Here is a 57671-nt window from a genome sequence, read left to right on the forward strand (position 1 = left end):
CTCATCGACCTGGGCATCGGCGTGCGTGCCTTCCGCAAGCACCTGAGCGACTATGGGCTCACCGTCCCACGCATCGCTGCCATCCTCGTCACCCACGATCACACCGACCACATCAAGGCAGTCGGCCCCCTCGCCCTCCAATTCCGCCTCCCCGTCTATGCCGCTCCGCTGGTGCACGAGGGGATGATGCGCAACCGCTTCATGACCAAAAAAGTACCCCTCGAACAGCAGCGCCCCACCGAAGTGGGCGTCCCCTTTGAGGTGGGCAACTTCCGCATCACCCCCTTCGCCGTGCCGCACGATGCGCGCGACAACAACGGCTACTTCGTCGAACTCATCCATCCCGAGGAGGGCGGCGACATCTTCTCTCCCGCACCGGCCGACCCACGTCCCACCTTCTGCCTCATCACCGATGCCGGACGCTTCACCGACGAGATGATTCCCTTCGTGCAGCGGGCACGCCACCTCATCATCGAGGCCAACTTCGACCGCACGATGCTCGAAAACGGACCTTACCCACAGTTTCTCCAACAGCGCATCTCCAACGGACGCGGGCACATGGACAACCGCCTCACCGCCGAAGCCCTCCTCCGCCACCTCACGCCCATCACGCGTCGCATCTGGCTCTGCCACCTCAGCGAAGAGAACAATCGTCCGGAATTGGCGCACAAAACTGTGCAAAGTGCCATCGACCAGCTCCCATTTCCTGACAAACCACAACTGGAAGTGCTGCGGCGGCGCACACCATCGGGGCTGATACGCCTCGACTGAGCGCCGTGGGAATTGTGAAAACAACAATCTTTTCGAAGGTCAGTTCTCAACAAAGCCTAAAAACTGCAAGATAATCGCCTGCGGCTCTTGCCAATCTGATTTTCTTTCCGACATTTGCGGTAATCAATCCCCACAGCAAGGGCAGTTATCGACATTAAAACTCAGACGTTATGAAAAGACTTTTGCTCTCCCTCGTCCTCCTCATCGCCGCCTCGGCCCTAAACGCCATGAGCTATCGGGAAGCCCGCGAATACGCCTACTTCCTGACCGACAAAATGGCCTACGAACTGAACCTCACGCCCGAACAATACGACCGTTGCTATGAGGTGAACCTCGACTATCTCCTCGCCGTCGACAACCGCTACGATATCTTCGGCAACTACTGGTCATTTCGCGATGCCGACCTCCGCTACATCCTCTTCGACTGGCAATATGCCCTCTATCGCACAGCCGACTACTTCTTCCGTCCGCTCTCTTGGAGCCGCAACCGGTTTGTCTTCTCCATCTACACCCGCTACACCCGGCCCGACTATTTCTACTACGACCGGCCCGATGTCTACATGAGCTATTCCGGCACGCGTTGGGCACAGCGCCGCCCGGGCACACTCTCGCCCTACCGCGACATGGTGTTCAGCGGCCGCAAAGGCGGTATGCGCGACAACTATGCCCCCGGCGACTATGGCTACAACTACAACAACGGCTATCGCTACAACGAGGACTACGACTACAACGACTACTACGGCTACCGCAACAACTACGGCAATAGTTACGGCGGCCGCTACGAAGGCACGGGCCGATATGGCTCCGGCAACCGCTACGAAGGAGCTTACGGCAACAACTACAACAACGGCAACCGCTACGAAGGCAGTGGGCGCTATGGTGGCAGCAACGGCTACACCTACGGCAACACTTACAGTACACCGTCCCGCCAAGAGGCCGACACGCCCCCCCACCGCAACGACAACCAAGGCTTCAACAGCCGCAACGGAGGGTTCGACAGCAGCACCATCGTGCGCGGCAATCGTGGCAACGGCTTCAACGACAACAGTGGTTTCAACAGTAATTCCGGCAGCAACCGCAGCACTTTCACCCCCGACAACAGCGGGCAGAGTCGCCCCAACACCAACGTCCCACAGCAACAATCGGGCAGCACCCGCAATGTGGGCGGTGTGCAGATTATCGGTGGGCGTCGCTGATGACGTGCCCACTTACACGAAGCCTCCGTTCCGCCGGGGACGTATCTCCCTCTTTTTTACCTCAACACGTCTATGTATTCCACCCTTCTCTTTGACCTCGACGGCACACTGCTCGACACTTTGAACGACTTGGCCGACAGCGTCAATTACGCTCTTTCCACCCACCACCTCCCTTTGCGTTCACAAAGGGAGGTGCGCGCGTTTTTAGGAAACGGCATTCACAATCTCATCGCTCAATCCGTGCCGGCCACGCTTCCGCAGGCCGACTTAGAGACCGTGTTCCAAACCTTCCGCGCCCACTACCTCGACCACTGCCTCGACCAGACCGCCCCCTATCCCGGTGTCCTCGACCTACTCCGTCGGCTTCAAGGACGCGGTGTGAAGATGGGCATCATCAGTAACAAACTCCAGCCTGCGGTGTCGGAACTCAACCATTTGTTTTTTGCCGACTTCATCGACATAGCCATCGGCGAAAGCCCCACCACACGACGCAAGCCTCATCCTGACGCTGTGCTGCACGCGATGGAGCAACTCGCTGCCGACCCGCACACCACGCTCTACGTGGGCGACAGCGAGGTGGATTACGCCACGGCACGCGCGGCCGGCGTGGCTTCGGCGCTGGTGTTGTGGGGCTTTCGGGATGAACCCGACCTGCGCCTGCTGCACGCTGACCACTACCTCTCCTCTCCTCACGAATTGCTCGCTCTCGCGGCACCACAGCGGGAGGAGTAGGAAGAAATTTGTGAAAACGGAAAAAAAAGTGTATCTTTGCAGTCATTTTTAATAGGTATTCCTCGGGATGCCGCTTGTTTCTTTTTCGACAATCACATTTATGTACTACATATCCAAACGCATTGAAATCTCCTACGCCCACCAACTGGTGCTGGACTACGAGAGCAAATGCACCCACCTCCATGGACACAACGGCATCGTCACGGTGTTTTGCTGTGCCGAAACCCTCGACCACAACGGGATGGTCACCGACTTCACCCACGTCAAGGAACGCGTGCAGAAGAAGCTCGACCACCGCAACGTCAACGACATCCTCAATTTCAACACTACCGCCGAGAACATGGCGCGCTGGATTTGTGAGCAAGTGCCCAATGCCTACAAGGTGATGTTTCAAGAAAGCGAAGGCAACATTGCCGTCTACGTGAAGCCGGGATTTGAAAACGCGGCACTCTGATGAAAGTCAATGAGATTTTCTATTCCTTACAAGGCGAGGGCTACTGGACAGGAACAGCGGCCGTGTTCGTCCGACTGAGCGGTTGCAACCTGCGCTGTTCTTTCTGCGACACGGCACACGAAGCCGGCGAGCCCCTCACCGAAGCGGCCATCGTCGAAGCCGTGGCTCAATATCCGGCCCGCCATGTGGTCATCACCGGAGGAGAACCCTCGCTGTCGCTCACGGCATCGCTCGTCGATGCGCTCCACGCCATCGGACGCTTTGTCGCGGTAGAGACCAACGGAACGCGCCCCCTGCCCGACAATGTCGACTGGATTACGCTCTCGCCCAAAGATGCTTTCGAGCGAAACGGGACGCCCATCCTCACGCGCTGCGATGAACTCAAAGTGGTGTTTGACGGCAGCGAGCCAAAGACTTATGAGGGCATCACGTCCACTCACCGATTTCTGCAACCTTGCGATGTGGGCGATGCCCGAAAGAATGCCGAAATCATGGCTGCCTGTATCCACTTCATCAAGACTCACCCCACGTGGCGTCTCTCTCTCCAAACGCACAAGATAACCCAAATTCGGTAACCACCGGACACTTTCCTTTCCCCACCCGTTTTAGAAGTCCACCCAACATGAAACATATCCGCAACTTCTGCATCATCGCCCATATCGACCACGGCAAAAGCACCCTTGCCGACCGCCTGCTTGAGCGCACTTCGACCATCAAAGTGACCGAAGGGCAGATGCTCGACGATATGGATTTGGAAAAAGAGCGCGGCATCACCATCAAGAGCCACGCCATCCAAATGAACCACCAGCTCGATGGCGAAAATTATGTGCTCAACCTCATCGACACCCCGGGACACGTGGACTTTGCTTACGAGGTGAGTCGCTCCATCGCAGCGTGTGAAGGCTGCCTCCTCGTGGTGGACTCCACTCAGGGCGTGCAGGCGCAGACCATCTCCAATCTCTACATGGCCATTGAACACGACTTGGAAATCATCCCCGTGCTCAACAAGTGCGACATGCCCAACTCGATGCCCGAAGAGGTGGAGGACGAAATCATCGAACTCATCGGGTGCAAACGCGAAGACATCATCCGTGCTTCGGGCAAGACGGGCGAGGGCGTGGACGACATCCTGCGTGCCGTCATTGAGCGCATTCCTGCTCCCCAAGGCGACCCCGATGCTCCGCTGCAAGCCCTCATCTTCGACTCGGTGTTCAACTCTTACCGCGGCATCATTGCCTATTTCAAAGTGGTGAACGGCACCATGAGCAGCGGTGAGAATGTGATTTTTGTCAACACGGGCAAAGAGTATAAGGCCGATGAAATCGGGGTGCTCAAGATGGAGCTTTCCCCTCGCAAAGAATTGCGGTGCGGCGATGTGGGCTACATCGTGAGCGGCATCAAGACCGCCACGGAAGTCAAGGTGGGCGACACCATCACCACGGTCGAAAATCCGTGTTCCAAAGCCATTGAGGGATTTGAGGAAGTGAAGCCCATGGTCTTTGCCGGCGTTTACCCCATCGAAACGGAGGATTTCGAACTGCTTCGCGCATCGCTCGAGAAGCTCCAGCTCAACGATGCTTCTCTCTCTTTCCAACCCGAATCGTCGGTGGCCCTCGGCTTTGGTTTCCGTTGCGGATTCCTCGGCCTGCTCCATATGGAAATTGTGCAGGAGCGTCTCGACCGCGAGTTCAACATGAATGTCATCACCACCGTGCCCAACGTAAGTTATAAGATTTACGACAAGCACATGGAGATGAAAGAGGTGCACAACCCGGCAGGGATGCCCGATGCGATGGAGATTGACCACATCGAAGAGCCTTACATCCGTGCTTCAATCATCACCCGCACGGAGTTCATCGGCAACATCATGACCCTCTGCCTCGGCAAGCGGGGTGAACTCATCAAACAAGAATATGTGTCGGGCGACCGCGTAGAACTTCACTACGATATGCCTTTGGCCGAAATTGTCATCGACTTCTACGACAAACTCAAATCCATCTCCAAAGGCTATGCTTCGTTCGACTACCACCCTATCGAATTCCGCACATCGCGTCTTGTGAAACTCGATATTCTCCTCAACGGCGAACCGGTCGATGCGCTCTCCACCCTCACTCACTTTGACAACTCCGAACGCTTCGGTCGCCGGATGTGTGAGAAACTCAAAGAACTTCTCCCGCGTCAGCAATTCGACATTGCCATTCAAGCTGCCATCGGGGCCAAAATCATTGCCCGCGAAACGGTGAAGCAACTCCGCAAGGACGTTACCGCCAAATGTTATGGTGGCGACGTGAGCCGTAAGCGCAAGCTTCTCGAGAAGCAGAAGCGCGGTAAGAAGAAGATGAAGGAAATCGGCAATGTACAGGTGCCGCAAAAGGCCTTCTTAGCCGTGCTGAAATTGGATTAACCCACGAACAAACCTCTTAATATTCGCCATAAGGATATGATTAGCAAAATCAACGACATTCTCGCCGAAGTGCCCAAACTCATCGCTGAGAACGAAGAACAACTCGAAGCACTTCGACTGAAATACCTCAGTAAGAAGGGCCTGGTCAATCAGCTCATGGCTGACTTCCGCAACGTGGCTGCGGAGCAAAAACGCGAAGTAGGCATGCGCGTCAACGAACTCAAAGACGCCCTGCAAACCCGCTTCAACGAACTCAAAGCACAACTGTCCACCGCTGAGGAAGATCACAGCGACCTCGACCTCACCCGAACGCCCTACCCCATCGCGCTCGGCACACGCCACCCCCTCTCGCTCGTCAAGCAGGAAATCATCGACATCTTCGGCCGCATGGGCTTCTCCCTCGCCGATGGTCCTGAGGTGGAAGACGACTGGCACGTGTTTGGCTCGATGAACTTTGCCGACGACCACCCTGCACGTGACATGCAGGACACATTCTTCATCGAGAGCCATCCCGACATCATCCTTCGCACTCACACTTCCAGCGTGCAAAGCCGCGTGATGGAGCAACAGCAACCGCCCATCCGCGTCATCTGCCCCGGCCGCGTCTATCGCAACGAAGCCATCTCGGCGCGCGCCCACTGCTTCTTCCACCAGGTTGAAGGGCTTTACATTGATAAGGATGTTTCGTTCACCGACTTAAAGCAGGTGCTCCTCACCTTCGCCCGCGAAATGTTTGGTGCCGACACACAAATCCGCCTGCGTCCCTCTTACTTCCCCTTCACCGAACCTTCGGCCGAGATGGACATCTCCTGCAACATCTGCGGCGGCGATGGATGCGGTTTCTGTAAGCACACCGGATGGGTCGAAATCCTCGGATGTGGTATGGTCGACCCTGCCGTGCTCGAAGCCAACGGCATCGACTCCACCGTCTACAAAGGCTATGCTTTCGGCATGGGTGTGGAGCGCATCACCAACCTCAAATATCAAGTCAAGGATCTCCGCTTGTTCTCCGAAAACGATGTGCGCTTCCTCGACGAATTTATGGCCGCCCACTAACCCTTCTCTTCCCCTACACCCACACGACTTTCTTCCGACCCACCCGAGTGGGGTCAAGTCGTGTGGGTGTTTTTGTTGCCACAAAGCCACCGACCTATGCTCTCCATCCTCATCCCGACCTACAACGTCGACTGCCTGCGACTGGTCACCGACCTCCACCAACAATGCGAAGAACTGCAAGCCCAGTTTGGCGCGACGACCTTCGACTACGAAATCCTTGTGGCCGACGATGCCGGCACCGACACAGCCGTCATTGAGCGCAATGAGCTGATGGAATGCTTCGACAACACGCGCTACATCCGCCTGCAGCACAACTGCGGACGCGCCCTCGTCTGCAATTTCCTCTTCGACGAGGCCCGCTTCGACCATCTCCTCCTTATGGATGCCGATGCCGAGGTGTGCAGCGAAAGTTTCCTCTACGACTACTGGATGCAACGCACCACGGCCGATGTTTTGGTGGGCAGCATACGCACTCCCGACACCGCACCACGCGGCCACGAACTGCGGTTGAAGTATGAGCACGCGGCCCATCGCATCCGCACCACGGCCTATCGCAATGCCCATCCCGCCGCCCACTTCTCCACCTTCAACGTTCTTTTCTCCCGCCGTACCATCGAGCAAGTCCATTTCGACAATCGCTGCACGGAATACGGCTACGAAGATGCCCTTATGGGCTACACCCTCGTCGAGCGCGGCTTCTCCATCCGTCACATCGACAACCCACTCCTCCACATCGGCATCAACAGCAACGAGAGTTTTCTGCGCAACACCGAAACCGCCTTGCGCGTGCTCCGCCGTCTCGGACCGCCGCTCACCGACCACGCCCACATCGCCCGCCTCCACACTCGCTTGTCACGTCTCGGTCTGCTCCCGCTCCTTCGCTGCTGGCATCGGGCCTTTGCTCCCTTTGAGCGGCGCAATCTCCTCTCTCGCCGCCCCCTGCTCTGGGTGTTCAACCTCTACAAACTCGGCTGCTACGCCTCCCTCACCACGACCTAAATCTCTCCTCCGCCATGTCCACTTCCCAACCTCTGTTTGACGCCGCCCAAGACACCGTCGTCCGCTTTGCCCAAGGCCGCGCACTCGTGCTTGCCGCTCCCGGTTGCGGCAAAACCCACCTCCTCACCCACCGCATCGTCCAAGCGCACACCGTCGACGGCGTGCCTTACGACCAAATGCTCTGCCTCACCTTCACCAACCGCGCCTCACGCTCCATGGCCGAACGCGTGGCCGAAGTCATGGGCAGTCTGCCCGAAGGCCTCTTCGTGGGCAACATCCACCGCTTCTGCATCCGCTTCCTCTTCGACAACGCCCTTCTCCCTCTCGGCACCACCATCATCGACGACATCGACCAAGCCGAAATCCTCACCGAACTGGCTCAAACGGCCTTCGACGAAGACGGCAGTCCACGCACTCTCACCGCCGCCGATGTGAGAAAAACCATCCACGCTGCCGCCCGACTGCTCGAAAGCCGACACCAGATCCCGGCCGACCTTCACCTCCACAAGCACGCCGACACGGAATACACCCACTTTGCGCAGCGCTACCTCGACTATAAGCACGACAACCAGCTCATCGACTTCGACGACATCCTCATCCTCACCTATGCCCACCTCGCCCGAAAGTCGGTGGCCGACATGGCCTACACTTGGTTGCAGGTCGATGAAGTGCAGGACCTCAACCCCCTCCAGCTCGCCATCATCGACCTCTTGGCCGCCCCCGATGCCACCCTCCTCTACCTCGGCGATGAGCGACAAGCGGTCTACTCCTTCATGGGCACCGATGCACAGAGTGTCGACCGTCTGGCGCAGTTGTGCCAAGGGCATGTGTTCCACCTTTCCAACAACTATCGAAGCCCCGAATATCTCCTCGACTTCCTCAACGACTATGCCCACAGCGTGCTCCACGTCCCCTTGGAACAACTCCCCACCGCCATCGACTCCCGCCACATCGACGATGGCCTTCTCCTGTTACGCGGTGAGCAGATCGGCTACCGTGAGAGCACACAGCCTCAGCTCATTGCCCGCCACGCCCGCCAACTTTACGCGCAGACCGAGGGCGAAAGCATCGGCATTCTCGTGCGCAGCAATCTGGAAGCCGAACTCCTCTCGCAGGCCCTCACCGACGAGGGACTTCCCCACCTGAGCATCACCCGCCGCGATGTGTTCAAGAGCATCGACTTCAAAGTGATTTATGCCCATTTCTCCGTCGTGCTCAACGACACCCGCCACACCGACTGGGCCCGACTGCTCCATCACACCAGTGTCATCGAGTCGATGGACTATGCCCGCCGCTGCCTACGCCGCATGCGCACCATCGGCCTCACACCCACCGACCTCATCCACTACGACCGCAGCAGTTATTGTCTGGAGGCGGCACGCAGCGTGAGGGGACGCACCCTCGTGGTCTTCGACACAGAGACCACAGGCACCGATATCTTCCACGACGACATCATCCAGATTGCGGCCGTCAAGCTCTGCAATGGCAAGGTGGTCGAAGGCAGCGAACTCGACCTCATCATCGAGACCGACCGCCCCATCCCCGAAATGCTGGGTGACCTCCACAACCCGATGGTCGAAGAGTATCTCCGCCGTCCCCACCTCTCGCCCGAAGAAGCCTTTGCTCGCTTCCTCGACTACGTAGGCGATGCCGAACTCGTGGGGCACAACGTCCACTTCGACCTCAACATCCTCACAGCCAATCTCCGCCGCCGAACACCCCGGCTCGCCCTTGCCAATCGCCCCGTCTGGGACACCCTCAAACTGGCACGTCTCCTCGACCCCGACCTGCCGCGCTATCGGCTCGTCGACCTCCTTGACACCTATGGACTGGCGGGCGAAAACTCCCACAACGCGGCCGACGACATCCAAGCCACGGTGACGCTCCTCCTCCACCTCTGCCCCATCGCCGAAAGCCGGGCCGAAGCGCAAACCGAATTCCTCGACAACAACTGGACGCGTACCATGCGCCGCCGCTTGCTTGACCGCTACGCCCCGCTCTACCTCCACACCCACAATATCCTTTCCTCTCCCACGATCGATGCCGAGCACAGCCTCCCCCACGAGTTGGCCTACATCCACGACGCTCTTGCCGCGCTCGGCGCCATCACGCCCCTCCTCTTTCTGCCCCAAATCTGCGAACTCATCGGGCGGATGGTTCCTTCCGACAGCCCCTTCTTCGATCAGCTTGACCATCATCTCTACGAAATCCGCAGTTTCAGCGAGTCCGACCTTTTTGAAAGCCGCATCTTTGCCGAGCGCGTCTTCGTCATGACCCTCCACAAGGCCAAAGGTTTGGAGTTCGACCACGTCATCCTCCACAATATCTCCGAGGGCGTCTTTCCCCATCCACGCAGCAATCCCGACGACTGCGCCGAGACGGCCCGCCTGCTCTACGTCGGCCTCTCCCGCGCTCGCGCCACCCTCACCGTGGCTTTTGCACCGCGCCTTTCACCCTTCCTGGCCGACCATCCCGAAGTGATGGCCCACTTCAAGTCGCTGGAAGAATAGAACGTCCTCCCGTCGAAAAAAAGACCGAACCCACCTTGAGTGAGTTCGGCCTTTCTTTTTGTAGTCAAAAGGTTCGGGACAGGCGCGGCTACTTTCCCCCATGAAGACAAAAGTTGATGCGGACCTACACATTCTTACCTAGAAGTGTCGAAAAGTCAACTACGTCAAAGATATTCTATAATTCAAGGTTTGGTTTATATAAACCAAGCTTTGAATTACATAAACCAAACCTTGAATTATATAAACCAAACCTTGGTTTATAGATTACTCGTGAGCTTTCGAAGTTTTTCGGCTTCATAGCGAACTTCTGACAGCCGATGAAGAAGTAAAAAAGCGATGCCCTGTTCGTGGAGGAACAGGGCATCGCTTAGTTGGGAAGGGGAGAAGGGTAAAGTCCGTTAGAATTCGCTCGTGAAGTGGAAGCGAATATCCTTGAAATCCTGCTGTGCCATTTGGAGCACGTAACCAGAGTCGGCGAGGAAGACATCGCGGCCGTCACGGTCTTTGGCCATATATTGGTATTTTCGCTTCTTGAATTGTTCGAGTTGGGCGGGATCGTCACTCTCAATCCAGCAGGCTTTATAGAGCGAGATGGGTTCCCAGCGGCACTTCGCGCCATACTCGTTTTCGAGGCGGTACTGAATGACTTCAAACTGGAGTTGTCCGACAGTGCCGATGATTTTGCGGCCGTTGAATTCGTTGACAAAAAGTTGCGCCACACCTTCGTCCATGAGTTGGTCAATGCCCTTTTGCAGTTGCTTGGTCTTCATGGGGTCGGCATTTTCGATGTATTTGAACATCTCTGGCGAGAAGGAAGGAAGGCCGCGGAAGTGCATTATCTCGCCTTCGGTGAGGGTGTCGCCGATTTTGAAAATGCCGTTGTCGGGCAATCCGACAATATCGCCGGGGTAGGCTTCGTCAATCGTTTCTTTGCGCTGCGCCATAAATTGTGTGGGTGAGGAAAAACGCACCGTTTTTCCGTTGCGCACATGAAGATAAGGGGCATTACGCACGAATTTGCCCGAACACACCTTGCAAAAGGCGATGCAGGAGCGGTGGTTGGGGTCGATGTTGGCCGTGATTTTGAAGATGAAGCCGGAGAACTTCTTCTCTTCAGGGTCCACCAGGCGCTCTTCGGCCTGCGTGGGGCGGGGTGAAGGAGCGATCTTGACAAAGCAGTCGAGGAGTTCCTTCACACCGAAGTTGTTGAGCGCCGACCCGAAGAAGACGGGGGCAACGTCAGCGGCACGATAGGTGTCGAGGTCGAAGTCGGGATAGACACCTTCGATGAGTTCGAGATCGTCGCGGAGCTTGGCAGCATCGGTTTCGCCCACATTGGCTTCGAGTTCGCCAGGTGCTTTGATGTCTACAGCCACCTTTTCCGTAACCTTTTGTTTGTCGGCCACGAAGAGGTCGAGTTGTTGCTCATAGATGTTGTAGACGCCTTTGAAGCGCTGGCCCTGGTTGATGGGCCAAGAAAGGGGGCGCACGTGGATTTGGAGTTCCTCTTCCAGTTCATCGAGCAGGTCGAAAGGGTCGCGACCCTCACGGTCCATCTTATTGACAAAGATAATGACAGGGGTTTTACGCATGCGGCAGACGGTCATGAGTTTGCGGGTCTGCGCCTCCACGCCTTTTGCGCCATCAACCACGATGATGGCCGAATCTACTGCGGTGAGCGTGCGGAAAGTATCTTCGGCAAAGTCTTGGTGACCGGGAGTGTCGAGGATGTTTACCTTATAGCCCTCGTAGTCGAACTCCATGACGGAGGTGGTGACGGAGATACCACGCTGCTTTTCGATTTCCATCCAGTCGGAGGTCGCGGTCTTCTTGATTTTATTGCTTTTCACCGCTCCTGCCACTTGGATTTGACCACCGAAAAGGAGGAGCTTCTCGGTGAGCGTAGTCTTACCGGCGTCGGGGTGAGAAATGATGGCAAAGGTACGTCTGCGTTCGATTTCGGGATTCATTCTATTCTGAGTTTTTTATCTTGTTTTGGCGTTTGTGGAGGCAGGGGCGGTGTTGCTTTTGGACTTGTTCTTTCGTTTGCGCGAGAAGAGGTCGCGCAGGGAGGTAAAGTCGCGCTTGAGTTGAATGCCCACTCCTTGTGTAGTTAGGGTGGATTTTGTGAAGTATCGGTCGTTGGTTTCGCTGTAAGCCTTGAGGTTGACGGTGCCGGTGGGCGTGAGGAGGTAGTGGACATCAAAGTCGCCCACAAAGTTGGTGGTTGCAGCCTGCCGATCGTGGTAGCCTACCTTACCGTTCACCAGCAGGCGGTTGTTGAAGAGGCGGCCGGAGAGGGAGCCGTCCACTTCCATATCTTCCCATCCCAATTGTCCTGTGGCAACATTGGCTCCAAATGTCCAGTTGGAGGCACCCATAGCGTTGGAGATGATGTTGTTGATTTGAGAGGAAAGCGTGTTGGTGAGCAGGGATTTCATCATTACCGTCGACTGCGACTGCCCTGTGGCCGATTCTGTTGCGGCATAGTTGTACGTGAAGAAGCGGCCGACACCGAGGAGATAGAGCACTTGCATCGTGCGGTCTTCGTCGGAGGCGATGAGGTTGCGCACCATCATCTTTTCGTCTTCGCCCACGTTGGGGAGGTCGAAGTCGAGCGCCAGATTCATGTTGCTCATCTTTCCGGTGAAATTGACCAGGCAATTAACGGGGGTCGTATTGTTGGCAAATCCACTGCCGATATTGAGGTCGGCCAGCGAAGCAGAATTGACGAGGTAGGAGGCTTTGACGTTGACATCGGCATCCTGCGGATCGCCCGAGAAGTTGATCGTTCCGCCGGGTAGGAGGGTGAAGTTCTTCTTGATGACGTTTTGGATGCTTAAATCGTAATTGCCTTGTACAATGTTGTAAGTGCCGAACATTAAGAAAGCACCTTTATTATAATAGGAGGCTTGGATTTGTCCATTGCCGTGTACGGTGATGACATCGCCGCTTTTGGCATCGGTGACCATGCGGAGAGTCGAGGAGGGTCGCACCTCTACGTCCATATTGAGGCGGATATTGGTTTTGGCATTCTTCTCCTGTTCCGCCCGTTTCTGTGCTTCACGATGTTGGTGGAGCGTGGAGTCGGATGTTTCGATGGTGCGCGGTGTAGCATCGCTAAAGGTGAGCAACTCACCATTTCCGGCATCGGGTGTGTCCAGAATATAAGTCAGCGTACTGCCTTCTTCGGTGGCTACGCGGATGTCGGCATTCAATTGCCCCGCTCCACCAAAAAGATGCACATTGCCCGTACCAAAAGCTGTGGAGAAGAAGGGCATGTCTATTTCGTAGGGACGGTCGTACAGTTTGAGGTTGTTGCCCGCCATCGTAAAGTCATAGTTGAAATGCTTCAGATGACTGTGGCGCAAAGCTCCCGTTACTGTTCCCTCTCCTTTCAGTCCATCGCGCAAAGTGGCGCGATCAAGCCGAAACTCTCCGGGCATAATGGTCACGTTGGCATCCGTGACGTTATAAGCAACGCCCGTCACAGGCACGCGTGCCGAAGCCGAACCATGTTCAAAGCCTTCAAAATCGATATTCTTGAAACCGCCGAACACACGGCAGTAGCCAGTGGCACGTCCTTCAAACTGGTCAAAAATCCCCTCGGTATATGTACGTAGAAAACCCAGAGAAGTATTTTCACTTCTCACCTTGAGATCGAGTTCTTTGCGACCGAGGCTCACAAACCCATTCACTTCCGTGTGGCTCAGCCCCGGCTCACGAATGTCGGCATCAAGCGATATTGTTTTTTCTCCACCCTCAAATCGGCCTTTCACGAGGGCATGTCCCAGTGGTGCATCATTGAAGCGGAAGTTTGGAATGTCGAGTTCAGCGGTCAGGGTCAGTTGGCCGTTGTCGGAAGGCCGCAGTACACCGCGCCCCGTGGCGTGTCCACCAAACGTAACATCGTCAAATCCTGTCATCTCCAGCGCATAACCCACATCGACTTTGCGCAAATCAATCACCAGTCCGTCATGCCCTTTGGCATAAGCACCCGACACGGCAATCCGCTGGTCGGCGTGGACGAGCGAAAGATTGGTAATGTTGAGCTGCCCTCCTTGGAGTGTGATGTTTCCAGGCTCGATGTTCCACACGCTGTCATTGATGGCCAAGGCTGTGGGAAGGATGTCGGTAGAAAACTGCCATTTTTCACTTCCTCCATGTAAATTCTGGAATTGCGTAGACGTTTGCAGTTTACCATAAAGCCGCCCTTCACGCAATTCTCGCCACTCCAACCGGGTGAGTAATCGACCCTGTTGGGTTTGGGCTTGTAGTTCAACTTGCAAATCTGCATGTTTTCCAGGGTGGATGGCTTTCAATAAGCACGACACACTGTCGCCATCACTTCGCGCCATCAGCGAAAAGTCTTGAATACTCTCATCTCCTATCTTCACGTCGGGAGCAGAAGCCAGTAGGCGGAAACGGCGTCCGTCGGTAGTGGCCGACCCGCTCACGCTGATGGGTTGTGGCGCAGAAACATCGGCTTTGAGAAGGCGCTGAAAGAAATCGGTGCGCTTCACCAATAGGGCGAACGAAAGCCGAGAGTCCGCCGAACTCAAGGAGGTTGAAGCAGGTTGGAGAGAGGGTTTAGGACGGCCTTCGCTTTGCATCAGTTGTTGTGCCAAGTGGTTTTGCAAGCGCTGCACGAGTTGTTTCAAATGGAGGACATCCCAAACACCATCGGCTTCCATATCGGCAAAATCACTTTGCAACTGTAAGTGAGTACCTTGTTTCTGAGGGCGGGCAGTCAAACGCAAATGTTCCAAAACATAAGGATTGGCATTGAGCTGGTCGCCTTGTAGCACAAAATCCTTCACCTCCAAACTGCCTTCCTGTGGCTGTGCATGGAGGCGGGGAAGGTGAGCCGTGGCTTCAAAGGAGAAAGCCCCATTGTTCCATTGCTTGGTCAGCCCCAATGCTCCGGGAATGATGCGCGAAACGTCAAGATGGAGTTGTAACTGCGAGGGGTGCCAGTTTGAACTGAGCGCTGCCGAAGCCTTGGCTTCAAAATGTGCGATGGGATCTTCCAACTTCAGTTGAACACGTGCTTGCTGCTGTTGCAAATCCGCTTGGGTATGCAAACCGCGAAGCTCGCGCCCTTCCCAAGTGAATCGAGGGACGTGCAGTTCTACCTGACCTTGGGGAAGTCCGCCCTTAGGCAGTTCGACGCTCCCTTTGAGATGGAAATCCATTTGTGTAGGCACGTACTTGTGGGCATACAGCAGAGAGGGCTTGAAGTTGACGGAGGAAAGTTGTCCTTGCACGTGGCGGTGGGCATAGCGTACGTCCGTAGCAAGGACACCCAAGGCAGAAGTAATGGTTCCCTTAAAGTGTGCCGATGCTTTTCGGCCATATCCGCCTTCTCCCTTCACCAAAATATCGCCCGTTTTCGCCAACCACGTGGGGCGTTGTTGAGGGGGGAGAAGGTTCAATACCTGCATTTGCAAAGGTTCGGCCACAAACAGACGTTCCACCTCGCCCGACACGGTTTCCAAACGCTTGTTGCGCCAAAGCAGGTGGGCACGTCCTTGAAGCTGTAACGTCCCCGCTTCGTTTTGAAGGGTCAATGACTGAAATTGCCAAAGGCGTGGCGATAAGTCAAATCCGGCACTGAGAGTGAACGTCTGAGGGAGTTTTTGGAGGTGGGGAAGAAAAGGTGCTGCATCGCGAGTGGAGAGCACCGCTTGCTCCAAGCGTCCTTTGGTGGTGAGGGTTTGCCGGAAGCGCTGAATATCGGCAGTGGCATCATATCGTAGTAACAAGTCTTCTTGTTGCAGGCGGGAGTGGGCAGTCTGCAACAATAGTCCGCGAAGCACACATTGGTGTCGATTGGCAGCCAACCGCAACCGCAACTCTCGCAGTTGCAGCCCGCAAGCCTCACGGGCTTGCAAATGGCGTACACGCAGGTTGATGCTGTCATTGCTCAGATGCTTGAGACTCACGATGGCATCGAAGTCGGTCAAAGCCACATGATGCGGAGAGAACACTCCGGAAGTCGGTGCGGCTTCATACCACTCATCATAGCGTACCTCACAGCGACGCATGATGAGCGAGTTGATGCGCAGATGGAGAGGAGTTGTTTCTCCTCCCTCACTTTTGAAGGCATCTAAGATATACTGAAAATTAGTGCGTCCACTGCGCGTTTCCTTATAGAGGTTCACTTTTCCATCCAGCAGAGCAATGTTGCGCAAGGAAATTTGCTTGCGCAGCAAAGAGCGTAATTCGATTTTACCAAAGAGAAGGCGACTTTCCAGTAAAACCTTGTTTTTACGATCGCGCACCACTACATCGTGCAGCGAAACACTATTGAACAAACCGAACGCTAACCCTCCGATTTCGACATCCGAATGGATTTGGTCTTCGATCTGCTCTTCTATGGCATCGGCCACAAAGCGCTGTACACTCGAGTTGTCGAGTGCAATCAGCAGCAAGGTGTAAAGGGCGATGAGCACACCTGCCGTCCATTGGAAGAGTAGTCGAAAGGAAAGTTTTCGCATAAATCCAGCTGTTCGAGAACAGCACTTGCAAATCTCTATTTTTTACGTTTTACGTCGAGCAAATAAGAAATCTTTGCCGAGATGGTATTGTGGGGTGAGCGACTGAAAGGGTCGCGTTTGGAGTTGCCAAACAAGTCGGCCAATCCATAATAGTAGCGGGCATCCAGCACGAAACGTCCCACTTTGGTAGCCACTTCCATGCCCAATCCGGCACAAATCCCGTAGTCGAAATGATGTTCGATGGGTTTGTCATATTGCGCAAAGACGTTGTTGGCGCGGTCGGGCACCGTTGTGCCGGAGAGAACGCGGGTAGTCCAAGTGGATGAACGCAGTTCTTTTTCCTGCAACGCATATCCCAGTTGAGGGCCGGCCAAAAGAAAGCCTTTCACTCCACGCTGTTCACGCCCAAACCCCAAGTTGGCTAAAATGGGCAGTTGCAGATAGTCGATGCGGCGCTCGTAGGTGTCGGCCAACTTGACGCTTTGACTCGAATAGATGTCTTCCTTCCAACCCAAACGAGCATAATTGAGCTCAACTTGGATGGCACAAATCATACTGAAATATTTCTCACTGGTGTAGCGCGCCGTCAGACCGATAGTGGGGGCGGTAAGGTAGGTTTGGCGAATGTTGGGCTGAAACAACACCTTGTTCATTTGTACCCCGGCATTGACACCAACCACCCAGTCGTTTCGAGGCGATCCCACTTGGGCGTAGGTCGGCAGAAGGGCGATGAGTAGCAGTACCAACCACCCGGCTCTCAGGGAGTAAAATTGAAGAAATGGAGCGAAAAAAAAGGCTTTTTTCATCACGTTGAAAATGAGGGGCTTAAAAAGCACTGAGCGGCTCGCAAATTTACCTCAGAGGTAGTTTTTTCTATCTCAGAGGTAAAAAAATCTACCTCTGAGATAAATAAATTTAGTTCTGAGGTAAATTTCACGCGCTGTCTCTGTGCAAAAAGCACAATATAGATATTGGACGCGAAGATACGCAAAAATCCTTGCTTTCTCCTTATTAGAATCTGAAAAACTGCAATTCATTCCGTTTTCGTTCCGTTCTATTTTCTGTTTTCAAAAGAATTTGCTAATTTTGCGCTGATTTATGCAGCGCTGTGCCTTGTCCTTCTTGACAAGGGTGTTTGGAACATATCGCAGCCCTACGTTTGCAAACAGATTTAGATTATGAACATATCCTATAAGTGGCTGAAAGAGTATGTCGATTTTGACCTTTCGGCCGAAGAAGTTGCAGTTGCCCTTACCTCCATCGGTTTGGAAGTGGGCAGCGTTGAAGAGGTGCAAACCATCCGTGGAGGTTTGAAAGGCTTGGTGGTGGGACACGTCCTCACGTGTGAAGCACACCCCAATTCCGATCACATGCACATCACCACTGTCGACCTCGGCAATGGCGAAGCTCCCACGCAAATTGTGTGCGGCGCGCATAACGTAGCGGCCGGACAAAAAGTGATTGTGGCCACTTTGGGCACGAAACTCTACGACGGCGACAGCGAATTTACGATTAAGAAATCAAAGTTGCGTGGTGTCGAAAGTAACGGTATGATTTGTGCCGAAGATGAAATCGGCGTTGGGACAAACCACGACGGCATCATGGTGCTGCCGGCTGAAACGCAGGTGGGTACTCCTGCTGCTGAATACTTTGGTTTGGAAAGCGATTTCCTCATTGAAGTAGACATCACCCCCAACCGCGCCGATGCTTGTTCGCATTGGGGCGTGGCACGCGATTTGTACGCTTACCTTCTGCGCAATAACCTTCCCACGGCTTTGCATCGTCCCACCGACGAGGCATTCAGCGTAGACAACCACGACCTTCCCATCGAAGTGGTGGTGGAAAATACGGAAGCTTGCCCACGCTATTGTGCCGTTACGGTGAGTGGTTGTGAAGTGAAGGAGAGCCCGAAATGGTTGCAGGATAAATTGACGACCATCGGTTTGCGTCCGATCAACAACATTGTGGACATCACCAACTACGTGATGATGGCCTACGGACAGCCCCTCCACTGCTTTGATGCCGACATGGTGAAAGGCAATAAGGTGGTGGTGAAGTCGATGCCCGAAGGTACGAAGTTTGTCACCCTCGATGGTGAAGAACATACTCTCTCCGACCGTGATTTGGCCATCTGCAATGCTGAAGAACCCATGTGCATTGCCGGAGTGTTTGGCGGTAAGGGTAGTGGCACCTATGAAACGACCACCAATGTGCTTTTTGAAAGTGCCTATTTCCACCCCACATGGATTCGCAAAAGCGCTCGTCGTCACGGCCTGAATACAGATGCTTCTTTCCGTTTCGAGCGGGGTATCGATCCCGATGGACAGATTTACGCCCTCAAACAAGCGGCTTTGCTCGCTAAGGAGTTGGCGGGCGGTACTATCTCTATGGAAATCGTTGATGTGGAAGCCCCCGGTTTGACGAAGAAGTTTGAAGTTGAACTTCCCTATCAATATACCACCGACATTATCGGTAAAGACATTCCCCACACGCTCATCAAAACGATTGTAGAGGCTTTGGAAATGAAGGTCGTGGAGGAAACTCCCGAAGCGCTTCGCCTTGAAGTGCCGGCTTACCGCGTTGATGTGCAGCGCCCCTGCGATGTGGTGGAGGACGTGCTCCGCATCTACGGTTATAACAACGTGGAAATTCCCACCAGCCTCAAATCCTCACTGACCATCAAGGGTATTCACGATGTGAGTTTCCGTTTGCAAACCTTGGTGAGCGAACAACTCGTGGGCTGTGGTTTCAACGAAATCCTCAACAACTCTCTTACTCGAGAGGCTTATTATAACGAAAGTAAAACTTATGCGCCCGAACATCTCGTGCGCCTTATCAACCCGCTTTCGACCGACCTCAACGTGATGCGCCAAACACTCCTCTTCGGTGGTTTGGAGAGCATTGCCCACAACGCAAACCGAAAAGCATCGAACCTCCGCTTCTTCGAGTTTGGCAACTGCTACCACTTCGATGCCGACAAGAAAAATCCCGAAAAGGTTTTGGCTGGTTACAGCGAAGAGCAACACCTCGGTCTGTGGCTCACCGGTAAGCGCGTGGAAGACTCTTGGGCGCATGCCGATGAGGCCTCTAATATCTACGAACTGAAGGCTTATGCCCTCAACGTACTCAAACGCTTGGGTATCTCATTGGCCGGACTGCTGGTTGAGGACGGAAAAAGCGATATTTTCTCGAAGAGTATCGCTGTGACCGACCGCAATGGCAAACTCTATCTCGAACTTGGTCTGGTCAAAAAGACCTTCCTCGTGGCTTGCGAAGTTGAACAAGAAGTGTACTATGCCGACTTTAATTGGTCGCTGCTCATGAAGAAACTTCCCAAGAAGGAGGTTTCTTACAAGGAGTTGCCCAAATTCCCTGCTGTGCGTCGCGACCTTGCCCTCTTGCTGGACAGCTCGGTGAAGTTTGCTGATATCGAACGCATTGCTTTTGCCACTGAAAAGAAACTCCTCCGTCGCGTCGAACTTTTCGATGTTTACGAAGGTAAGCAACTTGAAGCTGGCAAAAAGAGTTATGCCGTGGCGTTCATCCTCCAGGATGAAACCAAGACGATGAACGATAAGCAGACTGAGGCTATCATGAGCAAGATTATCGCTCAACTCGAAAAGCAACTCGGCGCAACACTGAGATAAGCACAAATCATCTAAAACAAAATAACTAAACCATATTTTCCCATGGGAAGAGCATTTGAATATCGTAAGGCCGCTAAAATGAAGCGCTGGGGCCACATGGCTCGTACATTTACCAAAATTGGTAAGCAGATTGCCGTAGCTGTTAAGGCCGGCGGTCCTGAACCCGAAATGAACCCCGCCCTGCGCGCCATCATTGCCACTGCAAAGCGCGAGAACATGCCTAAGGACAACATCGATCGCGCCATCAAAAACGCGATGGGTAAAGACCAAAGCGATTATAAGACCATGACCTATGAGGGCTACGGCCCCCACGGCATCGCTGTCTTTGTCGACACGCTCACTGACAACCCTACCCGCACTGTGGGTGACGTTCGTTCTGTCTTCAACAAGTTCAGCGGCAACCTTGGTACGATGGGTTCGCTCGCCTTCCTCTTCGATCACAAGTGTGTCTTTGCCTTCAAGAAGACTGAGGGTTTGGATATGGAAGAAATGATTCTCGACCTCATCGACTACGGCGTAGAAGACGAATTTGACGAAGACGAGGAAGAAGGTACCATCACGATTTATGGCGACCCGAAGTCGTTCAACGAAATCCAGAAGCATCTTGAAAGCGAAGGTTTCGAAATCGTTAGTGCTGAGTTTACCTATATTCCTAACGACCTTAAAGACGTGACTGATGAACAGCGCGAAACCCTCGATAAGATGGTAGAACGCCTTGAAGATTTTGACGATGTTCAGAACGTCTACACCAACATGAAGCCCGCTGAGGGCGACGGCGAGGAATAACCTTCCCCTCCTACCAAAACAAAAGCCCGACTTCTCAAAGTTGAGAAGTCGGGCTTTGACGTTTGTTGCGCTTCGCTCATCGGGCGAAAAAGGCATCTGAAATTAGTCGCGAGAGAAAAGGTCGCGGGTGTAGACGCGTTCGCGCACATCATCGAGTTGCGCATCGTAGCGGTTGGCGATGATGGCCTGCGACTGCGCTTTGAAAGCCGCGAGGTCATTGACCACCCGGCTGCCGAAGAAGGTTTCGCCATCGCGGAGCGTGGGTTCGTAGATGATGACGCGTGCGCCTTTGGCTTTGATGCGCTTCATCACCCCTTGGATGGAGCTCTGACGGAAGTTGTCGGAGTTCGACTTCATCGTGAGGCGATAGACCCCGATGATGCAGTCGCGCTCTTCGCATCGGTCGAAATCTCCACGATTATAATAAGCGTAGTAGCCGGCCATTTGCAGGACGCGGTCGGCGATGAAGTCTTTGCGCGTCACGTTGGAGTCGACAATGGCACGCACCAAGTTTTGCGGAACGTCTTGGTAGTTGGCGAGGAGTTGCTTGGTGTCCTTGGGGAGGCAATAGCCGCCGTAACCAAAAGAGGGATTGTTGTAGTGCATGCCGATGCGCGGGTCGAGGCAGACACCATTGATGATGGCCCGCGGATCGAGTCCTTTCATCTCGGCATAGGTGTCGAGTTCATTGAAATAGCTCACGCGCAGCGCCAAATAAGTGTTGGCGAAGAGTTTCACCGCCTCGGCCTCGGTGAGCCCCATAAAGAGGGTGTCCACTTCGGGCTTGAGCGCCCCTTGTTGGAGGAGCGCTGCAAAAGTGTGTGCCGCCTCATCAAGGCGTGGGTCGCCTTCTGGTCGCCCCACGATGATGCGCGAGGGATAGAGGTTGTCGTAAAGGGCTTTGCTCTCACGCAGAAACTCGGGCGAAAAGAGGATGTTGTCGCTTCCCACATTTCGGCGCAACTGTTCGGTATAGCCCACCGGGATGGTACTTTTGATGACCATCAGCGCGTCAGGATTGGCCGCCATCACCTGCCGCACCACGGCTTCCACGGCTGTGGTGTCGAAGTGGTTCGTGTGCGAATCGTAGTTGGTGGGTGTGGCGATGACCACGATTTCGGCTTCGGCATAAGCGCCGGCGGCATCGAGTGTAGCGGTGAGGTTGAGCGGCTTTTCGGCCAGATATTGCTCAATGTAGTCGTCTTGGATGGGCGACTGCCGGCGATTGACCAAGTCCACGCGCTCCGCGTTGATGTCTACGGCCGTGACGAGGTTGTGTTGGGCAAGAAGGGTGGCGATGCTCAGGCCGACGTAGCCTGTACCTGCCACAGCAATGCGATAAGGTCTCATGGGCATTTAACTGAAAAAAGGTAAGTTCTTTCCGGAACTTACCTTTGTAATTTAGAGAGTAGCGCCTACGGGAATCGAACCCGTATACCATGCGTGAGAGGCATGTATCCTAACCGTTAGATGAAAGCGCCGTGCACTGAAACGTCAAGACGATTTGGTTTGAGTTTCACGCTGCAAAAGTACACTCTTTTTTCCGTGCAACCAAATTTTTCAAGGCTTTTTTCAGAAGGGCACGCGATTTCAGCGCTGATGCGGCACCGAAAGAAGCCGAAGTCGTGATGTCGGGCCGGCACGCCCCTCACGCCTCGGCATCGTTGCGGTAGCTGCGCAAAGAGATTTTGAGCAATTCGTTCTTGCGCGTCACCCACCAAGCCAAGAGGCCGTAGACGAACACCTGCCCCCAAAGCACAAGGTATTCGTGCTGCACCTCGGGCAGATGAGCGCCCATCGTGTTGAGGCGGATGAAGCCATTGACGCCGAAAGTGGAGGGCACAAGACAGGAGAAGGCTTTCCAATACCAAGGGAAGGCGCTTCCCGGCCAACTCACGCCGGAAAGGAACAACATCGGGATGGACGAGAAGACCACGAGCAGGATGATGATCTCACGGTTGCGCGGCAAACTACCGATGGTGATGGCAAAGAAGATGGAGGCGAGCAGGAAGGGAAGGGCGAAGAGCAAAATCTCCCACGGGTTGCCGATTTGAGGCAAACTGAACAAGCGGGGGACAACAAAAAGGCAATAGAACGTCACCGGGATGTAGATGACCAAGAAAGCCATGCTTCGTCCTAAAAGTTGGCGCACGGCCCGCCGCGATGCGTGCTGCGGCTGTGGGCGGCGAGGATGACTTCGTGTGGGAAGTTCGGTGGTTTGTGCGTCTTCGATGAGCTGTCGGGCATCGAGCGTAAATTCCTCCGTGGGGGGGAAATGGTGCGAACGCTCCATGCGCTCACGGCGTGTACCGGCCTCCATACCAACACCGAGCAAGAGCGTTTGTTGCAGCAGAATGATGAGCACCGCGGGGATGAGGAACGAAGCAAAACCACTCTGCGGATTGAAGAGCGCCACTTGTTCGTAACGCAGCGGATGTTGGGTGATTTCATCTTCGCGCTGTGTGATGTTGCCGGCACGCTCCACTTTGATGTCGGCGTTCATCGCCAGCGAAACATCGGTCGTGGCGGCCAGCACGGCTTTATAATAGAGCATCCCACTCATGTCAATGAACACCCCCACGCGAGTTTGCTCCATACGCGCCAACCGCTTCGTAAAGTCGGCCGGAATTTGCAGGATGCCGTAGGCCTCACGTCGGCGCACATAGCCCTCGGCCTCGCTCATCGATGCGGCGTGAGAAATGATGCGCACATCGGCCGTGGCATCCACCCGACGCACAAACTCCCGACTGCGGGTCGAGCCGTCGGCATCAACCACCACAACAGGCACCTCGCGCACCGTTTCGCCCGTATAAATAAAGGCGTAAAGGAGCGGATAGACCAGCGGCACAAGAATCAGGAAAATGATGAGCCCCTGATCGGTAAAGATGTCGCGGATGGCATTTCGAAAAGCTTTGTTCATGATGGAGGTCTGTTAGGGTTCGTAAGCGATGCGCGTCATCAAGGTCTTGAAACGCCCCACAAAGAGCAAAGGAAGGAGGGCAAAACCACAGAGGGCGGCAAAATGAGGCCAGGCGTTGAGCAGCGGATAGCCATCGAGCGCGCAGTTGACATAGAGCAGATAGTAATAGCGGAGGGGAAACAGCGCCGCCAGCCCTTGTAGGACAGGGTGCATGGCCATGGCGGGAAACGACATTCCGCAGATGCTGAAAGAGATGACGCCCCACAACGAAGCAAAACTCAAACCCAGGCGCGGCACAGGGAGCGCACAAATCATCAATACTCCCAGCCCTTGCGAGGCGAGCACCATCAGTCCCGAGAGCAGCAACATCGTGGGGATGCCGCAGAAGCAGGGGAAGTGCAGATAGCCATAGAGATAGAGTGCCATCCCGACCGCCATGAGGAGAAATAGGAGCGTGTGCAGCGCCAGTTTGCCAAAGAGGGCTTTGAAGGCCGACCCGTCGGCCAGCACGAGCAGCGCACGTCCGTTGCCGTCCTTGACCTCCTGCCCGATGGAGAAGACGGTGATGAAGAAAATCATCAGCGAGAGCATGCCTGGTCCGAGGATGTTGGAGAGATAGACGTTGTAGTTGAGCGAAGGATTGCCGATGGGGTGGGCCTCCACCACGATGGGCTGGAGCACGGCCATGGCCTGCCGAGAAGTGGCGCCGCGTGCCAAGAGGACCGAGCGTCCGGCCGCTCCGCCCGCCAGTTCGCTCATGGTGCGCATGTCCTTATAGAGCAGTGAGCCGGCCATGAGGAAAGTGTTGTTGGTGTAGAACGAGACGATGGGCGACTCCTGCCGCATCAAGCGACGCGTGGTGCCTCGAGGGATGTAGTAGAAGGCATAAATCTCGCCACGCTGCACCGCCCTCCGCGCTTCGCTCACCGAGGCATAGTGCGCCACGATGCGCGTGGTCTGGAAGGCATCGAGGTTGCGGGCAATGCCGCGCGAGGTGCTCGTCTGGTCCTCATCGACCATGGCTGCCGGCAGTCCTTCCGGCAGTCCGCTTCCCATGATGGTGGTGAAGAAGACGATGCAGAAGAGCGGCACAGCCACTATACAGAAGATGTAGATGGGGCGCGTGAGCAAACGCCGCCATTCACGAATGAAAACTTTGTACATAAAGGTTTGCGCGCCAAGCGTCTTTATTTGAGAAGCACCGACATGCCGGGACGCAGTCCTTCGACCTTCTCAATGGGCGTGGCCTTGACTTGGAAAGTCTTCATGTCATACTGCCCCGTAGTTTTGGTGGCTTTCCAGGCGGCATAGGTGCCCATATCCTTGATATTGGTGATGCGCAGGCGGACGGCCTTGTCGCCGAGCGCGGGCACCACGGCATCGACCACGGCGTTCATCTTGATTTGCGAGAGATGGTCCTCACGGACGTTGAAAGCCACCCACATTTTGTCCATCAGCGCCACGTTCATCACGGGTGCTCCCGTGCCGACAAGTTCGCCAAGCGAGGGGAAGATGTCCGTCACCTCCCCATCGAGGCTCGCCCGCAGCACCGTCTCTTTCAGATAACTACGCACCTCACGGATGGCCCCTTCGGCCCGTTGCACCACGGCCGCGGCGGCCTGCTTGTCTTCGAGTTGCGCTCCGTTCTTAGCCAAATCATATTGCGACTTGGCCGCACGCTCAGTGGCGATGGCGGCATCGCGTTGTGCCACGACCTCGTCCAACTTTTGAGCGGTGGCTACACCCTCGTCGTGCAACCGCTTGACGCGGGCATAACTCTTTTCCATCACTTGGCGGCCGGCAATGGCCTTCTGCCAGAGTTCGTAGGCACCTTGGATTTGTTCTTCCCGCGCGCCCTTCTGCGCCTTCCGGCTTTGTGCAGCGGCAGCGGCCTCGGCACCCTCGGCCTGCGTCAGTTTGGCGGCAACATCGGGCGCTTCCAGAACAGCGAGGACGTCGCCGGCGTGCACCTTCTGCCCTTCTTCCACGAGGATTTTGGCCACACGACCGGGCACTTTGCTCGACACGCGATATTCGGTCACTTCCACTTCGCCTTGGATGATTTCCTTTTCGGGGCGGAAAGCGTAAAAGCCACAAACGGCCGAAAGAACGACAACGGCTACGATGAGCAAGAGAGCCGGGATATAATTAGGAGCTTTGCGTTTCATTGCTATAAGAGTATTTTGGTGTATAATGTATTACTTTCCGAGGGCTTTGGCATAGGCCGCGCGGGTGAGCATGATGTCGATTTGGGCATCAATCTTGTCGCTGTGTGCTACCAGCCAAGCCGTCTGTGCCGCCAGCAGGTCACTGGTCGAAATCATACCCTCGTCAAAGCCCAGTTTGCTCATGCGCAGGTTTTCTTCGGCCTTGTCCAGACTTTTCTGCGAAAGCCCGAGTTTGCGGTTGGCCTCATTGACGGCAAAAGCGCCTTGGTGCACTTGCAGCGTGATCTTTTCGCCCACCTCTTCGGCGCGGAGGGCCGCCATTCGGGCTTCGGCGCGGGCAGCGGCCACCTTGTGCCGTCCTTCGCCCCAATTCCAGAGGGGCACTTTCAGGGCAACGCCCACATTCCACGTGCCGTTGAGTTTGCGTTCAAAGCCGTTGGAGAGGGAGGGATAGTGTCCCAGGACGCCGGCGGTGAGAGCCAGTGTGGGGAGAAAGGCCGCTCGCTCGATTTTCACCTTTTCGTCGTAAATCTGCGTGGCCAGGCGGAGCTGCCGCAATTCGGGGCGTGCAGTTAGCGCAGTGGCCTCGTCGGGCGTCACGTTGTCGGGCAGCACAGCGATGTCGTCCAGGAGTTCGTCGGTCAGCGTGGGTCGATCCGTGAGCGCCCATCCACACAGTTGGGCGAGCAGCATGCGCGAGAGCGTCAGTCCGTCGTCCACCTTGGTGAGGGTCATTTCAGCCTTGTTGAGTTCCACGCTCACGGCCAATTCGTTGGCGCGGGTGGCCAGGCCCTGCGCCATCATCTTCTCGACATCGCTGTGCAGATGGGCGAGCATGTCGCGATAGGCCGTGGCGAGTTTTTGCTTATTCACCAGGCTCACCACCTGCCAGTAGGCTTTGTCCACCTCCAGCACCAGTTCCTGCTCGTCGGCGCGAAGGCGCTCGCCGGCCAGTTGTTCGGAGTAGTGGGTGATGCGGTCGTAAGCTCGAATTTTGCCGCCCATGTAGAGCGGTTGTGTGAGCACGATGGCACCGACAGCGACGTTGCGCGTGTCGGTGTCGAAGGCATCGACCACGCTGCGCCCCACGGCATTGAGCCGTCCGGCCATCGCGGGCATTCCCGCCTGCACACGTTGAATGAGGGGTGCCAGTCCGGGATTGGCGGCGATGAGCCCCTGTGCCATTTGTGCAAACTCGGGGGTGATGGCGCCCACGAGGTGGGTACCCAGATGGGAGAGGGAGTTCTTCTGGTCGTTGTTGAGGAGCGACACGCGCTCGCCCAGGTGGGTGTAGGCGGCAGTGGCCGAAAGTTTGGGCAGATAGTTGGTGCGTGCAGCGTTGTGCTCGTGTCGTGCTTTCTCCACGGCGAGTTGTGCCATACGGATGCCCTTGTTGTGTTGCAAAGCCATCGTCCGGCAGGAGTCGAGCGAGAGCGATGGCATCGTGGCAGTTTTTTGGGAAAAAGCCGAAAAATAGAACATCCCGAGAAAGAGGAGTACGAGACAGGATAATCGTTTCATTTCTTCTTGTTGTTACGTTTTGTGGATGGGTTGCAAAAATACGGCATTTTTAGATACGGACAAAAGGATTACCGAAATATCGAACAATGATGCCCACGAAAAAGCAAGGAAAAGAGCGGATGACTTCGGAATGGGCGTTCCGAAAGCCGACGTCTGCCGCCAAGGCAGCCCCACGGACGACAAACTCAACGGTATCGGACGAAAAGTTCCGCAGCCCACAGAAAAAGTTGTCGGGAAGCTTCGCAATCTATAAACCAAGGTTTGGTTTATATAAACCAAAGTTTGAATTACATAAACCAAGGTTTGAATTATATAAACCAAACCTTGGTTTATAGATTATCTCCCATTCCGATCACTTTCGGAAGGAGGGAGATAAGTATGAAAGCCTCCGAAAGAAAGATGCGCCCATCGGCCGACACCATATATAATAGACCGTTCTTCTGCCACACCCCACCACCAATCGCAGGGACATCGGCCGAAAAGGCGGGACAAAAGTCTGCAAAACTTTGCCCAATCGGCCTAAAATCTGTAAATTTGCGCTGCACAGTGCGGCAGTGCACCGTGCCGGTGCGCCGAGTGCCCTATGTTTCCCACCTTTTTCCCACTTTCTGTCAGCACTCTGCCCCATCACTCATCATGACACGCAAATCTTTCGAACGCCTTTTCACATGGATTAGTCTGCCCCTGGTGCGCCATGGCGTGTTTCTCGCCGCCATGGTCGTGCTGGCCATCACGACAAGCGCCATCGTGGGTCGTCCCAACTCGCGCCAGGGCTTCTTTGCCGTGCAGTTTTTTGTGGACATGTATGCGTTTTGCCTGCTGCTCTGCCTGCTGCCGCCGCGCCTGCGGTCGGTGCTGAAATGTGCCCTCTATGTGGGAGCCTATGTGCTGGCGGTGGTCGAGACGTTCTTGTTCTATCGGTTCAATCTCTACTTTTCGCCCACGATGCTCAACCTCCTGCTGGAGACCAACCCCAACGAGGCGGGTGAGTTCCTCATGGGCTGTGTGAAGAGTGTGGAGTTGTGGCGCACGTTGAGCATTTACGCCTTGATTTTGCTGGGCAACGTGTTTCTGGCTCGCTACGGCTACACGACGTGGAAAGGCGTCTGCCGCGCGCTGCGCGTACATCGCCACTGGTGGATGCAGCGGCTGGGATTTGCCCTGCGCTTCTATCTCATGCCCACGGCCGCCTTGGGCGGGCTGACGGTGGGGCTGGTGCCGTGGGTGGGCGAAAAAGGGAAAATGGTGAATTTTCTGCGCAACGAGCACACCCGCGATGCTGAGCGCGTGCCGGTGCACATCTTCTATACACCGTTCTATCGATTGCTGCACGCCGCTCACTTTCTCCACATCGCCCGCGTCGAAACGGAGCACCTGATGGAGCGGATGAGCGCACTGCGGGTAGACTCGTGTGCCGCCACCTGCCCCAATCTGGTGGTCATTGTGGGCGAGAGCTACAACAAGCACCACGCCGCCCTCTATGGCTACGATCTGCCCACCACACCCCATCTCTCGCGGCTGGCACGGCGCGGCACGTTGCAGGTGTTTACAGACGTTGTCACCCCTTGGAACGTGACGAGCCAATGCTTCAAGTCGTTCCTCTCCACCCACAGCGTCGACCAGCCCGGCACGTGGGCCGACGGAGTGCTGTTTCCCACCCTCTTCCGCCGCGCCGGCTATAAAGTGGCGTTCGCCACCAATCAGTTTTACCACTCGGCCGCGCAAGGGGTCATCGACTTCAACGGCTCGTTCTTCCTCAACGATGTGCGGATGGACAGTCTGTGTTTCGACTTCCGCAACCGCTTTCGCTGTCACCCCGAAGGACAGTTTACCTCCCTCCTGCGCGGCTACACGCCGGGCGAGCGCAACCTCTATCTGCTCCACCTCTATGGGCAGCACATGGAGTATGCGCAACGCTATCCCAAGGACTGGAAGTTCTTTTCGGCGGCCGACATCAAGCGCCCCGACCTGAGCGAGCGCGAACGCGCCATCGTGGCCGACTACGACAACGCCACGCGCTACAACGACGAGGTGGTGGCGCGCATCATGGCGCACTTTCGCCGCGAAGACGCTCTGGTCATCTACTTCTCCGACCACGGCGAGGAGGTCTACGATGGCGACATCGGCATCTACGGCCGCAACCACATGCCGGTACCCACGGCACAGGTGCTCCGTGGGGAATACGAAATTCCCTTCATGATGTGGGGATCTCCCCGCTTCCGCAAGCGGCATCCCGAGGTGTGGGCGCGCATCAAGGCAGCCCGCCACCGCCCGTTCAGTCACGACGACCTGCCGCATCTGCTTATGGGATTGGCAGGCATCGCCACTCCCCTCTACGCCCCACAACGCGACCTCCTCTCGCCTCACTTCCGACCGCAACGCCGCCTCGTGAAGAACGATGTGGACTACGACCGGGTGATGCAGCGCGCTGCCTCACCGGCCGTCGGCACCCGACAGCGGTAGTTTTCTCCCTTCGGCCTCCTTTCCTCCTCTTTCTGCCTATGACCCTCTCCCGCCGCGACACCTCTTTTCTCAAAGGCTTTGCCATCCTGCTCATTGCGCTCCACAATTTCTGCCACTGGCTGCCCATGGCGGTGGTGGAAAACGAATATACCTTCCAACTCGACCGCATTTGGAAATATGTGGGTTATCTCGAAGCGGGGCGCCCGCACGTGGTGCTCAACTTTCTTTCTCACTTCGGGCATTATGGTGTGCCGCTGTTCCTCTTTTTGAGCGGCTACGGCCTCGTCAAGAAATACGAACAGATGGGGGCACCCACACCGAGCACCGGACGCTTCTTGTGGAATCACCTCACGAAACTCTGGAAACTGATGGTACCGGCTGTCGCGCTCTTCATCTTGACGGAATGGTGCTTCCGCGGTGGTTTCCATCGCGATGGGTATTGGGTGGCGCTGATGTTGGGGTATGTGACGAACCTCGTGCCCGGCGCCAATCTCATCCTCGGTCCGTGGTGGTTCTTCTCGCTCATCGTGCAGTTCTACCTGCTCTATCGGCTCGTGCTCCATCGCTTCCGCTCGCCCTGGCTGCTGTGGGGATTGGTGGGGGCATCGCTCCTCTTTCAGGCTTGGCTCTACATGGGCGACATTCACTTCTCCTTTGCCCACAAAGACATCTACGCGCTGGACTATGTGCGCTACAACGCTCTCGGTCACCTGCTCTCCTTTGCCTTGGGCATCGCTTGGGCGCGCAAGCCGCTGAACGCCCCTCCCCTCCCGATGATGCTCGCCGGCTGGGTGCTCACAATAGCTTCGGCCTTCAACGTCTGGCTGTGGTTTTTCTCGCCGCTGTTTGCCGTGATGGCTCTGCTGCCTTTGGCGCAACTGGTGCGCGAAGGACGTGTGCGGCGCTTCTTGGAGTGGATGGGCCCGATTTCGGCCGCCGTGTTTGCCTTCCATCCCATCGTGCGCCACTACCTCATCCTGCCCGCTGGGCGGGCGGTGCGCATGGGCGAACCGACGCTGGTCTACGGTGAAATTGTGCTCTACCTGCTCATCGTCGTCCTCCTGGCCTGGGGTTACACCCGCCTCACGGTCATCCTCTTTTCTCACAAAAACAAGTAACTCCCTTTTTTTTGATTATGCTCACACGAGAACAACGCGAAGACATCGGCCGGGCGCTCGAAACAATGCGCCAAGGCGGTGTGGTGCTCTACCCCACCGACACCATTTGGGGATTGGGCTGCGACGCCACCAATCCGGAAGCCGTGGCCAAAGTCTACGCCATCAAACAGCGCGCCGATGCCAAGGCGCTCATCAGTCTGGTGGACAGTGAAACGAAAATCGGCTTCTACGTGCCCGATGTGCCGGACGTGGCGTGGGACTTGATAGAATGTGCCGAACGCCCCCTCACCATCATCTATGACAACGTGCGCAACCTCGCCCCCAACCTTAAAGCCGACGACGGCAGCGCGGCACTGCGCGTGACGAAGGAGGAGTTTTCCCACGAACTCTGCCTGCGCATGAAACGCGCTGTGGTGAGCACCTCCGCCAACATCAGCGGTCAACCCGCCCCACGCTGCTTTGCCGATATCTCTCCCGCCATCCTGGAAGCCGTAGACTACGTTTGCACCTCGCGGCGAGAGGAGAAGGACAACGGCAAGGCTTCGTCGATTGTCAAACTCACGGCTTCGGCCGAGATTACCATCATTCGCCCATAATTCGTACCTAAAAGGGCTGTTCAACCGGCGTTCAGCATACGCCACAGCAACGATTGTACAGATGATTTGGATTCAACGCAAACTTTCGAAAAAGCAATTTCTCCTCTTACTCAGTCTCTGCGTGGGCTTGGCTTCGGGAATTGCCGCCAATCTGCTGAAATGGTTCATCCACGTGGTAGAGGAACTCCTCACCCACAACTTTGAGGTCACAAGCTCCAATGCACTCTACCTACTCTACCCCGCCATCGGCATCTTGATTTCGGCTTTGTTCATCCGCTACGTGGTGAGGGACAACATCGGCCACGGCGTCACGAAAATTCTCTACTCCCTCTCGCGCAACCAAGGCTACATCCGCGACCACAACACGTGGTCGTCGATGGTGGCTTCGGGCATCACGATTGGTTTTGGCGGTTCGGTGGGTTCGGAATCGCCCATTGTGCTCACCGGTTCGGCCATCGGCAGCCGCTTCGGCCGCTGGTTTGACATGGACCACCGCACCTTGATGCTCCTCGTGGGCTGCGGGGCTTCAGGCGCTGTGGCGGGGGTCTACAAAGCACCCATCGCCGGACTGGTGTTTACGATAGAGGTACTGATGATCGACCTGACAATGTCGTCGCTCGTGCCTCTGCTCATCTCTTGTGCTTCGGCCACCTGCGTGAGCTACTTTCTATCGGGCAACGACACAATGTTTCACTTCGACCTGAACGACCCCTTTGTGGTGGGGCGCGTGCCCGGCGCCATCGTGTTGGGCATCCTGTGCGGACTGATAGGGCTCTACTTCACCCGCGTGACCAACTGGATTGAGCAGCAGTTCGGCAAAATCAAGAACATGTACAAGCGATGGCTGCTCGGTGCTGTGGTGCTCGCGGTGCTCATCTACCTCTTCCCACCGCTCTACGGCGAAGGCTATTCGGTCATCAGTACGCTCGTCAACAGTGTGCAGACCCACAACGCCACGGACTTGATGAACAACTCCCTCTTCTATGGGCACAACAACTTCCTGCTCCTCTACTTGACGCTCATCGTGCTGGTGAAAGTGTTTGCTTCGACCGCCACCACCAGCGGTGGTGGATGCGGTGGTACGTTTGCTCCCTCCCTCTTCTTAGGAAGCATGTCGGGCTTTGTGTTTGCCAGCGTTTGGAACCTTTTCCTTCCTGCAGAACTCCAGCTCTCTCCTACCAACTGCTGCCTCTATGGGATGTCGGGCGTCATCAGTGCCGTGTTTCACGCACCGCTCATGGGCATCTTCCTCATTGCCGAACTCACCGGCGGCTACCGGCTCCTCGTGCCGCTCATCATCGTGGCGGCCATCAGCTACGTGACCATTCACGCCTTCGAACCACACAGCATCTACTCCATGCGTCTGGCGCGGCGCGGCGAACTGCTCACGCACCACAAAGACCAGAGTGTGCTCACCCTCATGAATCTCGATGCCGTGACCGACAAAGGCCGCCCCACCCTCACGCCGGACATGTCGCTCGGCAAGATGCTGCAACTCGTGGCCAACAGCAAGCGCCTGCACTTTGCCGTTTGCAGTCCCGACGGGATGTTGCTCGGTGTCATCAACCTCAACAACATCCGCCACCTCATCTTTCGCTCCGAACTGTACAACACGTTCACCGTCAACGGACTGATGAAGCCCCCCTATGCCATCGTGCGCACCGACGACAGTATGCCCGAGATTATGGACAAGTTCCAGCAGCACGACGCCGGCACTCTGCCGGTGACCAGCCCTGATGGGCGCTATGTGGGCTTCGTGAGTCGTGCCCGCCTCTACAGCGCCTACCGCGAAATCCTCAAAGACTTTTCTGAAGAATAACTCCGCCCCATGACCTACCAGCAAGAAACCATCAAGCCCTATTCGCCCGACGGTGCCAAGGGCGCACAAGTCGAGCAGATGTTCGACAGTATTGCCCACTCCTACGATCTGCTCAACCACACCCTCTCCCTGGGGATCGACAAGTCGTGGCGGCGGGCGGCCATCGACAGCCTGAAACCCTTCGCACCGCAACACTTGCTCGATGTGGCCACCGGCACCGGCGACTTTGCCCTCATGGCCATGCACCGTCTCGCCCCGAAACACATTGTGGGCGTGGACCTCTCGGAGGGGATGCTCCAAGTGGGACAGGAGAAGATGGCCCGCGAGGGACTTTCGGAGAAGATAGAGTTGCGCAAGGCTGACTGCATGCAGCTCGACCTGCCCGACAACACCTTCGACGCCGTCACCGTGGCCTACGGCGTGCGCAACTTTGAAGACCTCGACCGCGGTCTGCGGGAGATGCGCCGCGTGCTGCGCCCCGGCGGTCGCCTCGTCATCATCGAACTCACCAGCCCCATCCGCTTCCCGATGAAGCAGCTGTTCTGGCTCTACGCCCACGTGCTCATGCCGCTGGTGGGCAAACTCGTCTCGAAAGACAGCAAAGCCTACTCCTACCTCCCCGCCACGATGGAGGCTTTCCCGCAGGGCGAAGTGATGCAGCGCATCTTGGAGCACGCCGGCTATGTCGACGTTCGCTTCAAACGCTTCACCTTCGGCCTCTCGACGCTCTACACCGCTGCCAAATAAACCGCCCATGGAACGCTACGGACTCATCGGACATCCGCTCGGCCACAGTTTTTCGGCTGACTTCTTCAACCACCGTTTTGCCAGTGAAGGACGGGCGGCACGCTACGACCTCTTCCCGATGGAGTACCTCACCGATTTGCACGCCTTCGCCGAGCAACATCCGGAACTACGGGGGCTGAACGTGACCATCCCCCACAAGCAAAGCATCATCGCCCAACTTGATGCCCTTTCGCCGCAGGCCGAGCGCATCGGTGCGGTCAACGTGGTGAAAATAGACCGCCGCCCGGACGGCATCCGCCTCACCGGCCACAACACCGACATCATCGGTTTCTGCGACAGCCTGCGCCCTCTGCTGCGCCCGCACCATCGGCACGCTCTCGTGCTCGGCACGGGAGGAGCGTCGAAAGCCGTCATCGTCGGTCTGCACACGCTGGGCATCATCCCTCGGTGCGTCACTCGGCAGCGGAAAAGCGCGACCCTCGAAGTGGGCGGCTGCGACTTCCCTCTCCTCGAATATACCGACCTCACGCCGGCCCTCATCGCTAACACTCCGCTCATCGTCAACTGCTCGCCGGTGGGGATGACACCTCACATCGGCCAAGTCCCACGGCTCCCCTACGAAGCCCTCACCAGCCGGCATCTGCTCTACGATCTGGTCTACAATCCCGAAGAAACTCGTTTCCTCGCCTTAGGACGAAAGCACGGTGCCGCAGTCAAAAACGGTCTGGAAATGCTCCACCGACAAGCGATTGCGGCTTGGGACATCTGGCAGGAGGACTAAACCACCTCACTCTTCTTCCGGCAAAATACCCAACTTAGAGGATTGTGCCTTTCGCCTTTTCGTTGTACCTTTGCGCTCAATAAACACCCATCCGCCTATGTCTACCGTCACAGCGGCCTTTCTGCTCACCCTGCTCGCCGGACTCTCCACCGGCATCGGCAGCGCCATCGCGTTCTTCACCCGCCGCACCAACACCACCTTCCTTTCGCTCGCCCTCGGTTTCTCGGCCGGGGTGATGATTTACGTCTCCTTTGTCGAACTCCTGGCCAACGCCATCCGCTCCCTCACCACCCTCCACGGCACCAAGATGGGCAGCACACTCGCCACGCTGGCCTTCTTCGGCGGCATCCTCTTCATCCTCATCATCGACTTCTTCGTGCCGGAGGCCGAAAACCCGCACGAAATGCACAACGTCGAGGAGATGAGCACCGAGGAGCGCGTGCGGCATCAGCCCAAGCCCTTCAGCCACAACCGCCTGCTGCGCACCGGGTTGGTCACCGCCCTCGTGCTGGCCATCCACAACTTCCCCGAGGGAATGGTCACCTTCATCACCGCCCTCAAAGACTCCCAGCTCGCCATCCCCATCGCCGTGGCTATCGCCATCCACAACATCCCCGAAGGCATCGCCGTGTCGGTGCCCATCTTCTATGCCACCGGCGATCGCGTCCGCGCCTTCCGCCTCTCCTTTCTCTCCGGACTGGCCGAACCCATCGGTGCTCTCATCGGCTACCTCATCTTAGCCCCCTTCCTCACCGATGACATGTTTGGCTACATCTTTGCGGCCATCGCCGGCATCATGGTCTACATCTCGCTTGACGAGCTCCTCCCTTCGGCCGAACGCTACGGCAAGCACCACTTTGCCATCTTCGGCCTTATTGCCGGTATGGCGGTGATGGCGGTGAGCCTGATTTTGCTCAACTAATCCCCACACGGTGATGTCCGCTCCAAAGCGGAGGACGACTTCCTTCTCCAGTTCTGCTTCGTCCGGCTTCGCGCGCTCCATCCGACGCTCTGAAGCGCCCAAAAGGCCGAACTTTCCATGTGGAAAGTTCGGCCTTTTGGGATGCCACGCGAAAGGGTTAGCCTCAAAATGGACATCGGTTTCGAAAGAAAGGGTCATGCAGGCACTGCCATCAGGACTGCTCCACCACCGGTATCAATCCCATACGTTTGGCGCGTTCGACGATGAAGGCGAGGGCGGCATCGTGCTCGTTGGGCACCACTCCGTCGAGGATGGCATCTTTGAGCGCCGACTTGAGCGCGCCGATTTCCGCACAAGGTCGGAGATTGAACAGACGCATGATTTCATCACCATTCACCGGCGGCTGGAAATTTCGGATACGGTCTTTTTCCTCCAAATCCACAAGTTTTTGACGCACGAGGCGGTAGTTTTCGTGAAATCCGCGCTTCCGGCGCTCGTTTTTCGAAGTGATGTCGGCCTCGCAGAGCATCATCAGGTCGTCGATGTCGTCGCCCGCTTCGAAGAGCAGCCGGCGCACGGCCGAGTCGGTCACGCCGTCGTCGGCAATGTTGATGGGGCGCATGTGGAGGTCGACCAGCCGCTCCACATAGTGCAGTCGCTCGTCGAGGGGGAGCTTGAGGCGGCGGAAGAGGGGCTTGACCATGCGCATGCCGAGGTAGTTGTGGTTGTGGAAGGTCCAGCCCACCTTGGCATCCCAGCGCTTCGAGCGGGGCTTACCGATGTCGTGGAGCAGCGTGGCCCATCGGAGGTAGAGCTTGTGGTCATGGGGGATTGTTTTACCCTGAGCTTCGATTTCGGCTTGTCGGGCCACGAGGTTCTCCAACACTTCGAGAGTGTGATAGAAGTTGTTTTTGTGCTTTCGGCCATTGCGTTCCTCTACGATGTCGAGGGCCGTGAGCTCGGGCAGAATGATGTCGAGCAGGCCGCAGCGATGCAGGTCAATAAAGCCCTTGGAGGGATACGGGGCGAGCATAATCTTGTTGAGTTCATCGATAATGCGTTCGCCCGAAATGATGCCGATGCGCTCTTTGTTGCGAGCGAGGGCTTCGAAGGTTTCCGCTTCAATTTGGAAGTTGAGCTGCGTGGCAAAGCGGATGCATCGCATCATCCGAAGCGGGTCGTCGCTGAAGGTGATGTCGGGGTCGAGAGGCGTGGCAATGATGCCGTCTTCCAGGTCGAGAAGGCCGTCGAATGGGTCCACCAGTTCAGCAAAACGCGCCTTATTGAGGCAGAGGGCGAGAGCGTTGATGGTGAAATCGCGCCGTCGCTGGTCGTCGTCGAGTGTCCCATCCTCGACGATGGGTTTGCGCGAGTCGTGGCTGTAACTCTCCTTTCGCGCTCCTACAAATTCGATTTCTTCTTCCACCTGTCGGTTTTCGCCTTCGTGCTCCACCCGATGATGCCATTTCACCTGAGCCGTTCCGAAGTTGCGGAACACCGAGCAATGTGCCCCCTTGCCCAAACGTCGTGCAAAGGCTTGGGCCACTTCAATGCCCGAACCCACCACGACGATGTCGACATCTTTCGACGGCCGCTCCAGCAGCAAATCGCGCACATAGCCACCGACGATGTAGGCTTCGACGCCCAGCGCATCGACCGTGGCAGAAAGTTGCTGAAAGATGGGAGCGGAAAGTCGTTGGGCAAATTCCGCTTGAGTAAGCATTTTCATAACGTGAGACTGTGTGATAAGGGGGAGAATGAGGAGGGGAGAGCCGATGCCACCCCATCGGAAAGCAAAAAGAGCGAGTTAGCCCCGTAAGACTAACTCGCTGAGATTTGTCAATCTAAATCAGGATTCAGATTATTCGGCACGAAGCGTGAAGCGCTTGAAGTTGGTCACGGTCAAGCCTTTTTCAACCTCGTTGAGGTACTGAGCCACGCTCTTGGTCTTGTCCCAGATAAACTCTTGGTCGAGCAAGCAAACTTCCTTGAAGAACTTGTTGAGACGGCCTTTGGCGATGTTCTGAATCATACCTTCGTTGAGGTTGGCTTCCTTCTCGGCAGCAGTCGTAGCCTTGAGCTGACGGATTTCCTCAGCCTGGGCTTCGGTGATGTTGCCCTTCATGATGCCTTCGTTGAGGTGCTCTTCGCTTTCAGCGATGTAAAGGTTGAAACCAGCCTTCTTGAGAGCTGCTTCAACGGCTTTCTGGACTTGTTCGAGGCGAGTCTTCTCAACTGCCACCTTCAGTTCGTTGTCCTTCACTTCCTGAGAAACGCCGTTTTCGTCTACAGCGATGGGGGCAGCCGAAGCCACTTGCATGGCGATGTTCTTGCCTACAGTCTCATCGGCCACCTTGCTGCTGAGCGCAACGAGGGTGCAAAGGCTGTTGTTGTTGGCGTGGTTGTAAGCGGCGAGGCTTTCACCTTCTACAACGAGGTAAGCGTCAAGTTCCATCTTTTCGCCCGTGATACCGGATTGGTCCGTGATACGGTCGGCCACGGTACGGCCATCGAGCGTGAGCGCCTTCACCTCTTCTACGCTTGTGCAGCGTGCAATCACTGCTGCGTCAAGGATGTCCTTGGCCAGTGCCACGAAGTCGGCGTTCTTAGCCACGAAGTCGGTTTCGCACTTAAGGGCGAGAATAGCACCATAGTTGCCATCTACCTTTACGAGCACGCAACCTTCAGCAGCCTCACGGTCGGAACGCTTAGCGGCAATAGCCTGACCGCGCTTGCGCACGAGTTCTACAGCAGCATCAAGATCGCCTTCTGCTTCTGCGAGGGCATTCTTACAATCGCTCAAACCAGCACCGGTGAGGGCGCGGAGCTTCTTGATATCTTCAATATTTACAGCCATTTTGGATATAGTATTTCTTGGGGTTTCTACAAAAAAGATTACAAGGTCACTCGGTCGAGCGACCAATCAACCCTGTAATCTCTGTCATTTTTATGATTATTCAGCAGCAGGTGCTTCAGCTTCTTCGGCCTTCTCGGCACGAGCGCGCTGGTTGCGACGGGGTTTAGCCTCACCTTCACCGGCAGCGTCAGCATCTACCTTTTCCATCTTGCGTTCCTGAATGCCTTCTGCAATAGCAGCGCAGCAAGCATCGAGAATGACTTCAATGCTCTTAGTGGCATCGTCATTGGCGGGGATAGCAAAATCTACGAGGTTGGGGTCTGCATTGGTGTCTACGATGCCAAACACGGGGATGCCCAAGCGGATGGCTTCCTTCACAGCGATGTGTTCCTTGCACACGTCAACCACGAAGAGGGCAGCGGGCAGGCGATTGAGGTCGGCGATAGAACCGAGGTTCTTCTCAAGCTTGGCACGCTGGCGGCTGATTTGGAGGATTTCACGCTTGGAGAGGTTGGAGAAAGTGCCATCTGCGGTGAGCTTGTCGATGTTAGCCATCTTCTTCACCGCCTTGCGGATGGTGGGGAAGTTGGTGAGCATACCACCGGGCCAGCGCTCAGCAACGTAAGGCATATTGACAGCTGCGGCCTTCTCGGCAACAGTCAGTTTGGCCTGTTTCTTAGTAGCTACAAAAAGGATGCGACGACCAGACTTTGCGATTTCTTTGAGCGCTTCAGCAGCTTCGTCAATTTTAGCAACAGTCTTGTGGAGGTCAATGATGTGAATACCGTTGCGCTCCATGAAGATGTAAGGAGCCATAGCGGGATTCCACTTGCGTTTGAGGTGGCCGAAGTGGCAGCCGGCCTCGAGGAGGGTTTCAAAATTTGTTCTTGACATTTTGAAAGATGTTTGTTTTGTTTACATTCCGTTTGAGTTGTGAAGCATTCTAACCTCTTTGAGTAAAGACGTATCAGCCACTCTACTGAGCAGCGCGTGCCTCAAAAGCGTACCATCTCTTAAGCTGCGAGAGCTTCGATGGGAAGTTCAACCAATCTGCGGGTAGCGCAATGCTTTCTCAAGCCACTTACGGTCGAGCAGATTTGGATGCTAAACGTTGTTCCAATTTCAGCAAACTTGCCGATAATAGATTAACGCTTGCTGAACTGGAAGCGGCGACGTGCCTTGGGCTGACCGGGCTTCTTGCGCTCCACCTGACGAGGGTCACGAGTCATGAAGCCTTCTGCGCGAAGAGCCTTCTTGTCTTCGGCATTGATCTTAACGAGAGCACGAGCAATGGCCAAGCGAAGGGCCTGGCTTTGGCCGGTGAAGCCACCACCATTGAGGTTCACCTTGATGTCATACTTTTCAGTAGCTTCGAGGAGAGCAAGGGGTTGCTTGACTACAAATTGGAGGATGGGAGAGGGGAAGTATTCAGTGAGGTCACGTTTATTGATGGTGATCTTACCAGTACCCTCGGTCAGAAAGATACGGGCCACGGCGCTCTTGCGACGGCCCAATGCGTTGATCATTTCCATGTGTCTGAATTACTTAAGGGAGTTAATATCAATGGCCTTGGGGCTTTGTGCTTCGTGCTTGTGTTCTGTGCCGGTGTAGACATAGAGATTGCCGAGAAGCTTAGCGCCGAGACGGTTCTTGGGGAGCATACCCTTAACGACACGACGGATGAGTTTGTCTGTTCCATTGGGCTTTGCCAGAATCGAAGCGGGAGTGTGCTCACGCTGACCACCGGGATAGCCTGTGTAGGAGAGATAAACGCGGTCGGTCATCTTCTTACCCGTAAGGATAAACTTGTCCGCGTTGATGATAATAACGTTGTCACCGCAGTCTACGTGAGGAGTAAAGTTGGGCTTGTACTTACCACGGAGGAGCTTAGCGACTTTTGAAGCAAGGCGGCCGAGCACTTGGTCTGTGGCGTCAACCACCACCCATTCTTTCTGAGCAGTTTCCTTGTTTGCAGAAATGGTCTTGTAGCTTAAAGTGTCCATTCTAAGTTGTTAATTGTTTGTAGTTACTAAGGGGAATTGAATCCCTAATTCTAATAAATTATCATTTTTCTCTGCGATTCACTAACCACCACGTTCGGCCAAAGAACGTAGCTATTAACACACAGATAGCGCCTCAAAAGAGGCCACTTGATAATAATCGGCATGCAAAATTACGCATTTCTACTGAAACAGCCAAACTCTCTCCTATTTTTCATATAGAATCGTCGATGAACGTCTACTTTGAAAGCACATTTTTGAACATACACACTTGAATGTTGCGAATACCTACCGATGGGCTTTCAGCATTGAGCAATCTTTGCCTTCAAGCGTGAGGAGAGCCACTTTGCGATCCAACCCTCCGGCATAGCCACGCATAGAGCCATCAGTACCCAAGACACGATGGCAAGGGATGATGAGCGAAATCGGGTTGCGCCCGATGGCCGTAGATGCCGCGCGAACGGCAGGAGCGGGCTGTCCAAGGCGCTGAGCCACGCGATGGGCAATTTCGGTGTAAGTAGTGGTCGTGGCAGGAGGAACGAGGAGCATCTCCTGCCAAACAGCCTGCATAAAAGGCGTACCTTGTGGTTTTAGTCGGCCCTGAAAAGTGGGATGTTCTCCGGCAAAGTAGGCATCGAGCCACTGGCGGGCAGCCACGAGAAAAGGCGCATCCTTCGGGGCGTCTTCCCACTGCTCGCTATCCAATGGAAAGCGCTTTTGTCCGACAAACCAAAGGCCGTACAAGTCGTTGCCATTTCCGGCCATCAACATCGGGCCGAGAGGGGAGACATAGGTAGCTTTTTGAAACGTAAGTTGAGATTTCATGGTGAGGCAGGAAAAAAGGGAAATCAATGGGTAATCACAAATTGAGTGCATCGGCAGTGGGAAGTTCCTTCCAGCGATAGCCATAGGCATCGTAGGCATCCGTCACGACCACAAAGCAATCCGGGGCCATCTGCTTGATGCCATCCGTGATGGTAGGCAGTTCTTTGTTGCGCACCACCATGAGGAGAATTTCCTTGCCGGCTTCGCTATACAATCCGCGGGCATCGGTGCGCGTGGCGGTGCGGTCGAGGGTGGTGAGAATCCAGTTGCGCAAGATGGTTGACTCTTCTTTTGTGCAAATGATGTGCACCAGCATGCAATCCTTTGCACCGCTCAGCACAATGGCAATGGAGCGATTGAGGAGATACATCGTGATGAGCGAATAGAACGACAGCATCCAAGAACGCGGAGCAGCATTGCTGCTTTCGGGAAGGCCGAAGCCCATACCAATGACCATGAGGCCGGCGAGCACAATCGATCCGTCGACCATCATCATCGAATTGGCAAAGCGGATGTGGGTGAACTTGTGCACCAGCATCGCAATCACATCACTGCCTCCACTGGAAGCCTGCTGGCGGATGATCAATCCCGTGCCGACCCCAATGAGCGCGCCACCGATGAGGGCGCTGACGATCAAATCGTGCGTCATGTCCAGATGTCCGCCAAGGATGAGCCCGGGGTCAAGACGGCGCAAAGCCTCGGCCGTAGGGTAGGACCAAGACGAGAGCAGATTGACCATCAAAGGCAGAGAGATGGCGGCAATGAGGGTGCGAAATCCCAAGCGTCCGCCCAGCACCAAACTGGAGATTAGCAACAGGGGTATTTGGATGAGCAAGGCGTAAGTGCCGACCTGTAAGATGGGGAACAAAGCATGCAGAACAATGCAGATACCAAAAATCCCTCCCGGAACGAGGCCGTAGGGGTTGATAAAATAGGTCAGGCCGATGGCGGCAATCAGGCACCCAAACAAGATGCCACCGATGGCGCGAAGGGAATCGGGGCGTGACAAGTCATAGAGTTGCTGCTTGACAAAAGCCATCCAAGCAGGGCGAGGGGCAGACGTCTGCAAATCTACCGATGTAGAAGGCGAAGATGGTTTCATAGAGGATTAAAATATGCGTGCAAAAGTAGGATATTTGTGTGGATGTGCAAAACTTTTTGTAGTGAAAATGTTGGGTGTCGGTATTTTTTGCTATTTTTGCGTCCATCAAGCATTACAATGATATCTCCTATGAAGAAAACCATCGTCGACGTATTTGAAGCATCTGTTCAGCAATATCCCAACAACACTTTCCTGATGGAAAAGGTCGGCACACAATGGCACAATTCGAGCTATGCCGACATTCGCGACCAAGTCTATGCCTTGGGGGCGGGTTTGCAAGCCCTTGGCGTACAACCCGGCGACCACATTGCCTTGCTGAGCGAGGGGCGCAACCTCTGGATTGTGAGCGAACTGGCCATGTTTTATGCCGGTGCAGTCAATGTGCCGCTCAGTGTCAAACTCGAAGAGAGCAACGACCTCCTCTTTCGCCTCTCCCATGGCGATGTGCACGAAGTGGTGGTGAGCGGTTTGCAGTTGGAAAAGGTGCGTAAAGTTCGCCATCAACTGCCCCTTTTGCGCCACGTCATTGTGCTCGATGCCCAAGCCCACTACGAAGAAGGCGAAATCTTTGTGGGCGACCTGATGGCGCGAGGTCGACAATTTATGGAAGAGCAGGGCATGGAGCGTTTTCTCGCTGTGGGACGTGCGCTCACCAACGACACAATAGCCACCATCACCTACACTTCCGGCACAACCGCCGACCCCAAGGGCGTGTGCCTGACCCACCGCAACTATACCGCCAATGTGGAGCAATGCCTCAGCCGTGTGCCCATCGACCACACTTGGCGCACCCTCATCATCCTGCCGCTCGACCATTGCTTTGCGCATGTCGTGGGCTTCTATGTGATGATGATGCAAGGCGCCACGGCAGCCACCGTGCAAGTGGGGCGAACTGCCAGCGAAACACTCAAAAACATTCCGCACAACATCCGCGAGGTGCGCCCACACTTCATTCTCTCTGTGCCGGCTTTGGCCAAGAGTTTCAAAAAAGCCATTGAGCAAAACATCCGTCGCCAAGGACCGGTTGCGGAGCGATTGTTTGAACTGGGCAAGCGCGCTCGCCAGGCTTATTATGGAGAGAGCTGTCTGGATCACCGTGGCACGCGTGCTGCCCTGCTGCCGGTTGTGAAATTCTTCGACAAAATCCTTTTCGACAAAATTCGTGAGAGTTTTGGCGGCGAACTGCGTTTCTTCATCGGTGGCGGTGCACTGCTCGACAAGGAATTGCAGCATTTCTATGTAGGCATCGGTATGCCGATGTTTCAAGGCTACGGCTTGAGCGAGGCCACCCCTGTCATCAGTACGAACACTCAGGACTATTATCGATTTGGAAGTAGTGGGCGCTTGGTGGAGCCTCTCGAATTGAAGATCTGCGATGCCGATGGCAACAGCCTTCCGGTCGGGCAGGAGGGCGAAATTGTGGTTCGAGGTGAAAATGTGATGGCCGGCTATTGGAAAAATCCCGAAGCCACCGCCGAAGCACTTCGTGACGGATGGCTCTATACGGGCGACTTAGGCTACATGACCTCCGAAGGTTTGCTCTACGTGAAGGGGCGCTTCAAGAGTCTGCTCATCAGCAGCGATGGCGAGAAGTACAGCCCCGAAGGTATCGAAGAGGCACTCGTGGCTCTCTGCCCCAGCATTGAGCAGGTGATGCTCTACAACAACCAAAGCCCGGCCACGGCAGCCCTCATTGTCCCTAATCGTGAGCATCTGCGTCGTTTAGGCTTTGACTTACAGAGCAAGACGGGATGTCGAGATGCCATTCGTCAGATTCAAACCGAAGTGTCAGCCTTTCGCGCAGGGGGTGAGCATCAAGGCATGTTCCCAGAGCGCTGGTTGCCGGCTATCTTGGCCATTCTCTCAGAACCTTTCAGCGAAAAGAATCGGCAAATCAACAGTACGATGAAGATGGTGCGTCCGGTGATTGAACGCGCCTATGCCGAGCGCTTGGTCTACCTCTACACGCCCGAAGGCAAGCAACCGGACAATCCTCAAAACCTCATTGCGATGAGGGGATAAGACAAGTATTTTTAGGGGGGCCTCTACCCCTTCTCCAGCAGTTGCGAGAAAATCATATCGTTGCAACTTGCTCCCTTGATTAAGCGCATTCACCTCAGACCTAAAATTTCTCAGCTCAGAGCTGCGTAAATTTAGGTCTGAGGTAGATTTTTCTACAAAGGACATTTCGAAAGGGCGAACATCTGTCGTGACGACATCCACTTATACCCCTTCATCCCTTACATCCCTCGCGCGCGTGCGCGCATATACGCGTATATACAACTATATAGTCCTTATTTTTGCCTTCACTGCTTTCACCACACGTCATCAAAGCCGATAGTCTGCAGTTTATGGTGAAGCTTTTTTTATGAAGTTCACCTCTTTTTCCTTCACCGCCAACAAGCTAACAATAAGCACCTTACATTCATTGGTGAAGGAGTGAAAGCAAAATCATCCACTCATTGTATAGGGAACGCGCGCGAGGGAGATTGAGGTTCGTTTGACAAAACCTTTCAGCATTGCGCTTCTTTTTTTTGCGCCTTTTAGAGATTAAGACTGGGAAAAGAGAGGCCGAAACTTGGAAGAATGCCACAAAATGCGTAAATTTGCACGGCAAAAAATAGTAACATGAAGCAGACCCTCCTCATATTCCTGCTGGCTCTTGTCGCCTTCGTCTCGTGCAACGACTACAACAATGTGCTCAAATCCAACGATTTGAGTTATCGTTACGAAGCCGCCAAACAATACTACTACCAGGGCGACTACAATCAGGCCAACACCTTGCTTGTTGACCTCATTGCCGCTGCCAAAGGAACAAATCAGGCCGAAGAGTCGCTGTTTCTGCTCGGACTTTCGGCCTATAAGGGTCGTGACTACGAAGCGGCCGCCACATATTTCAAGAAATACTACGAAAGTTATCCCCGTGGCACTTACGTAGAGGAAGCGCACCTCTATGCCGGACGCGCGCTCTATGCCAAGACACCGGAGCCTCGTTTGGATCAGACCGACACTTACACCGCCATCACGGAGTTGCGCGACTTCATCGAAGCCTACCCCGGCAGCCGCTATCGTGCAGAAGCCGAAAAGATTATCTTCGAGCTGCAAGACAAACTGATTGAAAAAGAGTTTTTGGCGGCCAAACTCTATTATGACCTCGGGGGATATTTTGGAAATTGCGGCAGTGGCGAGAGCAACTACCAAGCGTGCATCATCACCGCACAAAATGCCATTAATGACTACCCCTACACACCGCGTAGAGAGGAGTTTGCCATCCTCATCCTCAAGTCGAAGTTTGAACTTGCGGCACAGAGTATCGACAGCAAAAAAGAAGAGCGCTACCACGCCGCCATTGATGAATACTATGGTTTCACCAATGAGTTCCCCGACTCTAAGTTTATGCCCAAGGCTCGTGCCCTCTTCGACAGCGCCAAAGCCTACTCCACTCCCGTAGACACCGCAGCGGTAGAGAAATAATCATTCTCCCCACTTTCCTCCTTCCGAAACAAAAACTTTATCATATCGTCATGGATTATAAAAAGTCTAAAGCCCCCACCAACACTATCACGCACAACCTGATGGATTTTGCAGAACCCACAGGCAACATTTATGAGAGTTTGGTCATCATGGGCAAGCGTGCCAACCAGATTTCGGCACAGATGAAAGAAGACCTCAGCCGTAAGCTCAAAGAGTTTGCCTCCGGCACAGACACGCTCGAAGAAACCTTTGAAAATCGTGAGCAAATCGAGATTTCCCGCTACTACGAACGCCTGCCGAAGAGCACGCTCATTGCAGCCGAAGACTTTTTGCACGGCAAGGTCTACTTCCGCAATCCACTCAAAGAGCGCGATCAGCAACTCAACAACGACTAACTCATTCCTCGGCACTTCACCGCACCTGCCGTATTCCCCCAAACGCCACAGGGTCTCTAAGTGTCGCAGCGACCTTAGAGACCCTGTGCGGTGTTCTGTTCTCCTCTTGTTTTCAACGCTTCAACTCTCTTGATGATGATACAACGCATTCAAAACCTCTACCTCTTTTTGGCCATCATCGCTATGGCACTCATTTTCTTCTTCTCCCAAGGTTGGTATCTTGTGGGCAGTGGAAAGTTCTACACCCTCACCCTTTTCGGTTTGCAAGAAGGGGGCACTGAGCCTTTCAAAACTCCCATGTCCTACTATAATGTAGCACTTTTTCTCGTGCTCACGCTCATCAATCTGGTGTGGACTTTTTGCTCCTATCGCAATCTCAAAGCCCAACGCATGCGGGCCGTCATCTCGATGGTGTTCATCGTGCTCTATTGTGCCATGGATCTAACGTTCGTGGTCGGATTCTATGGGGATCTCCCCGGTGTGGCCAACTTTGTGCCCAACATCGGCATTTTCCTGCCATTGGCTGCCCTACTCTTCACAGGTTTGGCTTGGCGCGGCATTCAGCGCGACTACAAGCTCATTCGCTCTGTCGATCGCATTCGTTAATCTATTCGTCCGCTCGTCATTGCAACGACGAAGTAGGTGTTCAGCACGGATTGATACTATATATGTTTCATCTTGTCGTCAGTTTGTCTTTGTAAGGAAGGAGTGTAGCGGGCTACACGACTGATGCACAAAGACCAAATGGCGGAAAAGGGAAACAAAGATGGTGTCAAAGTAGAGAACATCCTACGATTAAGATAGCTACGATTAATTTTTGAACACCTACTTATGAACAAAGTGATGCTCATTGGCAATGTAGGCAAAGACCCCGAAGTGCGCTACATTGACCAAAACGTGTGTACTGCCAAACTCTCTTTGGCCACCACAACGCCCGGCTACACACTTCCTAATGGGACTCAGGTGCCGGAACGTGCCGAATGGCATCATCTGCTCTTTTGGCGTCGGCTGGCCGAAGTCGTGGAAAAGTATGTGCGCAAAGGCGACAAACTCTATGTAGAGGGCGAAATTCGTACGCGCAACTACACTGACCACCAAGGCATCGTGCGCTATGTCACCGAGGTGTGGGTCAACAACATGGAAATGCTCACGCCCAAAGGACAGACCGCTGCTGCTCCCACTACGGCCGCCCCTGCCTCAGCGCCCTCAACGGCAGCTGCCGGGACATCAGGCACAGACGCTCCTTCTACCCCTCCACGTCCCACCGAGGCGCCATTCTAATCTTTGTTGCTATGCCTTTTCTCAAAGAAACACAAATAGATGACGTGAGCATCTCGTTTTGGCACATTACAGAGTGCCAAAACGAGATGCTCGCGCTTTTGCCCAACAATCGGCACTATGCCGAACAAGTAGCGACCTTCCGCTCCGAACGCCGACGAAAAGAGTGGCTCGCTGTGCGATGTCTGCTCCACCGGCAACTCGGCCCGGAAGCCGAAATCGGTTATCTTTCCACGGGGCGGCCGGTGTTACTCAATGTTGATTTGGAGGTGAGCATCAGTCATTCCGACCATCTTGCGGCCCTTGCCATCGCCCCTTCGGGTATGGAGGTGGGCATCGACATTGAGCATAACATCGACCGTGCCTTCCGACTCGTCCATCGCTTTCTCACCGATGAGGAACAAGAAGAGCTCATCGTGACGCCCAGCGATGCCACCTTGCTTTGGTGTGCCAAAGAGGCGGTCTACAAATTGTGCGACACCGAAGGACTGAGTTTTCTCGATGACATCTGTTTAGAAATGGAGCGTGGGCAGCTCCTTGCGAAACTGCCCACGCTCAATGAAGAGGCGGTGCTGCTGACCGATGTGGTGGAAGAGTGCGCCTTTGCTTTGGCCCGCTATCGCACTTAGTCGTCCTTTCGAAACAACTCCTATCGGAGGTAAATCAAATCGCCCACCTGCGCAGCGTAGTCAGGACTGAGATAGTTGTACTTGTAGAGCCGTTCGAGACGGATGCAGTAGCGCTGCGAAATGCTATACATCGACTCGCCGGGTTGCACCTTGTGGAAGGTATAGCGGAGTGCTTTGGCCACGTGCTTCTGTTTCTTTTTCAGATAGACGATATCGCCTTCCTGCAACACGTAGTCGTCGCCCACTTCATTATATTTCCGAAGTTTTCCGGCACGCATATCGAGGTCACGTCCTATGCTTTCGTATGTGTCGCCACGGCGCGCGAGGACGTAGACGCGGTCGTTGCAGAGATAGAGTTCGCGTCCGCTGGCAAAGGCCCGATCCTCCTGCTTGGTACGATGCTTGTGCTTGCGGTCGAACTGCATCAATTCATAGCGTTCAACGACGTTGATGAGCAAATCGCCATAGCGCGGATTGGTGGCATAGCCCGCGGCTTTCAGCCCATAAGCCCAACCGCGATAGTCCGTCGGTTCGAGGGTAAAGAGCGAAGAGTAGCGGCCGCGCATGGAGAGAAAACGCGAGTGGTCTTCATAGCTTTCTCGGGCCGAGTTGTACTTTCGAAATTTCTCATTGGGCGCATCGTCATGAGCCAGCACGTAAGGCCCCGTCCAGTCTCCCCCGACCTTGATACCAAAGTGGTTGTTGGACTTGAGCGTCAGTGCTGAGCGACCGGCATTGCTTTCCAACAGCGCTTGCGCCAGTGTGATACTGGCCGGGATGCGGTAGCGATGCATTTGATCGATGGCCAACGACTTGTATTGGTCGATGTATTGCTGATAGGCATTGATTTGCGCCGGAGCAAAGAGGACAATACCGCAGAAGAAGCAGAAAGGGAGGAGCAGTCTGAACATAGGTTTCAAGGCTTTTGCAGACGTGAGAGGAGATGAAGGGTGAGTAAAAGAGAATACGCCGTGGAGCGCTTGTTTTCTCTTGCAAAGATACATCTTTTTCAACGGACGGCACGTATAAACGCTCAAAAAGGTGTATCTTTGCTTTTCCAAATTCGATATGTTTCATCATGATAGATCGTAGTACCATTGACCGCATCATGGCCGCAGCCGACATTGTCGATGTGGTGAGTGACTTTGTGACCCTTCGTCGTTCGGGAGCGAACTTCAAAGGGCTTTGTCCGTTTCACGATGAGAAGACGCCTTCGTTCATGGTCTCGCCTGCCAAGCAACTCTGCAAGTGTTTCAGCTGTGGAGGAGGGGGAAATGTGGTCAACTTCGTGATGCAACACGAACAGATGACCTACCCCGAAGCTCTCAAATGGCTCGGGCGGAAGTATGGCATCGAGGTCAAGGAACGAGAACTCACCGATGAACAGAAAGCTGCTGCCTCGGCACGCGAAGCCATGTTTGTAGTCAACGAGTGGGCGCGCGACTATTTTGTCGATACCCTCAACAACAGTGTCGATGGGCGTGCCATCGGCATGGCCTACTTCCGCTCCCGCGGTCTGCGCGACGACATCATTCGCAAGTTCCAGCTCGGCTATGCGCTCAATCAGCGCGATGCCTTGGCCGGGGCGGCACTGAAAAAGGGCTTTGACGCGAAGCATGTGGAACGCACCGGACTCTGCTTTCGCACCGACGATGGACGTCTGCTCGACCGCTATCACGGGCGCGTCATCTTTCCCATCCACAGCGTGTCGGGGCGTGTGGTCGCTTTCGGTGGACGCTTTTTAGGCGATGCCAAAACGGCCAACACGGGGAAGTATGTCAACTCTCCCGAGTCGGAAATCTACTCCAAGAAGCGCGAACTCTACGGCCTCTACACCGCCAAGCAAGCCATCGTCAAGCACGATCGTTGCTATCTTGTGGAAGGCTATCTCGATGTGATTTCGATGTATCAGAACGGAGTGGAGAATGTGGTGGCTTCAAGCGGAACCTCCCTCACTCAAGAACAAGTACGTCTCATCCATCGCTTCACCTCCAACGTTACCGTGCTCTACGATGGCGATGCTGCCGGCATCAAAGCCTCGCTGCGTGGCATTGACATTCTGCTGGCCGAAGGGCTCAACATCAAAGTGCTCCTCCTCCCCGATGGCGAAGATCCCGACAGCTTTGCCCAGTCGCATTCAGCACAGGAATTGCAAACTTACATCGAAGAACATCAGACCGACTTCATGAGTTTCAAGACCGACCTCCTCATGCAGGATGCCGCCCACGACCCCATGAAGCGCGCCACCGTCATTCGCGACATCGTGCGCAGCATTGCCGTCATCCCCAGCGACATCGTTCGTCAAGTCTACATCCACGAACTCTCTGCGCGCATCGGGATGGAGGAGAGCACCATTGTCAACGAGGTGGCGGCCGAAATGCGCAAAGCCAAGGCGACAGTGCGTTCTACGCCATCGTCCGTTGCCTCACCGAAGGAAAAAGAGGGCGTTTCTCCCACCTCCGTTCCTCCTTCGAGTGCTGTGGCAGATGCTCCCGTGTTTGATGAAGAGGGCAACCTCGTGGCGCCACCTTCCTCGGCCGAAACTTCAGGCACCCCTCTTCCCGATGCTGCGGCCGATGTCTTTGCTGCGGCCTCTCCGGCTTTGCGCCGACTGCAAGCCTGCGAGCGTCACCTGATGGAACTGGTGGTGCGCTACGGTGAATGTCCGATGCTGATGATGGAGCGCAAAGCCGATCGCCCACTGGAAGCCGCTTCAACGCCTACGCTGGAAGAAGCACCGACCGAATACGTCCCCATGCCCGACAGTCCCCTCGTAGCCTCCTACATTGCAGGAGAACTGCAAGCAGAAGGCATTACCCTCATGGAGGAACTACACCGCGCCATCCTCACCGAAGCCGTTGAGCACGCCGATGAACCTGACTTCCACACTGCCACCTATTTTCCCCTCCACAGCAACCCGGAAATCAGTGTCCTTGCCTCCCGCCTCACCGATGAACGCTACCAACTTTCCTCGATGCAGCAAGAGGCCTATATCCCCGAAGAATATCGCCTCTCGGAGCTCGTGCCCCATGTGCTCAACGACTACAAGTATGCCCTCCTCGCTTTGGAAAAGGAAGGACTTCTCCTACAACTGCGCTCTCCCTCCACACAGGCCAATCCCGAATCGGTACTCCAACTCATGCAGCGTCTTGTTGTCCTCAACGAAATGGAGATGAGCTTTGCCAAAGTGCTCGGCGACCGCGTGGTCAACCGATAAGCCTGGAACATCTCTGTCGATTTTAATCGCTGTCCTCAACGATTGTAGCCATGAAAGACTGAGTATACTTTTCTCTCCAAAGGAGAACAAAAAAGCATCTCGACTTCTCTTTATGTTATGCAGAGAAGTCGAGATGCTTTTTGTTTAGAGTTCATCACCGATAAAATCGTAGGTAAAACTGCTGCCACGAGCCGATGGGAATTGACTGCGAGGGTCGATGTCTTGCCGATTTCTGAGGTGGTCGATGATGCGATTGTAGCACTCTTGCGCGGAATTGGCGTAGACATAGGCTGCGAAAGGAGTGTCGCTGTACTGACATTTTTGTGTGCCGGGGATGAGGATGACACGTTTGAAGTTGATTTCGCCCAAGTACCAGCCCTCACGAGGTTCTTGCAGGAGACTTTGTCGGATTTCCTTCTCTTTCCGTACCGGATATTCGGGGAAGGAAGGGAGGGGCAGGTCGTCATTCGCATTTTTGCTGTTGGCCTTAAACTCTTCGAGGGTGTTGGCCGTAGTTTTGATGAGAATGAAGTAAATGCGAGGACGTACCTTGTAGCGCTTGGGGTAGGGAATGTCGCTGTTGATGTACTCCGCCAGTTCGTTCACCATCTCTTCGGTCATCGGAATTTCGCGCAAGGCTTCCAGAAACTCCAAGAGTTCGTCAAGACTGCGGGTAATGGTCTCGTGGTCGAAATAACGTACGTAAATGTTCATAGATGAAGAATGAAGAGAGGTTCTTGTGTGGGAAAAACAAAAAAGAAAGATGAAAAAAGCGAACTGCCTTTGGGCAATTCGCTTGTGAGCGGAAAACGAGACTCGAACTCGCGACCCCAACCTTGGCAAGGTTGTGCTCTACCAACTGAGCTATTTCCGCAAAATGAAAGTGAAGAGGAGGAGACTCGAACTCCCACGTCGCAATTGACACTACCCCCTCAAAGTAGCGCGTCTACCAATTCCGCCACCTCTCCATTTTTCGTGGTTGTTCTGCTGTCGTTGGCTGATATCAGGGGGTGAATATCATCAGCAGAACTCTTGTTGCTTGTTGAATCATCGGGTTCTGTGCCCAGAACAGGACTCGAACCTGCACGTCGTGAAACACTCGCACCTGAAACGAGCGCGTCTACCATTCCGCCACCTGGGCTTGAAGGTGATTCAACTTGTCCAAAAGTGAGCGGAAAACGAGACTCGAACTCGCGACCCCAACCTTGGCAAGGTTGTGCTCTACCAACTGAGCTATTTCCGCAAAACCGCTGCCCTTTTCAGTGCAGGAGCGTTATCTCTCAAACGCGGTGCAAAGGTACTACTTTTTTTGATAACTGCAAGGGATTGCGAGGATATTTTTAATCCGGAGGTGTATTTTCTCCCATGGCCAACACCCTTTGAAAGGTTCATTTTGCATTTTCAAGTTCTCGGAGAAAACTTTCGGCAGCGAGCAGGCTGTCCTGTTTGCCGACATCAAGGAGGCGCAAATCCGATTGCGTCACACCGACAATATCCAGTTTGTCGCAGTTCTCAATATAAAACTGCATAATGGGGAACGCCTTGGGATAGGGGCTCATAAGTGAGGCGATGCGAGGCGACACACTATGAATGCCGGCAAAAGCCAGTTTTTGGCAGTCGGCAGGATTGAGATGGGGGATAGGGCTGCGCACTTCACCCGTGGCGGTATTGGTCCAGCCGACCATTCGATGCAGGTCGTCGAAAAGGAGATAGCGCTGGGTCTCGCGCTCGCTGACCATGAGCAACACGTCGTGCTGGTGCTGGTGGGCATAGAAGCCGGGAAGATCGGCATTGCTCAAAATGTCGACATTGTGGATGAGGATAGGCGTGTCGGATGCGGAAAACAAGGAGAGGGCTTGCCGAAGCCCACCACCGGTGTCAAGCAGTGCTGTGCGCTCATCGGAAATGTGGAGGTCTATCCCAAAATCATGTTGGGTAAGATAGTCAATAATTTGTTGGCCAAAGTGATGAATGTTCACCACCACTTCGGTGGCCCCGGCTGCAATGAGACGGCGAAGGGTGTGTTCCAAGAGTGGGCGGCCGCCCACGGGAACTAAGGCCTTGGGAAGAGTATCGGTGAGCGGACGGAGGCGAGTGCCTAGTCCGGCGGCAAAAAGCATAGCACGCATAAAGAAAAGAGGAAAAGGGTGTGAAGAAGGAAAATGAGCGACACCTCCCTTAAAAAGGAGGCCACGTCAAAGAGTTGACATGGCCTCTGAGAGAGTTTCGCTGTGGTAGAAAAGAGCAGTTATTGCTTGAAACGACTGTAGATGACCGACATTTCCACAGGCTTTGTTCCGCCCTCGATGCGCACGCTGGTGAGACCAAAATTATTTCTCACGCGCTGCAAAATTTTGTTGGTCCTTTTGGTGTAGACGTCTTGTTGGGTGAGGTAGTCGCCGGTGACCGGGAGGATGACCACTTTGTTCCAATTGGGATGGGCACTCTCCCAAGTACTCCATTTGGCGCGACGTGCCGCCTCGTCGTCGGTGGCAGTGACACCCGATTGCAGGTCGCGTACCTGACGCAGACGGGAGATAAGTGGAGCAATGTTGTCGAAGGCATAATAGCCTTTGGCATTGTAGTTGGCCACATAGCTGGTGATGTTGTTGGGCAACGCAGTGTGGCGGAAGAAGTGGTCGACACTATCGGAGGGCAGGAGCAAAATCAAATCGGGATGCTTCAAGGGATAAGTCACATTCTGCTGAGCGGCCAGTGTGCGGAAGAGCAACTTGGCACTGTTGATAGTGTCGTTGTAGTGAGTGCCCGCCACAATGTCGCTCACGGGAAGGGTGGCTTCGGTGTGGATGCCGCTCGGCGACTTGAGATAGGTGTAGGGGTGGGTGTCTGACAGCATCTCGGTCGGGAGTTCATTGTCCACGTGCGTGCTCTGAATCACTTCGCCCGTTGCCCCAAGGCGCAGCACCTTGTTGAGAAGGGTGTCTTTTCCGGCAGCGGTTTTGCTGTGTTGGCGATAGTAGAAGTCAAGCGTGGTCAGTTCCGAGTCAATCATCGTGCCCACACCACCGGCATGCTTGAAGTAGAAACCGGCACACACGTGCTTGGCAAACTCATAAGAGTTCTTGAAGAAGTTGGCATTTTCGTAGTATTTGTTGAGAATGCCACTGCCAAAGTCGGTCGACAACCACACGGAGATGTCACGATAGAGTTTTTTGTTGTTCAGCACCGAAGCACTTTTGGTTTGGTCGAGCGCGGTGTAGGTGATGGTCTTGCGCTGAGCCGTGGTGGTGCTGAGAAATTGTGTCGGGTCGATGTCGGTGTAGTAGCTCGATTTCTCGCTCAACGTCTTTGCAGTGTCCAATTCCTGAACGTAGAGTTTCATCGTGGTCAGCGAGTCGCCATAATACTTATCGTGGAGAATGCGCAGCACGCACGAGTCGGCCACGACCTTGCCGTTGGCATCGGTTATCAGTTCCGACTTTGCCGGCAGACTGAACCCTTCGGGCATGTGAAACTGTGCCAAAAAGCTACTGGTGGTCATGGCCTGCGTCTCGGGATCAATCACGCTGCCCAAATAGCACTCGTTGGTGTTGGCCAACATCGCTCCCGTCTTTCGGGATTGAGTGGTCACCTTGAAGGTGTACTGGTCGGTCGAAACGTGGTCTTCATCGGGCATCACGCTGCCGCCGATGGCCGTGGCATCGTCGCTACACGCAGTTCCCAAGAGGGTGGAGGCCAGAAGGAGGAAGGCAGAAAAGCGTTTCATACAATGGGGGAAAATGTTTCGTCACATGTGACAACTATTCTTCGGATTCGTCACCAGCAATCTGCCGGTAGAAGTCTGCATAGGCTTCGGCGTTGGATTCTTCGGTCGCCTGCAAGGTCGGCACGCCGTGCTGCGCGGCATAGTCAGTGAGTTCTGTATGTCCGCCGGCTTGCACAAATCCGTCCGAGAAGTGGACGCCCAGTCGGCCCAGCGAGTCAGGGCGGGTGAAGTCTATCCCGGTCTCGGCAAGGAGTTGCGAAGTGGCTTCTCGGAAGGTCAAGCAGGCGGTGGCGTTGGCGGGAGGCGGCAACGTGGGCATCTCGTCGTGGGCAGAGAAAATCACTTTGACATTAGCAAAAGGTGGATCTCCGCGGAAAGCCGTCTTGATGTAGAGCGGCACCACAGCCGACATCCAGCCCTGACAGTGGATAATGTCGGGCACCCAACGGAGCTTCTTCACCGTCTCCAAGACACCGCGTGCATAGAAGATGGCACGCTCCATGTTGTCGGCATATTCCTTACCCTCGTCATCCACCATCATCGCGCGCTTCAAGAAGAAGTCGTCGTTGTCGATGAAGTACACTTGCATACGGGCGGCTTGGATGGAAGCCACTTTGATAATGAGGGGGTGGTCGGTTTCATCGATGGCAATGTTCATTCCCGACAAGCGAATGACTTCGTGCAATTGGTTGCGACGCTCGTTGATGTTGCCCCATTTCGGCATGAAAGTGCGAATTTCAAAGCCGCTCTCTTGAATGGCTTGGGGGATTTGACGCCCGGCAGTGGCCATTTTCGACTCGGGAACATACGGGAAAATTTCTTGGGTGATGAACAGGATTTTCTTGGCTTTCATTATTGAAGTAAATCAGCGTTTGCTGTATCTTGCTTTCTCTATGCCGAAAAGGATATGCAGCAGCCCTTTCGGCGCAGATACAATAAATTTTCGTGCAAAGTTACGAAAAAAAACGGCAACTTGTCTGCTTTTAAGTATCTTTTTGCCCCACAATGTCGGAACGACCCGGCATTTTTCGCTTCAAAGGCGGTGAGGGCGATGGATGCCGAGGATATCGTGGAAGTGCGTTCCGGTGGCGCACTGGTCGTAGATAAATTTCGTCCCTTCGGGAAGAGACAAACGTCCCTTCGGGAAGAAACGAATGTCTCCTCGCGAAGAGACGAACGTCCCCTCGCGAAGGGACGAAAACTACAAAGGAGCGGGAAACGCCTACTTCCCACCCACAGATGAGGGCGACACTCCGCACGAAGTCGGGGAAACAGACGGTCTGTGCCGCCACGTCGGCCCTCTCGCGGAAAGCACAACCCGAAGGCCGAAAAGCACCGTCCGAAAGAAAGCGAGGCTCGTCGGCCCCTGCCACAAGGGCATCGGAAGACACTGTGCAGAGGATGGAAAAGGGCCGGCAGGCGTTGGGTTTTGCTCCGAGAGCTTGGCAAGGTCAAAAAAAAGTGGTACTTTTGTTCCATCGTCTTAAAAATTCCCTTTTCTGTATGGCATCATCTCCCGAAACCCTCAACGAAAATGCACGCCGCGTGCACCGCAAGCTCACCATCCTGCTGCGCGCCGGCATGGTGCTGATGGAGAGTGCGGCCGACACCAACCGCATCGTCCGCAACATGAAGCGCATTGCCGCCTTCCTCGGGCTCGACGAGCGCTATCTGCACATCGATGTGCTCTACGGCACGCTCAAAGTCAATTACAGTGACGAGAGTCATTCGTTCAGCCGTTTTGTCCACTCCGACCGCTACACCATCAACATGAAAGCCCTTGCCGCGATGAGCCAACTCTCATGGCGCGCCATCCAGGAGGACTACACCATGTCGCGCTTTGAGCGGGTGGTCAACCGCATTGCACGCTCCCGCTCCGACTATCCCGCATGGCTCGTCACGCTGGGCGCTGCGATGGGTTGCGGGGGCTTTTGCGTGCTCTTCGGGGGCGACTGGCCCTCGTTCCTTCCGGCCATGGTGGCCGGTTGGGTGGGATTTTCGGTGCGGCGCGAGCTCTTGACACGCGGCTTCAACGTCTACATGGTCACCGCCCTCTC

47 protein-coding genes and 5 tRNA genes (1 of these 52 running past the window's edge) are annotated in these 57671 nt (G+C 54.9%); 27 read left to right on the forward strand and 25 right to left on the reverse strand.

Annotated features, from left to right (window positions below; genetic code table 11):
- From H8527_RS00005 to H8527_RS00045, 9 genes are all read left to right on the forward strand, one after another.
- Positions 1 to 771: MBL fold metallo-hydrolase (locus tag H8527_RS00005; RefSeq protein ID WP_187544543.1), on the forward strand; the 771-nt coding region annotated here is incomplete at its 5' end.
- 170 nt (positions 772 to 941) lie between these two features.
- Positions 942 to 1967: a hypothetical protein gene (locus H8527_RS00010; protein ID WP_187544545.1), complete on the forward strand. Its 1026-nt coding sequence runs from the start codon at positions 942 to 944 to the stop codon at positions 1965 to 1967.
- A gap of 72 nt (positions 1968 to 2039) precedes the next feature.
- Positions 2040 to 2699, forward strand: a complete 660-nt coding sequence (locus tag H8527_RS00015) for an HAD family hydrolase (RefSeq protein ID WP_187544547.1) — start codon at positions 2040 to 2042, stop codon at positions 2697 to 2699.
- A gap of 100 nt (positions 2700 to 2799) precedes the next feature.
- Positions 2800 to 3153 (forward strand): 6-carboxytetrahydropterin synthase, encoded by a 354-nt coding sequence (locus H8527_RS00020; protein ID WP_187544549.1) that lies wholly within the window; start codon positions 2800 to 2802, stop codon positions 3151 to 3153.
- Positions 3150 to 3728 (forward strand): radical SAM protein, encoded by a 579-nt coding sequence (locus tag H8527_RS00025; RefSeq protein ID WP_187545156.1) that lies wholly within the window; start codon positions 3150 to 3152, stop codon positions 3726 to 3728. The genes H8527_RS00020 and H8527_RS00025 overlap by 4 nt, the downstream gene beginning before the upstream one ends.
- A gap of 47 nt (positions 3729 to 3775) precedes the next feature.
- A complete protein-coding gene (gene lepA / locus H8527_RS00030) occupies positions 3776 to 5557 on the forward strand; it encodes a translation elongation factor 4 (protein WP_187544551.1) in 1782 nt (593 codons plus the stop codon).
- Between the two features lie 36 nt (positions 5558 to 5593).
- On the forward strand, positions 5594 to 6613 hold the full coding sequence (gene pheS / locus H8527_RS00035) for a phenylalanine--tRNA ligase subunit alpha (protein ID WP_187544552.1): 1020 nt from the start codon (positions 5594 to 5596) through the stop codon (positions 6611 to 6613).
- A gap of 96 nt (positions 6614 to 6709) precedes the next feature.
- Positions 6710 to 7612 (forward strand): glycosyltransferase, encoded by a 903-nt coding sequence (locus tag H8527_RS00040; protein ID WP_187544554.1) that lies wholly within the window; start codon positions 6710 to 6712, stop codon positions 7610 to 7612.
- A gap of 14 nt (positions 7613 to 7626) precedes the next feature.
- A complete protein-coding gene (locus tag H8527_RS00045; RefSeq protein WP_187544556.1) occupies positions 7627 to 10122 on the forward strand; it encodes a 3'-5' exonuclease in 2496 nt (831 codons plus the stop codon).
- 398 nt (positions 10123 to 10520) lie between these two features.
- On the opposite strand, the gene H8527_RS00050 is transcribed toward H8527_RS00045, so the two are convergent.
- The 3 genes from H8527_RS00050 to H8527_RS00060 are packed head-to-tail and all read right to left on the reverse strand — an operon-like array spanning position 10521 to position 17368.
- Positions 10521 to 12092 carry a peptide chain release factor 3 gene (locus tag H8527_RS00050; protein ID WP_187544558.1) on the reverse strand — a complete coding sequence of 524 codons (1572 nt, stop codon included), beginning with the start codon at positions 12090 to 12092 and terminating at the stop codon, positions 10521 to 10523.
- A gap of 15 nt (positions 12093 to 12107) precedes the next feature.
- On the reverse strand, positions 12108 to 16622 hold the full coding sequence (locus H8527_RS00055; RefSeq protein ID WP_187544560.1) for a translocation/assembly module TamB domain-containing protein: 4515 nt from the start codon (positions 16620 to 16622) through the stop codon (positions 12108 to 12110).
- A 35-nt stretch (positions 16623 to 16657) separates the two neighbouring features.
- Entirely contained in the window at positions 16658 to 17368 is a 711-nt protein-coding gene (locus H8527_RS00060) for a porin family protein (RefSeq protein WP_255498471.1), read from the reverse strand.
- A 432-nt stretch (positions 17369 to 17800) separates the two neighbouring features.
- On the opposite strand from H8527_RS00060, the gene pheT reads away from it, so the two are divergent.
- Both pheT and H8527_RS00070 read left to right on the forward strand, forming a co-directional pair.
- Positions 17801 to 20269 carry a phenylalanine--tRNA ligase subunit beta gene (gene pheT / locus H8527_RS00065; protein WP_187544564.1) on the forward strand — a complete coding sequence of 823 codons (2469 nt, stop codon included), beginning with the start codon at positions 17801 to 17803 and terminating at the stop codon, positions 20267 to 20269.
- Between the two features lie 42 nt (positions 20270 to 20311).
- Positions 20312 to 21055 carry a YebC/PmpR family DNA-binding transcriptional regulator gene (locus tag H8527_RS00070; protein ID WP_187544565.1) on the forward strand — a complete coding sequence of 248 codons (744 nt, stop codon included), beginning with the start codon at positions 20312 to 20314 and terminating at the stop codon, positions 21053 to 21055.
- 102 nt (positions 21056 to 21157) lie between these two features.
- Here H8527_RS00070 and H8527_RS00075 read toward each other — a convergent pair whose 3' ends face one another.
- The 6 genes from H8527_RS00075 to H8527_RS00100 all read right to left on the reverse strand — a co-directional run bounded on the left by H8527_RS00075 (position 21158) and on the right by H8527_RS00100 (position 27664).
- Positions 21158 to 22405 (reverse strand): nucleotide sugar dehydrogenase, encoded by a 1248-nt coding sequence (locus H8527_RS00075; protein ID WP_187544567.1) that lies wholly within the window; start codon positions 22403 to 22405, stop codon positions 21158 to 21160.
- Between the two features lie 59 nt (positions 22406 to 22464).
- Positions 22465 to 22536, reverse strand: a tRNA-Glu gene (locus tag H8527_RS00080).
- Positions 22537 to 22703: 167 nt separating this feature from the next.
- The gene (locus tag H8527_RS00085) at positions 22704 to 23975 is read right to left on the reverse strand and encodes an ABC transporter permease (RefSeq protein WP_187544569.1); all 1272 of its coding nucleotides are present in this window, start codon (positions 23973 to 23975) and stop codon (positions 22704 to 22706) included.
- A 12-nt stretch (positions 23976 to 23987) separates the two neighbouring features.
- Entirely contained in the window at positions 23988 to 25139 is a 1152-nt protein-coding gene (locus H8527_RS00090; RefSeq protein WP_187544571.1) for an ABC transporter permease, read from the reverse strand.
- Positions 25140 to 25162: 23 nt separating this feature from the next.
- Positions 25163 to 26143, reverse strand: a complete 981-nt coding sequence (locus H8527_RS00095) for an HlyD family secretion protein (RefSeq protein ID WP_187544572.1) — start codon at positions 26141 to 26143, stop codon at positions 25163 to 25165.
- A gap of 30 nt (positions 26144 to 26173) precedes the next feature.
- A complete protein-coding gene (locus tag H8527_RS00100) occupies positions 26174 to 27664 on the reverse strand; it encodes a TolC family protein (protein WP_187544574.1) in 1491 nt (496 codons plus the stop codon).
- A 130-nt stretch (positions 27665 to 27794) separates the two neighbouring features.
- Here H8527_RS00100 and H8527_RS09785 point away from each other — a divergent pair, with 130 nt between their 5' ends.
- The 8 genes from H8527_RS09785 to zupT all read left to right on the forward strand — a co-directional run bounded on the left by H8527_RS09785 (position 27795) and on the right by zupT (position 36110).
- Positions 27795 to 27917: a hypothetical protein gene (locus H8527_RS09785; RefSeq protein ID WP_255498472.1), complete on the forward strand. Its 123-nt coding sequence runs from the start codon at positions 27795 to 27797 to the stop codon at positions 27915 to 27917.
- 125 nt (positions 27918 to 28042) lie between these two features.
- Entirely contained in the window at positions 28043 to 30127 is a 2085-nt protein-coding gene (locus tag H8527_RS00105) for a phosphoethanolamine transferase (protein ID WP_187544576.1), read from the forward strand.
- A 38-nt stretch (positions 30128 to 30165) separates the two neighbouring features.
- Entirely contained in the window at positions 30166 to 31245 is a 1080-nt protein-coding gene (locus H8527_RS00110; RefSeq protein ID WP_187544578.1) for an acyltransferase family protein, read from the forward strand.
- A gap of 17 nt (positions 31246 to 31262) precedes the next feature.
- Positions 31263 to 31841, forward strand: a complete 579-nt coding sequence (locus tag H8527_RS00115) for an L-threonylcarbamoyladenylate synthase (RefSeq protein WP_187544580.1) — start codon at positions 31263 to 31265, stop codon at positions 31839 to 31841.
- Between the two features lie 61 nt (positions 31842 to 31902).
- Positions 31903 to 33660, forward strand: coding sequence for a chloride channel protein (locus H8527_RS00120; protein WP_187544582.1), 1758 nt, complete (start codon positions 31903 to 31905; stop codon positions 33658 to 33660).
- Between the two features lie 9 nt (positions 33661 to 33669).
- Positions 33670 to 34407 carry a bifunctional demethylmenaquinone methyltransferase/2-methoxy-6-polyprenyl-1,4-benzoquinol methylase UbiE gene (gene ubiE, locus H8527_RS00125; protein WP_187544584.1) on the forward strand — a complete coding sequence of 246 codons (738 nt, stop codon included), beginning with the start codon at positions 33670 to 33672 and terminating at the stop codon, positions 34405 to 34407.
- A gap of 7 nt (positions 34408 to 34414) precedes the next feature.
- Entirely contained in the window at positions 34415 to 35188 is a 774-nt protein-coding gene (locus H8527_RS00130; protein ID WP_187544586.1) for a shikimate dehydrogenase, read from the forward strand.
- A 97-nt stretch (positions 35189 to 35285) separates the two neighbouring features.
- Positions 35286 to 36110: a zinc transporter ZupT gene (gene zupT / locus H8527_RS00135; RefSeq protein ID WP_187544588.1), complete on the forward strand. Its 825-nt coding sequence runs from the start codon at positions 35286 to 35288 to the stop codon at positions 36108 to 36110.
- 211 nt (positions 36111 to 36321) lie between these two features.
- On the opposite strand, the gene H8527_RS00140 is transcribed toward zupT, so the two are convergent.
- From H8527_RS00140 to H8527_RS00170, 7 genes are all read right to left on the reverse strand, one after another.
- Positions 36322 to 37839, reverse strand: a complete 1518-nt coding sequence (locus H8527_RS00140) for a CCA tRNA nucleotidyltransferase (protein WP_187544589.1) — start codon at positions 37837 to 37839, stop codon at positions 36322 to 36324.
- A gap of 132 nt (positions 37840 to 37971) precedes the next feature.
- A complete protein-coding gene (gene tsf / locus H8527_RS00145) occupies positions 37972 to 38967 on the reverse strand; it encodes a translation elongation factor Ts (RefSeq protein WP_187544591.1) in 996 nt (331 codons plus the stop codon).
- A 96-nt stretch (positions 38968 to 39063) separates the two neighbouring features.
- Complete coding sequence (gene rpsB / locus H8527_RS00150) at positions 39064 to 39861, reverse strand: 30S ribosomal protein S2 (protein WP_187544593.1); 798 nt, start codon at positions 39859 to 39861, stop codon at positions 39064 to 39066.
- Positions 39862 to 40112: 251 nt separating this feature from the next.
- Positions 40113 to 40499, reverse strand: a complete 387-nt coding sequence (gene rpsI, locus H8527_RS00155) for a 30S ribosomal protein S9 (RefSeq protein ID WP_187544595.1) — start codon at positions 40497 to 40499, stop codon at positions 40113 to 40115.
- Positions 40500 to 40508: 9 nt separating this feature from the next.
- Positions 40509 to 40970 carry a 50S ribosomal protein L13 gene (gene rplM / locus H8527_RS00160; protein ID WP_187544597.1) on the reverse strand — a complete coding sequence of 154 codons (462 nt, stop codon included), beginning with the start codon at positions 40968 to 40970 and terminating at the stop codon, positions 40509 to 40511.
- Between the two features lie 285 nt (positions 40971 to 41255).
- Positions 41256 to 41792 carry a methylated-DNA--[protein]-cysteine S-methyltransferase gene (locus H8527_RS00165; protein ID WP_187544599.1) on the reverse strand — a complete coding sequence of 179 codons (537 nt, stop codon included), beginning with the start codon at positions 41790 to 41792 and terminating at the stop codon, positions 41256 to 41258.
- A 34-nt stretch (positions 41793 to 41826) separates the two neighbouring features.
- Positions 41827 to 42894 carry a YitT family protein gene (locus tag H8527_RS00170; RefSeq protein WP_255498473.1) on the reverse strand — a complete coding sequence of 356 codons (1068 nt, stop codon included), beginning with the start codon at positions 42892 to 42894 and terminating at the stop codon, positions 41827 to 41829.
- A 129-nt stretch (positions 42895 to 43023) separates the two neighbouring features.
- Between H8527_RS00170 and H8527_RS00175 the strand changes: the two genes are divergently transcribed.
- The 6 genes from H8527_RS00175 to H8527_RS00200 all read left to right on the forward strand — a co-directional run bounded on the left by H8527_RS00175 (position 43024) and on the right by H8527_RS00200 (position 48670).
- Entirely contained in the window at positions 43024 to 44916 is a 1893-nt protein-coding gene (locus tag H8527_RS00175; RefSeq protein WP_187544600.1) for a long-chain fatty acid--CoA ligase, read from the forward strand.
- Positions 44917 to 45522: 606 nt separating this feature from the next.
- Entirely contained in the window at positions 45523 to 46368 is an 846-nt protein-coding gene (locus H8527_RS00180) for an outer membrane protein assembly factor BamD (protein ID WP_187544602.1), read from the forward strand.
- A gap of 50 nt (positions 46369 to 46418) precedes the next feature.
- Positions 46419 to 46763, forward strand: a complete 345-nt coding sequence (locus H8527_RS00185) for a DNA-directed RNA polymerase subunit omega (protein ID WP_187544604.1) — start codon at positions 46419 to 46421, stop codon at positions 46761 to 46763.
- A 135-nt stretch (positions 46764 to 46898) separates the two neighbouring features.
- Positions 46899 to 47369: a DUF4293 domain-containing protein gene (locus tag H8527_RS00190; protein ID WP_187544606.1), complete on the forward strand. Its 471-nt coding sequence runs from the start codon at positions 46899 to 46901 to the stop codon at positions 47367 to 47369.
- 225 nt (positions 47370 to 47594) lie between these two features.
- A complete protein-coding gene (locus H8527_RS00195; protein WP_187544607.1) occupies positions 47595 to 48044 on the forward strand; it encodes a single-stranded DNA-binding protein in 450 nt (149 codons plus the stop codon).
- Between the two features lie 11 nt (positions 48045 to 48055).
- Entirely contained in the window at positions 48056 to 48670 is a 615-nt protein-coding gene (locus tag H8527_RS00200) for a 4'-phosphopantetheinyl transferase superfamily protein (RefSeq protein WP_187544609.1), read from the forward strand.
- Positions 48671 to 48690: 20 nt separating this feature from the next.
- On the opposite strand, the gene H8527_RS00205 is transcribed toward H8527_RS00200, so the two are convergent.
- Positions 48691 to 49581, reverse strand: coding sequence for a glucosaminidase domain-containing protein (locus H8527_RS00205; RefSeq protein WP_187544611.1), 891 nt, complete (start codon positions 49579 to 49581; stop codon positions 48691 to 48693).
- A 167-nt stretch (positions 49582 to 49748) separates the two neighbouring features.
- Here H8527_RS00205 and dnaG point away from each other — a divergent pair, with 167 nt between their 5' ends.
- Positions 49749 to 51887, forward strand: a complete 2139-nt coding sequence (gene dnaG, locus H8527_RS00210; RefSeq protein ID WP_187544613.1) for a DNA primase — start codon at positions 49749 to 49751, stop codon at positions 51885 to 51887.
- Between the two features lie 144 nt (positions 51888 to 52031).
- Here dnaG and H8527_RS00215 read toward each other — a convergent pair whose 3' ends face one another.
- From H8527_RS00215 to H8527_RS00250, 8 genes are all read right to left on the reverse strand, one after another.
- Positions 52032 to 52601, reverse strand: a complete 570-nt coding sequence (locus H8527_RS00215; protein ID WP_187544614.1) for a hypothetical protein — start codon at positions 52599 to 52601, stop codon at positions 52032 to 52034.
- An 87-nt stretch (positions 52602 to 52688) separates the two neighbouring features.
- A tRNA-Gly gene (locus H8527_RS00220) sits at positions 52689 to 52761 on the reverse strand.
- 10 nt (positions 52762 to 52771) lie between these two features.
- Positions 52772 to 52855, reverse strand: a tRNA-Leu gene (locus H8527_RS00225).
- Positions 52856 to 52947: 92 nt separating this feature from the next.
- A tRNA-Leu gene (locus tag H8527_RS00230) sits at positions 52948 to 53028 on the reverse strand.
- 29 nt (positions 53029 to 53057) lie between these two features.
- Positions 53058 to 53130: transfer RNA gene (locus H8527_RS00235), tRNA-Gly, on the reverse strand.
- Positions 53131 to 53275: 145 nt separating this feature from the next.
- The gene (locus H8527_RS00240; RefSeq protein WP_187544617.1) at positions 53276 to 54016 is read right to left on the reverse strand and encodes a sugar phosphate nucleotidyltransferase; all 741 of its coding nucleotides are present in this window, start codon (positions 54014 to 54016) and stop codon (positions 53276 to 53278) included.
- Between the two features lie 119 nt (positions 54017 to 54135).
- On the reverse strand, positions 54136 to 55614 hold the full coding sequence (locus H8527_RS00245; RefSeq protein WP_187544619.1) for a DUF4270 domain-containing protein: 1479 nt from the start codon (positions 55612 to 55614) through the stop codon (positions 54136 to 54138).
- A 34-nt stretch (positions 55615 to 55648) separates the two neighbouring features.
- On the reverse strand, positions 55649 to 56467 hold the full coding sequence (locus H8527_RS00250) for a glycogen/starch synthase (protein WP_187544621.1): 819 nt from the start codon (positions 56465 to 56467) through the stop codon (positions 55649 to 55651).
- Positions 56468 to 57117: 650 nt separating this feature from the next.
- Between H8527_RS00250 and H8527_RS00255 the strand changes: the two genes are divergently transcribed.
- Positions 57118 to 57671 carry the start of a threonine/serine exporter ThrE family protein gene (locus H8527_RS00255; RefSeq protein ID WP_187544623.1) on the forward strand. 805 nt of this gene lie beyond the right edge of the window, so only the first 554 of its 1359 coding nucleotides appear in the window; it begins with the start codon at positions 57118 to 57120; the stop codon falls past the right edge of the window.

Origin of the sequence: Alloprevotella sp. Lung230 (genome assembly GCF_014385435.1) — a bacterium.
Classification (GTDB): domain Bacteria; phylum Bacteroidota; class Bacteroidia; order Bacteroidales; family Bacteroidaceae; genus Alloprevotella.

What these genes read in the sequence shown, in the direction of transcription:
- H8527_RS00010 (WP_187544545.1), top strand. Translation starts at nt 942, where the DNA reads ATGAAAAGACTTTTGCTCTCCCTCGTCCTCCTCATCGCCGCCTCGGCC.
- H8527_RS00015 (WP_187544547.1), top strand. Translation starts at nt 2,040, where the DNA reads ATGTATTCCACCCTTCTCTTTGACCTCGACGGCACACTGCTCGACACT.
- H8527_RS00020 (WP_187544549.1), top strand. Translation starts at nt 2,800, where the DNA reads ATGTACTACATATCCAAACGCATTGAAATCTCCTACGCCCACCAACTG.
- lepA (WP_187544551.1), top strand. Translation starts at nt 3,776, where the DNA reads ATGAAACATATCCGCAACTTCTGCATCATCGCCCATATCGACCACGGC.
- pheS (WP_187544552.1), top strand. Translation starts at nt 5,594, where the DNA reads ATGATTAGCAAAATCAACGACATTCTCGCCGAAGTGCCCAAACTCATC.
- H8527_RS00040 (WP_187544554.1), top strand. Translation starts at nt 6,710, where the DNA reads ATGCTCTCCATCCTCATCCCGACCTACAACGTCGACTGCCTGCGACTG.
- H8527_RS00045 (WP_187544556.1), top strand. Translation starts at nt 7,627, where the DNA reads ATGTCCACTTCCCAACCTCTGTTTGACGCCGCCCAAGACACCGTCGTC.
- H8527_RS00050 (WP_187544558.1), bottom strand. Translation starts at nt 12,092, where the DNA reads ATGAATCCCGAAATCGAACGCAGACGTACCTTTGCCATCATTTCTCAC.
- H8527_RS00055 (WP_187544560.1), bottom strand. Translation starts at nt 16,622, where the DNA reads ATGCGAAAACTTTCCTTTCGACTACTCTTCCAATGGACGGCAGGTGTG.
- pheT (WP_187544564.1), top strand. Translation starts at nt 17,801, where the DNA reads ATGAACATATCCTATAAGTGGCTGAAAGAGTATGTCGATTTTGACCTT.
- H8527_RS00070 (WP_187544565.1), top strand. Translation starts at nt 20,312, where the DNA reads ATGGGAAGAGCATTTGAATATCGTAAGGCCGCTAAAATGAAGCGCTGG.
- H8527_RS00075 (WP_187544567.1), bottom strand. Translation starts at nt 22,405, where the DNA reads ATGAGACCTTATCGCATTGCTGTGGCAGGTACAGGCTACGTCGGCCTG.
- H8527_RS00085 (WP_187544569.1), bottom strand. Translation starts at nt 23,975, where the DNA reads ATGAACAAAGCTTTTCGAAATGCCATCCGCGACATCTTTACCGATCAG.
- H8527_RS00090 (WP_187544571.1), bottom strand. Translation starts at nt 25,139, where the DNA reads ATGTACAAAGTTTTCATTCGTGAATGGCGGCGTTTGCTCACGCGCCCC.
- H8527_RS00095 (WP_187544572.1), bottom strand. Translation starts at nt 26,143, where the DNA reads ATGAAACGCAAAGCTCCTAATTATATCCCGGCTCTCTTGCTCATCGTA.
- H8527_RS00100 (WP_187544574.1), bottom strand. Translation starts at nt 27,664, where the DNA reads ATGAAACGATTATCCTGTCTCGTACTCCTCTTTCTCGGGATGTTCTAT.
- H8527_RS09785 (WP_255498472.1), top strand. Translation starts at nt 27,795, where the DNA reads ATGGGCGTTCCGAAAGCCGACGTCTGCCGCCAAGGCAGCCCCACGGAC.
- H8527_RS00105 (WP_187544576.1), top strand. Translation starts at nt 28,043, where the DNA reads ATGAAAGCCTCCGAAAGAAAGATGCGCCCATCGGCCGACACCATATAT.
- H8527_RS00110 (WP_187544578.1), top strand. Translation starts at nt 30,166, where the DNA reads ATGACCCTCTCCCGCCGCGACACCTCTTTTCTCAAAGGCTTTGCCATC.
- H8527_RS00115 (WP_187544580.1), top strand. Translation starts at nt 31,263, where the DNA reads ATGCTCACACGAGAACAACGCGAAGACATCGGCCGGGCGCTCGAAACA.
- H8527_RS00120 (WP_187544582.1), top strand. Translation starts at nt 31,903, where the DNA reads ATGATTTGGATTCAACGCAAACTTTCGAAAAAGCAATTTCTCCTCTTA.
- ubiE (WP_187544584.1), top strand. Translation starts at nt 33,670, where the DNA reads ATGACCTACCAGCAAGAAACCATCAAGCCCTATTCGCCCGACGGTGCC.
- H8527_RS00130 (WP_187544586.1), top strand. Translation starts at nt 34,415, where the DNA reads ATGGAACGCTACGGACTCATCGGACATCCGCTCGGCCACAGTTTTTCG.
- zupT (WP_187544588.1), top strand. Translation starts at nt 35,286, where the DNA reads ATGTCTACCGTCACAGCGGCCTTTCTGCTCACCCTGCTCGCCGGACTC.
- H8527_RS00140 (WP_187544589.1), bottom strand. Translation starts at nt 37,839, where the DNA reads ATGAAAATGCTTACTCAAGCGGAATTTGCCCAACGACTTTCCGCTCCC.
- tsf (WP_187544591.1), bottom strand. Translation starts at nt 38,967, where the DNA reads ATGGCTGTAAATATTGAAGATATCAAGAAGCTCCGCGCCCTCACCGGT.
- rpsB (WP_187544593.1), bottom strand. Translation starts at nt 39,861, where the DNA reads ATGTCAAGAACAAATTTTGAAACCCTCCTCGAGGCCGGCTGCCACTTC.
- rpsI (WP_187544595.1), bottom strand. Translation starts at nt 40,499, where the DNA reads ATGGAAATGATCAACGCATTGGGCCGTCGCAAGAGCGCCGTGGCCCGT.
- rplM (WP_187544597.1), bottom strand. Translation starts at nt 40,970, where the DNA reads ATGGACACTTTAAGCTACAAGACCATTTCTGCAAACAAGGAAACTGCT.
- H8527_RS00165 (WP_187544599.1), bottom strand. Translation starts at nt 41,792, where the DNA reads ATGAAATCTCAACTTACGTTTCAAAAAGCTACCTATGTCTCCCCTCTC.
- H8527_RS00170 (WP_255498473.1), bottom strand. Translation starts at nt 42,894, where the DNA reads ATGAAACCATCTTCGCCTTCTACATCGGTAGATTTGCAGACGTCTGCC.
- H8527_RS00175 (WP_187544600.1), top strand. Translation starts at nt 43,024, where the DNA reads ATGAAGAAAACCATCGTCGACGTATTTGAAGCATCTGTTCAGCAATAT.
- H8527_RS00180 (WP_187544602.1), top strand. Translation starts at nt 45,523, where the DNA reads ATGAAGCAGACCCTCCTCATATTCCTGCTGGCTCTTGTCGCCTTCGTC.
- H8527_RS00185 (WP_187544604.1), top strand. Translation starts at nt 46,419, where the DNA reads ATGGATTATAAAAAGTCTAAAGCCCCCACCAACACTATCACGCACAAC.
- H8527_RS00190 (WP_187544606.1), top strand. Translation starts at nt 46,899, where the DNA reads ATGATACAACGCATTCAAAACCTCTACCTCTTTTTGGCCATCATCGCT.
- H8527_RS00195 (WP_187544607.1), top strand. Translation starts at nt 47,595, where the DNA reads ATGAACAAAGTGATGCTCATTGGCAATGTAGGCAAAGACCCCGAAGTG.
- H8527_RS00200 (WP_187544609.1), top strand. Translation starts at nt 48,056, where the DNA reads ATGCCTTTTCTCAAAGAAACACAAATAGATGACGTGAGCATCTCGTTT.
- H8527_RS00205 (WP_187544611.1), bottom strand. Translation starts at nt 49,581, where the DNA reads ATGTTCAGACTGCTCCTCCCTTTCTGCTTCTTCTGCGGTATTGTCCTC.
- dnaG (WP_187544613.1), top strand. Translation starts at nt 49,749, where the DNA reads ATGATAGATCGTAGTACCATTGACCGCATCATGGCCGCAGCCGACATT.
- H8527_RS00215 (WP_187544614.1), bottom strand. Translation starts at nt 52,601, where the DNA reads ATGAACATTTACGTACGTTATTTCGACCACGAGACCATTACCCGCAGT.
- H8527_RS00240 (WP_187544617.1), bottom strand. Translation starts at nt 54,016, where the DNA reads ATGCGTGCTATGCTTTTTGCCGCCGGACTAGGCACTCGCCTCCGTCCG.
- H8527_RS00245 (WP_187544619.1), bottom strand. Translation starts at nt 55,614, where the DNA reads ATGAAACGCTTTTCTGCCTTCCTCCTTCTGGCCTCCACCCTCTTGGGA.
- H8527_RS00250 (WP_187544621.1), bottom strand. Translation starts at nt 56,467, where the DNA reads ATGAAAGCCAAGAAAATCCTGTTCATCACCCAAGAAATTTTCCCGTAT.